Annotated in this window: 52 protein-coding genes and 1 tRNA gene (1 of these 53 running past the window's edge); 24 read left to right on the top strand and 29 right to left on the bottom strand. The window is 65.2% G+C overall.

The genetic code is table 11. The annotated features are described in order from the left end of the window. On the bottom strand, positions 1-912 hold a 912-nt coding region (locus SD72_RS06990), incomplete at its 3' end, for an aldehyde dehydrogenase family protein (protein WP_042543737.1). Between the two features lie 532 nt (positions 913-1,444). On the opposite strand from SD72_RS06990, the gene SD72_RS06995 reads away from it, so the two are divergent. Both SD72_RS06995 and SD72_RS07000 read left to right on the top strand, forming a co-directional pair. Beyond that, a complete protein-coding gene (locus SD72_RS06995; protein ID WP_042543738.1) occupies positions 1,445-2,632 on the top strand; it encodes a Gfo/Idh/MocA family protein in 1,188 nt (395 codons plus the stop codon). A gap of 550 nt (positions 2,633-3,182) precedes the next feature. After that, positions 3,183-4,454, top strand: a complete 1,272-nt coding sequence (locus tag SD72_RS07000; protein ID WP_042543739.1) for an MFS transporter — start codon at positions 3,183-3,185, stop codon at positions 4,452-4,454. Positions 4,455-4,618: 164 nt separating this feature from the next. Here the strand turns inward: SD72_RS07000 and argH are convergent, their stop codons facing one another. Further along, complete coding sequence (argH, locus tag SD72_RS07005; RefSeq protein ID WP_084766889.1) at positions 4,619-6,079, bottom strand: argininosuccinate lyase; 1,461 nt, start codon at positions 6,077-6,079, stop codon at positions 4,619-4,621. After that, positions 6,055-6,981, bottom strand: a complete 927-nt coding sequence (argF, locus tag SD72_RS07010) for an ornithine carbamoyltransferase (protein WP_042543741.1) — start codon at positions 6,979-6,981, stop codon at positions 6,055-6,057. Before argF ends, argH begins: the two co-directional genes overlap by 25 nt. A 96-nt stretch (positions 6,982-7,077) precedes the next feature. Here argF and SD72_RS07015 point away from each other — a divergent pair, with 96 nt between their 5' ends. Then, complete coding sequence (locus tag SD72_RS07015) at positions 7,078-7,839, top strand: HAD-IIB family hydrolase (RefSeq protein WP_042543742.1); 762 nt, start codon at positions 7,078-7,080, stop codon at positions 7,837-7,839. 3 nt (positions 7,840-7,842) lie between these two features. Next, positions 7,843-7,968, top strand: coding sequence for a hypothetical protein (locus SD72_RS18460; RefSeq protein ID WP_269745570.1), 126 nt, complete (start codon positions 7,843-7,845; stop codon positions 7,966-7,968). 238 nt (positions 7,969-8,206) lie between these two features. Here SD72_RS18460 and SD72_RS07020 read toward each other — a convergent pair whose 3' ends face one another. Both SD72_RS07020 and radA read right to left on the bottom strand, forming a co-directional pair. Beyond that, positions 8,207-9,730: a malate:quinone oxidoreductase gene (locus tag SD72_RS07020; RefSeq protein ID WP_042543743.1), complete on the bottom strand. Its 1,524-nt coding sequence runs from the start codon at positions 9,728-9,730 to the stop codon at positions 8,207-8,209. Positions 9,731-9,791: 61 nt separating this feature from the next. Next, positions 9,792-11,114 carry a DNA repair protein RadA gene (radA, locus tag SD72_RS07025; RefSeq protein WP_042543744.1) on the bottom strand — a complete coding sequence of 441 codons (1,323 nt, stop codon included), beginning with the start codon at positions 11,112-11,114 and terminating at the stop codon, positions 9,792-9,794. A gap of 117 nt (positions 11,115-11,231) precedes the next feature. Between radA and SD72_RS07030 the strand changes: the two genes are divergently transcribed. Beyond that, a tRNA-Ser gene (locus tag SD72_RS07030) sits at positions 11,232-11,320 on the top strand. A gap of 176 nt (positions 11,321-11,496) precedes the next feature. Here SD72_RS07030 and SD72_RS07035 read toward each other — a convergent pair. The 3 genes from SD72_RS07035 to SD72_RS07045 form a co-directional block, all read right to left on the bottom strand. Beyond that, the gene (locus SD72_RS07035; RefSeq protein ID WP_157000498.1) at positions 11,497-12,837 is read right to left on the bottom strand and encodes an RNA polymerase sigma factor; all 1,341 of its coding nucleotides are present in this window, start codon (positions 12,835-12,837) and stop codon (positions 11,497-11,499) included. Further along, positions 12,834-13,202 (bottom strand): YciI family protein, encoded by a 369-nt coding sequence (locus SD72_RS07040; RefSeq protein WP_042543745.1) that lies wholly within the window; start codon positions 13,200-13,202, stop codon positions 12,834-12,836. The genes SD72_RS07035 and SD72_RS07040 overlap by 4 nt, the downstream gene beginning before the upstream one ends. Before the next feature lie 288 nt (positions 13,203-13,490). Further along, positions 13,491-13,994, bottom strand: coding sequence for an FBP domain-containing protein (locus SD72_RS07045; protein WP_052492532.1), 504 nt, complete (start codon positions 13,992-13,994; stop codon positions 13,491-13,493). Between the two features lie 83 nt (positions 13,995-14,077). Between SD72_RS07045 and SD72_RS07050 the strand changes: the two genes are divergently transcribed. From SD72_RS07050 to SD72_RS07070, 5 genes are all read left to right on the top strand, one after another. Then, the gene (locus tag SD72_RS07050) at positions 14,078-14,602 is read left to right on the top strand and encodes a TetR/AcrR family transcriptional regulator (RefSeq protein WP_042543746.1); all 525 of its coding nucleotides are present in this window, start codon (positions 14,078-14,080) and stop codon (positions 14,600-14,602) included. Between the two features lie 92 nt (positions 14,603-14,694). Then, positions 14,695-14,958 (top strand): hypothetical protein, encoded by a 264-nt coding sequence (locus SD72_RS07055; protein WP_042543747.1) that lies wholly within the window; start codon positions 14,695-14,697, stop codon positions 14,956-14,958. Positions 14,959-15,073: 115 nt separating this feature from the next. After that, positions 15,074-15,511, top strand: a complete 438-nt coding sequence (locus SD72_RS07060; protein ID WP_042543748.1) for a carboxymuconolactone decarboxylase family protein — start codon at positions 15,074-15,076, stop codon at positions 15,509-15,511. A 94-nt stretch (positions 15,512-15,605) separates the two neighbouring features. Beyond that, positions 15,606-15,884: a hypothetical protein gene (locus tag SD72_RS07065; RefSeq protein ID WP_042543749.1), complete on the top strand. Its 279-nt coding sequence runs from the start codon at positions 15,606-15,608 to the stop codon at positions 15,882-15,884. A 201-nt stretch (positions 15,885-16,085) separates the two neighbouring features. Then, a complete protein-coding gene (locus SD72_RS07070) occupies positions 16,086-17,579 on the top strand; it encodes a peptide MFS transporter (protein ID WP_042543750.1) in 1,494 nt (497 codons plus the stop codon). Between the two features lie 151 nt (positions 17,580-17,730). On the opposite strand, the gene SD72_RS07075 is transcribed toward SD72_RS07070, so the two are convergent. Then, complete coding sequence (locus SD72_RS07075) at positions 17,731-24,840, bottom strand: DUF11 domain-containing protein (protein WP_042543751.1); 7,110 nt, start codon at positions 24,838-24,840, stop codon at positions 17,731-17,733. 1,229 nt (positions 24,841-26,069) lie between these two features. Between SD72_RS07075 and SD72_RS07080 the strand changes: the two genes are divergently transcribed. From SD72_RS07080 to SD72_RS07100, 4 genes are read left to right on the top strand one after another with little or no spacing between them, the layout of a single operon-like run. Then, positions 26,070-26,525: a DUF3817 domain-containing protein gene (locus SD72_RS07080; protein WP_084766893.1), complete on the top strand. Its 456-nt coding sequence runs from the start codon at positions 26,070-26,072 to the stop codon at positions 26,523-26,525. A gap of 23 nt (positions 26,526-26,548) precedes the next feature. Further along, positions 26,549-27,979 (top strand): bifunctional pirin family protein/GNAT family N-acetyltransferase, encoded by a 1,431-nt coding sequence (locus SD72_RS07085; RefSeq protein ID WP_042543753.1) that lies wholly within the window; start codon positions 26,549-26,551, stop codon positions 27,977-27,979. Beyond that, positions 27,964-29,250 carry a TIGR00730 family Rossman fold protein gene (locus SD72_RS17360; RefSeq protein ID WP_198141901.1) on the top strand — a complete coding sequence of 429 codons (1,287 nt, stop codon included), beginning with the start codon at positions 27,964-27,966 and terminating at the stop codon, positions 29,248-29,250. The genes SD72_RS07085 and SD72_RS17360 overlap by 16 nt, the downstream gene beginning before the upstream one ends. Then, positions 29,187-30,215, top strand: a complete 1,029-nt coding sequence (locus tag SD72_RS07100; RefSeq protein WP_198141908.1) for an AI-2E family transporter — start codon at positions 29,187-29,189, stop codon at positions 30,213-30,215. Before SD72_RS17360 ends, SD72_RS07100 begins: the two co-directional genes overlap by 64 nt. 9 nt (positions 30,216-30,224) lie before the next feature. Here the strand turns inward: SD72_RS07100 and SD72_RS07105 are convergent, their stop codons facing one another. After that, positions 30,225-30,740: a CGNR zinc finger domain-containing protein gene (locus SD72_RS07105; RefSeq protein WP_042543754.1), complete on the bottom strand. Its 516-nt coding sequence runs from the start codon at positions 30,738-30,740 to the stop codon at positions 30,225-30,227. Positions 30,741-30,765: 25 nt separating this feature from the next. On the opposite strand from SD72_RS07105, the gene SD72_RS07110 reads away from it, so the two are divergent. Next, the gene (locus SD72_RS07110; RefSeq protein ID WP_232299674.1) at positions 30,766-31,029 is read left to right on the top strand and encodes a hypothetical protein; all 264 of its coding nucleotides are present in this window, start codon (positions 30,766-30,768) and stop codon (positions 31,027-31,029) included. Here the strand turns inward: SD72_RS07110 and SD72_RS07115 are convergent. The 3 genes from SD72_RS07115 to SD72_RS07125 all read right to left on the bottom strand — a co-directional run bounded on the left by SD72_RS07115 (position 31,026) and on the right by SD72_RS07125 (position 32,821). Beyond that, positions 31,026-31,586: a phosphorylase family protein gene (locus tag SD72_RS07115; RefSeq protein WP_052492533.1), complete on the bottom strand. Its 561-nt coding sequence runs from the start codon at positions 31,584-31,586 to the stop codon at positions 31,026-31,028. The two genes, SD72_RS07110 and SD72_RS07115, sit on opposite strands and share 4 nt — an antisense overlap. Before the next feature lie 123 nt (positions 31,587-31,709). Beyond that, a complete protein-coding gene (locus tag SD72_RS07120) occupies positions 31,710-32,270 on the bottom strand; it encodes a dihydrofolate reductase family protein (protein ID WP_042543755.1) in 561 nt (186 codons plus the stop codon). Then, complete coding sequence (locus tag SD72_RS07125) at positions 32,267-32,821, bottom strand: TetR/AcrR family transcriptional regulator (protein WP_157000501.1); 555 nt, start codon at positions 32,819-32,821, stop codon at positions 32,267-32,269. The genes SD72_RS07120 and SD72_RS07125 overlap by 4 nt, the downstream gene beginning before the upstream one ends. 355 nt (positions 32,822-33,176) lie before the next feature. On the opposite strand from SD72_RS07125, the gene SD72_RS07130 reads away from it, so the two are divergent. Both SD72_RS07130 and SD72_RS07135 read left to right on the top strand, forming a co-directional pair. Further along, positions 33,177-33,440 carry a hypothetical protein gene (locus SD72_RS07130; protein WP_042543757.1) on the top strand — a complete coding sequence of 88 codons (264 nt, stop codon included), beginning with the start codon at positions 33,177-33,179 and terminating at the stop codon, positions 33,438-33,440. A 208-nt stretch (positions 33,441-33,648) separates the two neighbouring features. Next, entirely contained in the window at positions 33,649-34,140 is a 492-nt protein-coding gene (locus SD72_RS07135) for an S-ribosylhomocysteine lyase (RefSeq protein WP_042543758.1), read from the top strand. Positions 34,141-34,253: 113 nt separating this feature from the next. Here the strand turns inward: SD72_RS07135 and SD72_RS07140 are convergent, their stop codons facing one another. Both SD72_RS07140 and SD72_RS07145 read right to left on the bottom strand, forming a co-directional pair. Further along, positions 34,254-35,555, bottom strand: a complete 1,302-nt coding sequence (locus SD72_RS07140; RefSeq protein ID WP_042543759.1) for an amidohydrolase family protein — start codon at positions 35,553-35,555, stop codon at positions 34,254-34,256. 42 nt (positions 35,556-35,597) lie between these two features. Next, the gene (locus SD72_RS07145; protein ID WP_042543760.1) at positions 35,598-36,383 is read right to left on the bottom strand and encodes an isoprenyl transferase; all 786 of its coding nucleotides are present in this window, start codon (positions 36,381-36,383) and stop codon (positions 35,598-35,600) included. A gap of 122 nt (positions 36,384-36,505) precedes the next feature. Between SD72_RS07145 and trhA the strand changes: the two genes are divergently transcribed. The 3 genes from trhA to SD72_RS16900 all read left to right on the top strand — a co-directional run bounded on the left by trhA (position 36,506) and on the right by SD72_RS16900 (position 39,996). Next, positions 36,506-37,297 carry a PAQR family membrane homeostasis protein TrhA gene (gene trhA, locus SD72_RS07150; RefSeq protein WP_084766897.1) on the top strand — a complete coding sequence of 264 codons (792 nt, stop codon included), beginning with the start codon at positions 36,506-36,508 and terminating at the stop codon, positions 37,295-37,297. Positions 37,298-37,370: 73 nt separating this feature from the next. Beyond that, entirely contained in the window at positions 37,371-38,786 is a 1,416-nt protein-coding gene (locus SD72_RS07155; RefSeq protein ID WP_042543761.1) for a hypothetical protein, read from the top strand. Further along, on the top strand, positions 38,773-39,996 hold the full coding sequence (locus tag SD72_RS16900; RefSeq protein ID WP_052492534.1) for a leucine-rich repeat domain-containing protein: 1,224 nt from the start codon (positions 38,773-38,775) through the stop codon (positions 39,994-39,996). Before SD72_RS07155 ends, SD72_RS16900 begins: the two co-directional genes overlap by 14 nt. A 19-nt stretch (positions 39,997-40,015) precedes the next feature. On the opposite strand, the gene recQ is transcribed toward SD72_RS16900, so the two are convergent. Genes recQ through mca form a run of 3 tightly spaced genes read right to left on the bottom strand, consistent with a single transcriptional unit; the run spans position 40,016 to position 43,111 of the window. Then, positions 40,016-41,980, bottom strand: coding sequence for a DNA helicase RecQ (gene recQ, locus SD72_RS07165; protein ID WP_420038420.1), 1,965 nt, complete (start codon positions 41,978-41,980; stop codon positions 40,016-40,018). Beyond that, entirely contained in the window at positions 41,883-42,233 is a 351-nt protein-coding gene (locus SD72_RS18215; protein WP_232299676.1) for a hypothetical protein, read from the bottom strand. The genes recQ and SD72_RS18215 overlap by 98 nt, the downstream gene beginning before the upstream one ends. Positions 42,234-42,241: 8 nt before the next feature. After that, a complete protein-coding gene (mca, locus tag SD72_RS07175; RefSeq protein WP_198141902.1) occupies positions 42,242-43,111 on the bottom strand; it encodes a mycothiol conjugate amidase Mca in 870 nt (289 codons plus the stop codon). Positions 43,112-43,195: 84 nt separating this feature from the next. Here mca and SD72_RS07180 point away from each other — a divergent pair, with 84 nt between their 5' ends. Both SD72_RS07180 and greA read left to right on the top strand, forming a co-directional pair. Then, complete coding sequence (locus SD72_RS07180) at positions 43,196-43,618, top strand: DUF4307 domain-containing protein (protein ID WP_042543762.1); 423 nt, start codon at positions 43,196-43,198, stop codon at positions 43,616-43,618. A gap of 116 nt (positions 43,619-43,734) precedes the next feature. After that, positions 43,735-44,217, top strand: coding sequence for a transcription elongation factor GreA (gene greA / locus SD72_RS07185; protein ID WP_042543763.1), 483 nt, complete (start codon positions 43,735-43,737; stop codon positions 44,215-44,217). Between the two features lie 82 nt (positions 44,218-44,299). Here greA and ilvA read toward each other — a convergent pair whose 3' ends face one another. The 5 genes from ilvA to SD72_RS07210 all read right to left on the bottom strand — a co-directional run bounded on the left by ilvA (position 44,300) and on the right by SD72_RS07210 (position 49,954). Then, complete coding sequence (ilvA, locus tag SD72_RS07190) at positions 44,300-45,544, bottom strand: threonine ammonia-lyase (RefSeq protein ID WP_042543764.1); 1,245 nt, start codon at positions 45,542-45,544, stop codon at positions 44,300-44,302. Further along, positions 45,541-46,743, bottom strand: a complete 1,203-nt coding sequence (locus tag SD72_RS07195) for an AI-2E family transporter (RefSeq protein WP_042543765.1) — start codon at positions 46,741-46,743, stop codon at positions 45,541-45,543. Before SD72_RS07195 ends, ilvA begins: the two co-directional genes overlap by 4 nt. 88 nt (positions 46,744-46,831) lie before the next feature. Then, complete coding sequence (locus tag SD72_RS07200; RefSeq protein WP_042543766.1) at positions 46,832-48,235, bottom strand: aldehyde dehydrogenase family protein; 1,404 nt, start codon at positions 48,233-48,235, stop codon at positions 46,832-46,834. 61 nt (positions 48,236-48,296) lie between these two features. Next, entirely contained in the window at positions 48,297-48,599 is a 303-nt protein-coding gene (locus SD72_RS07205) for a hypothetical protein (protein WP_042543767.1), read from the bottom strand. Continuing rightward, a complete protein-coding gene (locus tag SD72_RS07210; protein ID WP_042543768.1) occupies positions 48,596-49,954 on the bottom strand; it encodes an inorganic phosphate transporter in 1,359 nt (452 codons plus the stop codon). Before SD72_RS07210 ends, SD72_RS07205 begins: the two co-directional genes overlap by 4 nt. 244 nt (positions 49,955-50,198) lie before the next feature. On the opposite strand from SD72_RS07210, the gene SD72_RS07215 reads away from it, so the two are divergent. Then, positions 50,199-50,474: a glutaredoxin domain-containing protein gene (locus tag SD72_RS07215; RefSeq protein ID WP_042543826.1), complete on the top strand. Its 276-nt coding sequence runs from the start codon at positions 50,199-50,201 to the stop codon at positions 50,472-50,474. Positions 50,475-50,866: 392 nt separating this feature from the next. Then, positions 50,867-51,658: a hypothetical protein gene (locus tag SD72_RS17935; RefSeq protein WP_198141903.1), complete on the top strand. Its 792-nt coding sequence runs from the start codon at positions 50,867-50,869 to the stop codon at positions 51,656-51,658. A gap of 245 nt (positions 51,659-51,903) precedes the next feature. Here SD72_RS17935 and SD72_RS07230 read toward each other — a convergent pair whose 3' ends face one another. From SD72_RS07230 to truB, 6 genes are all read right to left on the bottom strand, one after another. After that, a complete protein-coding gene (locus SD72_RS07230) occupies positions 51,904-52,938 on the bottom strand; it encodes a 6-phosphofructokinase (RefSeq protein WP_084766903.1) in 1,035 nt (344 codons plus the stop codon). Between the two features lie 154 nt (positions 52,939-53,092). Further along, the gene (locus SD72_RS07235; RefSeq protein ID WP_042543771.1) at positions 53,093-55,243 is read right to left on the bottom strand and encodes a DEAD/DEAH box helicase; all 2,151 of its coding nucleotides are present in this window, start codon (positions 55,241-55,243) and stop codon (positions 53,093-53,095) included. Between the two features lie 217 nt (positions 55,244-55,460). Beyond that, entirely contained in the window at positions 55,461-56,414 is a 954-nt protein-coding gene (locus SD72_RS07240; RefSeq protein ID WP_332307497.1) for a bifunctional riboflavin kinase/FAD synthetase, read from the bottom strand. Continuing rightward, complete coding sequence (locus tag SD72_RS07245; protein ID WP_042543829.1) at positions 56,411-56,794, bottom strand: hypothetical protein; 384 nt, start codon at positions 56,792-56,794, stop codon at positions 56,411-56,413. The genes SD72_RS07240 and SD72_RS07245 overlap by 4 nt, the downstream gene beginning before the upstream one ends. A 68-nt stretch (positions 56,795-56,862) precedes the next feature. Continuing rightward, positions 56,863-57,219 (bottom strand): hypothetical protein, encoded by a 357-nt coding sequence (locus SD72_RS07250; RefSeq protein WP_042543772.1) that lies wholly within the window; start codon positions 57,217-57,219, stop codon positions 56,863-56,865. Beyond that, positions 57,216-57,320, bottom strand: the final stretch of a protein-coding gene (truB, locus tag SD72_RS07255) for a tRNA pseudouridine(55) synthase TruB (RefSeq protein ID WP_042543773.1). Its footprint extends 885 nt past the window's final position; only the last 105 of its 990 coding nucleotides appear in the window; its start codon lies beyond the right edge, outside the window — the gene reads right to left on this strand; its stop codon occupies positions 57,216-57,218. The genes SD72_RS07250 and truB overlap by 4 nt, the downstream gene beginning before the upstream one ends.

Here is a 57,320-nt window from a genome sequence, read left to right on the forward strand (position 1 = left end):
CATGCGGTCAGCGATCTTCTGCACGAGTGCGTCGCCCACGTCACCGACTGCGACGACGACCGAGACCGCCATGCAGCGCTCGCCGGCCGAACCGTACGCTGCCGACACTGCGGCGTCCGCCGTCATATCAAGGTCTGCATCTGGCATGACGAGCATGTGGTTCTTCGCCCCGCCAAGCGCCTGCACACGCTTGCCGTTACCGGCCGCGCGCTCGTAGATGTACTTCGCGATCGGGGTCGACCCGACAAAGCTGATCGCCTTCACATCCGGGCTGTCAAGCAGCGTATCCACGGCAACCTTGTCACCGTGAACGACGTTGAGGACACCGTCAGGCAGGCCGGCCTCGCGGAACAGGTCAGCGATGAACACCGACGCGGAAGGATCACGCTCGGACGGCTTAAGGACAACGGTGTTCCCGCACGCAATTGCCGAGGCAATCATCCACAGCGGCACCATGACGGGGAAGTTGAACGGGGTGATCGCCGCAACAACCCCGACGGGCTGCTTCACGGAGTGCACGTCAACCCCGGTCGAGACCTGCTCATCGCGCTCACCCTTGAGGAGGTGGAGCAGGCCTGAGGCGAACTCGACATTCTCGAGGCCGCGGGCGATCTCGCCTGCCGCGTCGGAGAGGACCTTGCCGTGCTCGCTCGTGACGATCGCTGCGAGCTCTGGGGTGCGCTGCTTGAGGAGCTGGCGGAGGTTGAAGAACACGTCGGCACGCTTAGTGAGGCTCGTCTTGCGCCACATCGGCAGCGCGGCCTTCGCCGCGGCCACTGCCTGCTCGACGGTCGCGACCGACGCGATGCCGAGCTCGTGCTGCTGTTCTCCGGTAGCCGGGTTAAAGATGGGCTGGGTCCGCTCGGCGGCCTCGACCTTTTCGCCACCGATGATATGGGGAATGTGCGACATGGAGGTATGCCTTTCTTTGCCAATCAAATATGTGATGCGTCCAAACGACGTCATGGCACACCACAGGGAGCGCTTCATCGCACCCTCCCCACCATCGTCCCGGCTCACGCACCGCAACCGGGGGACACAAACTGGGAACAATACTGCTGAATGCTGCATCAGGTGTGCATGTCGGGGCCGTTCAGCGCGTTCATATGCTGAACCAACGGTCGCACCGTGACGGACACCTCCGTCCGCGTGCGGAGCGCCCCGCTCCCGCCGGGATTCGAGCTACGCGTCGACATCATCGATCCGCCCCGGCGGCTCACGCACCGCCAATTCGGCGCAGGCGCACCCGCAGCACCCGCAGCACACGCGCACTTCATAGGAGAAGGGAACCGCATGGGATACGTCCACTGCCTGCCTGCTGCCGCGCACAACACCCCGCGAACAGCGCCGCCGCGGTCCCCTGCCGCCCGCCCGCGGTTCGCGCACCCAACAGGCGGGGTGCTCGTCATTGCCCGCGACCGATACCTCAACCACAAGGAGAAACATGAATGCACAACAGAACGATCCCGTCCGCGTCGGCGTGCTGGGGGCCTGCGGATGGATGGGACGCGTGCACTCCAACGCGTACCAAAACATCGAGTCCTACTACGGGCGACGACGGGGCGCAGTGGAAGTCACCTGGCTTGCTGACGCAGACCCGCAGGCGCTCGCGGAACAGGCCGCAAAATTCCCGAGCGCACAGACCACGGGCGACTGGCGCGACGTCGTCGCCGATCCAGACGTCGACCTGATCGATATCTGTCTCCCAGATGCCCTGCACTACGAGATCGCCAAGGCCGCAATCCTCGCCGGGAAGCACGTGTACTGCGAAAAACCACTCAGCGATTCAGCGGAGGAAGCCAGAGAGCTTGCTGAGCTGGCGCGAGAAGCGGGCGTCATCACCAGGGTCGGCTATTCATTCATGCGCAACCCCGCCCACGACGTCGCAAGAGAGATCATCGAGGCCGGGGAGATCGGCGAGATCACCATGGTCAAAGCTTCCCAGCACATTGATTCCTTTGGCGATCCAAATGCGCCGTTCATCTGGCGAGCCGACGGCGAGCTTGCTCCAACGGGGATCATTGGCGACACCGGCTCGCACGTGTTCGCGTTTCTCGACGGGCTCGTCGGCCCCGTGGCCTGGCTTGTGGCCGATTCGCGGATCATCACGCCGCGCCGACCGGTCGTAGCCGGTGCAGGCGCGTACGGCTCAACCGCGGAGCTCACGGGGGATGAACCCATGGCTGACGTCACGAACGCTGACGCAGTGAACCTCGTGTGCACCTTCAGCAACGGTGCGATGGGACTCGTCGATTTCAGCCGCACGGCGACCGGGCGAAAGTTTGAGCAGAAGTACGAGATCTACGGCACGAAGGGAAGCCTGGTCTACAACTACGACGAGATCAATCGCATTCGCCTGTACTCAAACGCAGACCCGCACGGTCGCAGGGGGTTCAAAGCGATCGATGTCGGCGTAGAGAACGAGAACTTCGCTGCGTTCTTGAACCTCCCAAACACGGGACTCGGCTACAACGAGACCAAGATCATCGAGGCGAGCGAGGTGGTGCGATCCGTCACAACGGGTGAATCGATGTGGCCAGACTTCGAAGCGGGCCACCGCATTGCACAGCTGGTCGAAGCGTGTCAGACGTCGAGCGATCGCCGCGCATGGGTCGAAGTAGCCACCATCTGAGACGCGTCCGGCCTCAGGTGTGTGCCACGGGAGTGACGCCGCAGCACCGCCTGTTGCGTGGCCGCCATGCGCCTGAAGCGCGCGGGAGCCCGTCCGACCGGGAACACACATGAGCAACAACCTGGGCGGCGCATTCTCAACGCGGGAAATCGCCACAGAAACAGTGCCCCTGTTGTGCGGTTCCGTCGCGGAGCACCGGCGATAGCGTGGCTGAAGTGGTACAGATCACCTGCCTCTCCGCTGCAGGTGATGCAGTTGGGTGGCGGTGTCGCCCGATTCGAGGGTTCTCACCACATCACAGCGGGAAAGACGGAGACAACGTGGACTACATCTGACCCGACTGACACGATCACCAGCTGAAACGCATTCGCCACCTGGCGACAGACGCCTCAGCCCGGTGGTCTTGGCTCACCCACGCTGCAGCGCACGCCCTGTGGCCAGCTCCCCCGAGGCTCCTCGCCCGCTCACCGTCCACGCGCGACGGTGAGGTAAACCGCGACAGCCTCAGCAGTTTACGATGACATTCAACGAAGAAAGTTCAACGAACCCAATGACAACTATTCACACCGCAATTCCTGCGCTGAGCCCGCGGAGGCTCCGTGCGGCACGACTCGCAACCTTTTTCGGCTTCTTCCAGCTCGGCGCTGCGATCATCATGTGGTCGACAAGCACGTCCTCACTGCGCCAGCACATGGGGTGGGAGGGAGCCGCAGGCGACGCTAGCTTCGGCGCGCTCGCCGCGTCCATCGGTGCCGGCACCGCCCTGGGCTGCGTCATCGTCGGGCCGCTCGTCGATCGCTTCGGGCCGCGCAGGGTCGCGACTCCGCTACTCGTGCTGTATCCGCTCTCGTACCTGCCGCTCGCGTTCCTGCCCGGACTCATGAGCGCAATGGCAGCTGGCGTGCTCATCGGCCTGTTCCGCGGCACCTTCAACACCACCATTAACACGCAGGGCGTGCACATGGAGCGCCACTACGGCCGCCCACTGCTTTCCGGCTTCAACGCCCTGTACCCGCTGGGCGGCTTTGTCACCGGATTCGCTGGCAGCTTCTTTGCGCAGCGCTTCACCGACACCCCAGCCGTAGCGTTCATGTCCATCGGCATTCCGCTCGCCCTCATCGGGCTCGTTGCCGGCCGGTTTATTCTCGACAAGTCCGAGCTCATCGCAGCGGAAGAGCGACCCGCGGCAGAGGCCTCGGCCGATGCCACACGCACGGCAACCATGGCCGGCGCGACGCTCATCCTTGCTCTGCTCGGTTTCTCGGTGCTCTTCTTGAGTGGCGTCTTCTCTGAAAGCGCCCCCATCGACTGGGGTCAGGAGTTCAGCCGACGGGTGCTCGATGTGAGCCCAGGCACGGCAGGGCTCGCGCTCTCCGTGTTCTCGGGGACGCAGTTCGTTACTCGGCTCGTCGGCGACCGGCTCATCGCTTGGCTCGGTGACCGCAGGGCGCTGATCATGAGCGGCCTCGTCGGCGCTTCGGGTGCGCTCGCTGTGACCTTCGCACCGAACATGGGGTTGGCCTATGTCGGGTTTGGTCTGATGGGCTTCGGGCTTGGTTGCATCCAGCCGATCACCATCTCCGCTGCCGGCCGTATGGATCCAAAGAATGCTGGCCGCAACATTGGTATCGTCAACGGCGTCGGCCACCTCGGCTTCCTCGTCGGGCCCGCGCTTCTCTCGGTCGTTGCGACCTCTGTGGGAATCCAGTGGCTGTTCATGATGCCGGCCATCCTGATGGTCTTCATCGCGGTTGCGGGGCCGTTCCTCATCCGCTTCGCCCCCGCGCGTCAGGCAGACGCGAGGCAGCTCGAACGCGTCTAACCCGGTGCCGCGTCCCAGCCGCACCGACCAGGGCAGCGCGCACTAGCGCGAAGCGGGTGCCGGCGCGAACGCAACAACCCACACCAACACAAACGGCTCTGGCCGGGCGGGATCCGATCCCACCCGGCCAGAGCCGTTCGTGCCGTCGTCACGGCGGTGCCGAGCTAGCCGCGGAACTCTGCGATCTTGCCCGCGAGCTTTTCGAGCTGCTCCGCCACGCGCACCGACGCGGTTCCGCCAGCTCCGACCCGGGAATTCACCGATCCCTCGACGGTGAGCACGTCGCGAACGGCTGGGGTGAGATGCTCGGACACGGAGGCGAGCTGCTCATTGCTCGGCTCGTGAAGCTCAAGCCCACGCTCCTCGCAGTAGCGCACAAGCTCACCCGAGATCTCGTGGGCATCACGGAAGATCACGCCCTGCTTCACGAGCCACTCGGCAACATCCGTCGCCAGCGAGAAGCCCTGCGGCGCGAGCTCAACCATGCGCTCGGTGTCGAAGCGCATCGTCGCCACCATGCCGGTGAACGCAGGCAGCAGCACCTCGAGCTGGTTGACGGAGTCGAACACCGGCTCTTTGTCTTCCTGCAGGTCGCGGTTGTAGGCAAGGGGCATCGCCTTGAGGGTCGCAAGCAGACCCGTGAGGTTGCCGATGAGCCTGCCGGACTTTCCGCGCGCGAGCTCCGCGATGTCAGGGTTCTTCTTCTGCGGCATGATGCTCGAGCCAGTCGAGTAACCGTCGTGCAGGCGCACGAAGCCGAACTCCTTCGTGTTCCAGAGAATGATCTCCTCGCTCAGTCGCGAAAGATCAATACCGATCTGCGCGGTGATGAACGCAAACTCGGCTACGACGTCGCGCGCCGCGGTGCCGTCGATCGAGTTCTCGAGCGGCTCACCGAGTCCGAGCTCAGCCGCGACGAGCTTTGGATCCAGCCCGAGCGACGAGCCAGCGAGTGCGCCGCCGCCGTATGGCGAGGCGCTCGCGCGCCGCTTCCAATCACGCAGGCGCTCGAGGTCGCGCACGATCGGCCACGCGTGCGCGCCGAGGTGGTGGGCAAGCAGCACAGGCTGCGCGTGCTGCAGGTGTGTGCGTCCGGGGAGGATCGCCCCCTCGTTGGCTACGGCCTGCGCGTGCAGCGCCTCAAGCAGGTCAACGAGCATGCCGCCGATCAGCGCAGCGTGATCGAGCAGGTACATGCGCACGAGCGTCGCGATCTGGTCGTTGCGGCTGCGGCCAGCGCGAAGCTTGCCCCCGAGCTGCACACCGGTGATCTCGATAAGGCCGCGCTCGAGTGCCGAGTGCACATCCTCATCCGACTCAGCCGCGACAAACCGGCCGTCGGCAACACGTGCGGCGAGCTCGTCAAGCGCGGCGCGCATGTCGGCAAGCTCGTCAGCGGTCAGGTATCCGGCTGCGGCGAGCGCGCTCGCGTGGGCCTTCGAACCGAGAATGTCGTACTGCGCGAGCACCCAATCAAACTGGGTCGACTTGCTGAGCTTCAAGAGCTCCGGTGCTGGCCCACTCGCGAAGCGGCCACCCCAGAGGGCGCCGTCCTCAGCTGCGCGGTTGCCGTTCTCTGCCCCTGCGGGTACCTGTTCAGTCACTTGCTCTCCTTCAACAGCCATGCCATCAGTGCTTTCTGGGCGTGCAACCGGTTCTCGGCCTCGTCCCACACAACGCTCTGCTCCCCGTCGATAACCTCGGGGGCTACTTCGTACTCGCGATACGCCGGGAGGCAGTGCAGGAAGATCGCATCTGCCTTCGCCTGCGCCATGAGTTCGGCGGTGACGCGGTAGGCGCCGAAGGTCGCGATCCGCTCCGCCTTCTCCGCCTCCTGCCCCATCGATACCCACGTGTCCGTGATCACGGCGTCTGCGCCAGCGACCGCGGCAGCGGGGTCGGTAAGCACGGTGACGCTGCCGCCTGTCTCGGCGGCGATCCGCTGCGCGTCAGCAATGATGTCCTCGCGCGGGTGGAATCCAGCCGGCCCTGCCACGCGGATGTGCATGCCAGCGGTCGCAAACCCCAGCAGGTAGGAGTGGCCCATGTTGTTCGCGGCGTCGCCGAGATAGGTCGCGGTGAGCCCTGAGAGCTCGCCCTTCTGCTCGCGGATCGTCTGCAGGTCCGCAAGAATCTGGCAGGGGTGGAAGTCGTCAGACAGCGAGTTGATCACCGGGACGCTCGCGTGCTCGGCCATCTCCACAAGCCCCGCGTGCGCGTGGGTGCGCCACACAATAAGCGACACCATGCGAGAGAGCACCTTCGCGGTGTCGGCGATCGACTCCTTCGCCCCCAGCTGGGCCTCCCCCGGGTTCACGATGATCGGGTTGCCGCCGAGGTCGGAGACGCCAGCCGCGAAGCTGAAGCGCGTGCGCGTCGAGGTCTTATCGAAGAACACCGCGACAGACTGAGGCCCTTCGAGCGGACGCTCCGAGAATCGGTCCTGCTTCAATCGCGCGGCAAGGTCAAGCACCTCGCGCTGCTCGGCTGGGCTCAGGTCGTCGTCTCTCAAAAAGTGCCTAGTCACCCGCCCAGCTTACTCGTCTGGCTCAACCACTCAGTCATTTCGCCGCACGGCCGCTCGCCCGATCCGACGCAGGTGGCCTGTGGAAGAATCAGAGCCATGAGTCTCCCCCGCCTTGTCGCTTTCGATCTCGACGACACGCTTGCCCCTTCGAAGTCCCCCGTTCCAGAGCGAATGCTCGCCGCCTTCGCGGAGCTTCTCGATCGCACCGTGGTCGCCGTCATCTCGGGTGGCAACTTCGAGCAATTCGAATCGCAGCTCGTTTCCCAGCTCGACGGGCGCGCGTCGCTCTCCGAGGCGTCACTCGAACGCCTCCACCTGCTGCCGACGTGTGGCACCCGCTACGAGCGCCGCGAAGGCGGGGCCTGGCACACCGTCTACCGCGAGCAGCTCACAACTGAGGAACGCTCAGGCGCGCTCACCGCACTCCGCGAGGAAGCAGTTCGGCTCGGGTTGTGGGAGGCGGAGCCGTGGGGCGAGATCCTCGAGGATCGCGGATCGCAGATCACCTTCTCGGCGCTCGGTCAGCGGGCGCCCGTCGACGCGAAGCACGCCTGGGATGCTGACGGCGCGAAGAAGAGCGCGCTGCGCGCCGCGGTCGCGGAACGGCTGCCCGGCCTCGAGGTACGCAGCGGTGGATCAACCTCCGTGGACATCACTCGCCGCGGCATCGACAAGGCGTACGGCATGCGCAAGCTCGAGGAGCACACGGGGATCCCGCTCGCGGACATGCTCTTCGTCGGTGATCGCCTCGACCCAGACGGGAACGACTATCCCGTGAAGGCGATGGGTGTGAGCTGTCACGCTGTCGCCGGGTGGGAAGACACCGCGGAGTTTATCGAGGGGCTGCTCGAACAGTAGCCCTTGGGCGCGGTGCTGGCGGCGATTGCGGGGCTGGCGGCGCTGGCGGCGATTGCGGTGCTGTCGGGGCTGGCGGCGTTTGCGGTGCTGTCGGGGCTGTCGGGGCCGACCGATCCGCGGTATCTCTGAGATCTGCAGTTTTAAGGACGCCCAGCCTGGTTTCGGTGAGAGTTACTGCAGATCTGCTAGCTACTGCGGCTGTGGGAGCCGCAGGAGGGCAGGCGGAGCCCGCCTGAGCATTTCAGGAGCCCACTTCGGCGCTTCAGGAACACGCGACTCCGTTCGGGAACAGCCCGGACCGTGACACAGGAATGGCCCCACCAATTGGCGGGGCCATTCCTGTGTCGCGGGCTCGAACCCGCTGCGATTACGCTTCTACTGCTGCGGAGCCGGAGTCTGTAGCGGTGGGAGCGTCGAGGCTGAGCTGCAGCACCCGCGTGGTGCGCTCGAGCGACACCTTTGCGGCCTCTGGCCTGCCGTTCAGTCCCTGACCGAGCGCGGGCACCTGCTCCTTGAACACCTGCTCCCACTCCGACGAGTACTCGTCGGGGAAGCACGTCTTCAGCACACCGAGCATGGCGTGCACCGCGGTCGATGCTCCTGGTGATGCGCCGAGCAGGCCGGCGATCGAGCCCTCTGCACCGGTGATGACCTCGGTGCCGAACTGAAGAATGCCGCCCTTTTCGGGGTCCTTCTTCATGACCTGGACGCGCTGGCCGGCGTTGACCATCTCCCAGTCCTCCGTGCGTGCGCTCGGCAGGTACTCGCGGAGCGTCTGCATCTGCTTGTCGCGGCTCGCGAGGAGCTCAGAAACGAGATACTTCTCGAGGGAGAACTCTGTGAGTCCAACCTTCACCATCGGGCCAAGGTTGTGCGGGCGGATCGAGCCTGGCAGATCCCACCACGAGCCCTTCTTCAGGAAGTTCGGGCTGAACCCTGCGTAGGGTCCGAAGAGGATGCTCTTCTCGCCGTCGATGACGCGCGTGTCGAGGTGGGGAACCGACATTGGGGGCGCCCCGACTGCCGCCTTACCGTAGACCTTGGCGTTGTGCTGCTCAACGATCTCGGGGTTGGTGGTCTTCAGGAACTTGCCGCTGATGGGGAATCCGCCGAACCCCTTGATCTCGGGGATACCCGAGGACTGCAGGAGCGGGAGCGCGCCACCGCCAGCACCAACGAACACGAACTTCGCGTTCGTTGTCGTCGGGCCGAACCCGGTGCGGTTGCGGACGTGCACGTCCCAGGTGCCGTCGCTCTTACGCTTAAGCTTCTGCACCTCAGTCGACATGTTGAGCTTCGCGCCAGCTGACTCGAGGTAGCTGAAGAGCTGACGGGTGAGCGCACCGAAGTCGACGTCCGTGCCACTCTCCGAGCGCGTCGCAGCGACGACCTCGCTCTTCGCCCTGCGATCAATGACGAGGGGAACCCACTCTGCGATCTTCTCGGGGTCGTCGCTGAACTCCATGTCGGAGAAAAGCGGCTCGGTCTTCAAGATTTCGTAACGGCGACGCAGGTAGTCGACGTTGTCCTCGCCGCGCACGAAGGTCATGTGCGGCGTGGGGTTAATGAAGCTCGAAGGATCGCCGAGGATGCCGCGCTCGACGAGGGTGGACCACCACTCGCGCGAGAGCTGGAACTGCTCATTGATGTTGATGGCTTTGTCGGGCGAGAGGCTGCCGTCCTTGCCCTCAGGCATGTAGTTCAGCTCGCAGAGCGCCGCGTGGCCAGTGCCAGCGTTGTTCCACCCGTTACTGCTCTCGGTCGCGACTTCGCTACGGGACTCGAAGACCTCGATGGTCCAGTCCGGGCGAACCTGCTTGATGAGGGTTCCGAGCGTTGCGCTCATCACACCGCCGCCAATAAGTACGACATCTACCGTGTTAGTGCTCACGATCTTGAAGTGTACCTCGGTTATGCGTTCTTCGATCCGCGTACCACTCAGGGAGGCGGAATTATTCGATCGCCGCGCGCCGCGCTTCGGCGAGCGTCTCGGCTCCGGAATCAATGATTCGCGTGTACCCGAGGCGTTCTGCCTCAGCGACTCGCTGCGAACCCGAGGTCACCGAACGAATTTCTCCAGCGAGTGAAATTTCACCGAATGCGGCAAGTTCGAGTGGAAGTGGCCGGTCGGAAACCGCAGAAATCACGGCGAGCGCGATCGCGAGGTCGGCCGCTGGCTCGCTGAGCTTCACGCCACCGACCGTCGAGACGTACACGTCTTGGTCGTGCAGTCTCACCCCGGCACGTCGTTCGAGCACGGCGAGGATCATGGCGACTCGCGACGGATCCACCCCGCTTGTCACCCGCCGCGGGTTCGGTGTGGCGCTCGACGCGACGAGCGCTTGAATTTCCACGGGAAGCGCGCGCCTGCCCTCCATCGCGACCGTCGCGCACGTACCGCTCACGGGGATCGTGCCTCGCCCAAGGAACAACCCGCTCGGGTCCGCGACCTCTGCGATGCCTCCTCCCGTCATCTCGAAGCAGCCGACCTCGTCCGTCGGACCAAACCGGTTCTTCAGGGTGCGGAGGAACCGCAGCGCCGTGTTTCGGTCGCCCTCGAAGTGGCAGACAACGTCTACGAGATGTTCGAGGAGTCTTGGCCCGGCGATCGAGCCGTCCTTCGTGACATGCCCGACGAGGATCACGGGCGTGCCGCGGTCTTTCGCGACGCGGATGAGCGCTGCGGCGACCTCGCGCACCTGCGACGGCCCCCCTGCGATGCCCTCAACCTGGTCGCTCGCGAGCGTCTGCACAGAGTCAATGACGATGAGGCCAGGATCCACCATCTCGATGTGCCCGAGCACGGAGGCGAGGTCGGTCTCTGCTGCGAGGTAGAGCGTATCGATGAGCGCGTCAGTGCGCTCTGCCCGCATGCGGATCTGGCCGGTCGATTCCTCACCGCTCACGTAAAGAACGCGGGCGCCGTGACCGGCGATGCGCGCGGCCACGTCGAGCAGCAGGGTCGACTTGCCGACGCCGGGTTCGCCGGAAAACAGGATGGCGGCGCCGGGCACAATGCCGCCTCCGAGCACACGGTCGAGCTCGGCAATGCCCGTCTGCCGGTGCTTCACGGAGTCGCCCGAGAGCTCGGTGATCGGCTTCGCTTCCCGCCCGGCTTCCGGCGCGGCTGCCTTCGTCGTTCGCGCGAGCGTCGCACGCGCCGCGCCGCGCACCTCTACCGTGCCCCACTGCTGGCATTCCCCGCAGCGGCCGACCCACTTCGCTGCCTGCCACCCGCACTCGGTGCAGACATACGCGCTGCTCGTTTTCGCCATGTGAACGAGACTAGCGGTGGCCTCCGACAGAGCGGTGTGGTGGCCGCGACATGCCGAGTGAAGGTGCGACGGAGGGCGGATTAGGATCTCGGAGGCAAATCCCGTAAGCTTTTCCGCGGTGACGTGTCCGAGCGGCCGAAGGTGCAACACTCGAAATGTTGTGTAGGCAACCCCTACCGCGGGTTCAAATCCCGCCGTCACCGCCACTGAAGAAAAACCCCCGCAGATCCCTTGGAAACAGGGTGATCGCGGGGGTTTTTTGCTGTCGCCAGCGCCTGTGCCTGGTCTTCTCGCTCGGTCCGAGTGCGCTCCGCGCGACGACGCTGAGACGCATTTGAACCCGCACTGAGTCAGGCGGCGCCTCGCCCAGCACCCACGCGCGTTACGCGCCCAGCAGTAGCCGCCGCTCCGGCAAGTTATCGGTGAGGCCGGCGGCCCGGACAGCCGCCGCTTCGGCCTCCCCCGCGTAGCCGGCCCGCTCAAGCAGCTCGGCCCGCACCGCGTGCAGCAAGTAGTAGCTGTCGAGTCGGTCCCCCAGGCGCGCAATCTCTGCGAGCGCGGCCTCGGGTCCTCGCACCTCGGCGAGGGCAACAGCGCGGTTCAGGCGCACGAGCGGTGATGCGTCGAATCGCAACAGCATGTCGTAGAGCGTGAGCACCTGCGGCCAGTCCGTGCGGTCGCTGCTCACGGCGTCCGAGTGGCAGGCTCCGATCGCGGCGTGCAGCTGCCAGCGTCCTGGATTGCGGAGTTCTGCCGCGCGCTCGAGTGAGACGTGCCCCGCAGTGATCTTCGTTCGGTCCCACAGCGAGCGGTCTTGCTCGGGCAGCCGAACGAGCTCGCCCGCCGCCGAACGCGCTGGCTCCCTCGACCCGTGGAAGAGCAGGAGGGCACGCAGACCGTGAGCTTCGGCCTCTTCCGGGAGGGACCGCGCAACGACGCTTGCAAGCCAGAGCGCGTCGCCCGCAAGATCCCTATCCGCTTCGGCCGTATCGCCGGGTCTCAAGTGGGCAGAGTCGTACGTCACAGCGATTACCGCGAGCACGGTGTCAAGCCGCGCCGCTCGCGCACCCCCTCGCGGTACCCGCAGCGGTATGCCTGCTGAACCGATCTTCCGCTTTGCTCGCGCAATACGTTGGCCCACAGTGGCACTAGGTTCGACTGTTGCCCTCGCTATCTGGTGAGTCGTCAGGCCCAGCACGGCGCGCAGTGTGAGCGACAACTGGGCGGCAGTAGACAGGGCTGGGTGGCAACAGCCGAACAGCAGTGCGACGCGCTCATCCACCTCGTCGTCGGCGCCCGAGCCGATGCTCGGAGCAGGATAATCAGCTTCGTCGTCCTCAGAGCTGCCGGGGGACGCTTCGATGCCGTACAAGCCTTCGCCAGGCGCTGGCTGACCGCCTGGGCCGGTCGGTGCTGCGCGAGCGAGCACGTCACGATACTTCCGGGAACGCCGCACAATATCGAGCGCGTTGCGACGGGCTGCTGTCATGAGCCATGCACCTGGCTGCGGCGGTACGCCGTCACGCCGCCACTGGCGGAGCGCTTCTTCGATCGCCGAGGCGGTGGCTTCCTCCGCGACGTCCAGGCTGCCGAATGAGCGCGCGAGCGCGACGACGATCCGCGCGCTCTCGTCGCGAACGACGCAGGCCAGTGCGGCGTCAGACGATTGCGGCAGTGACCCCGCGTGCGGGTCCAGCCTCGCGCCCGCGCGCTCATCACTCACAGCGCGAAGAGTTCCTCTTCGTCAAACATGGGTCGAATCTCTACCGAGTTTCCCTCGAGGTCGAGGAGCGGCCACGTTCGTGCAAGCGCTACGGCTTCGTCAAGATCGGCCACATCGACAAGAGTAAATCCACCAATGACCTCCTTTGCCTCGGTGAAGGGACCGTCGACGACGACGGGCCCCGCGCTGTCGGCACGCACGGTCGTCGCGGTCTCTACCGGGTGAAGCGCCGCACCGCCCTCGAGGATCGCCGCACTGTTGATCTCGTGCCACTCAAGCACTCGCTGCAGATCAGCCCGCTCACGCTCCGCGGAGACCGCTGCGTCGAGCTTCGGATCGGACGTAAACATCAAAACGTATTTCATGGCACTCCTTGAGTAGTTCGAGCGGTCGATTAACCGTCGCATGAGTACAGCGAACGATCAACCGGCTTTTCGACACCACCCCGAAAATCTTTTCAAGCCAACGGCCAAACGCAGCTCGCCGGGTTGCCCGCCGGGAGGGCGGGCTCACGGGGTGAACGCACATATTGCCGCCGCGCCCGGCATCAACTTCGCGGAAAAGGGGTCCGCGCGGAGGAAAGGTGCTCGCGCGACGACGCTGTTGCTGGCCCACGCCGGTGAGCCGCCCGCGCACACGGTTTCCGCCGCTTTCTACCTTTGCGAAGCTCGCTCGAGCACATCCCTGACGAACGCGAGTGACCGCTGCGCGAGCTGCTGCCGTCTTGCGGCAATGAGCTCCTCAGCTGGTGGATCCAGTGGGGTGAGCGGGCGAAGCGCGTTGACGCGCGCATTGCAGTCGAGGTCAACGCACAGGTAGGTGCCGAGTGTGGACTGGTCGCGCTGCAATTGCGAGGTCGGCGCGGTGAAGAGCGCGACCTGTTCAAAGCGGCGGGGGATCCTGCAGAACTCACACATCACCGCCCGCTTGACAGAGTTCCTCGTTCGCGTCTTTGTCAGCATGATGCCCTCGGGGCCGCTCACACCATCGACGAAGATGTAACCGCGTTGCGGGGCGCTCGGGTCGCGCCATCCGAGGTAGTCGCGCTCCTCCACAGCCGGGGTGAAGCTGTGCCGCGGCATGCGCGCGGTCTTGCGGGTTGCGGCGTCGACGTTTCCGAGGGCGTCGCGGAGCGCCGTGAGTGTGTACGGCTGCATGAGTTCCCTTTCCTCTATCCAATTTGTACATGCGTACAAATCTTCCGGATAGACTACATGGTGTTTGTAAGAGACGAGGATTCATGGCCTACCTACCCCGGCCCGAGCGCCGCGCGAGCATCGTCGAGGCGACCGTTCGGGTCATGCGAGCCGAGGGTCTGGAGGGCGTGTCTGCCAGGTCCGTCGCGGCAGAGGTCGGTGGATCACCCGGCCTCATCCACCAGCACTTTCCGAGCGTGCCCGACCTCGTTGCGACTGCGTGGCGGGAGTACGTCGCCGAGAGCCTCGTTGGTTTCGAGAGTGCTGTGCGCGGCGAGGGCAGCGATCCGCTCCGAGAGTTCTTCGGCAACCACCTTGACCCGGAGCAGGACGCCGAGGTTGCCCTGTGGGTGAGCGCCTGGGCACACGCGCTGCGCTCACCGGAGTTCGGGGCGGTGTTTGCCGACACGCTTGCCGAGCTCACGCGGGCGCTGCGAGCGGCCTCCCCCGATCTCTCCGAGGCCGCCGCGGAGCGCACCGTGCTGCTCGGCGTCGCCCTCGCCGGCATGCAGCGGATCGCGCCGGATCGCTACGGGCAGGATCGGCTGGCGGAGATCGTCGGCAGCTGAGCGGGCCGCACCCGAGTTGCGGGACCGCCCCCGGCCGCGCACGCAGACCCCGTGCGCCGGCACCTCACATGGCGGCTTGATACGGTGTGCCCATGTTTGCGGGAGTGGGGGCTGCGTTGCTTGCCGTCGAGCTGCGCGCGCTCGACGCTGCTGCTGCCGCGTTCTCAGGGCGACTCCCTCCAACTCTCGACGATTTCGATCTCTCCGGCCAACGCGGTGGGCTCTGCGTGAGCGACGCAAGTCACATCGAAAACATCGTGATCATTGGCGCATCGGCGTGCATCGCCGGCGCAGCGCTGTTACTCCTCGCCCAGGTGTTCCGGCGCAGGTCAATACGCGCCGGGCGGTCCGACTGATCCCACGCGCGGGACCCGCCACATCAGAGTGATAGGCGACGCGCCACGGGGTCGCCCTCAGCCATTACTGCGAGTATGTGTTGCGTATCGCACACCCCGTTGGACGGAGAGCATCGTGTCACAGGTCAATATCACCAAGCAGCACCCCGACGTTTACAAGCAGTTGGCAGCGCTCAGCAGCGCAGCGGAGGCGGCAGCAGCAGCAGCGGGCCTCGACGGGAAACTCATCGAGCTTGTCAAGATCCGGGTCTCTCAGCTCAACGGCTGTGCGTTTTGCACCCGCCTGCACACGCGCGAAGCGGTGGAGCTCGGCGAGAGCACCGACCGGCTCGCCGTGCTTCCCGCATGGTGGGAGTCGCAGTATTTCTCGCCGCTCGAGGCGTCCGCGCTCGGCCTCGCCGAGGAGGTCACCCGGTTATCGGTTCCCGCCCGCACCGATTGGGACAATGACGCGCTCTCCGAGGAGCAGGTGTCTGCTGTGAGCTGGCTCGCGCTCGTCATGGGCGCGTGGAACCGGGTGGCGATCCGCAGCGGCTACCGCGTCGCCCCATAACCACCGCCCCACGCTTGACATTTGGGCGTAGCCCGGCTGGACTGGCTCAATGCTGGCGCTTGGTTGGATAATGACAATCGCGGGGATCGGTCTAATGATCACCTCTACCGCGCTCACAGTGCGCGCGAATCGGGGCCGACGGATCCCGCTGCTGGGCTGGCCAGATCCGATCCCGGCGCACAGCCTGTGGACTCAGGCAATAGGGATCGCTCTCGTGCTCGCCGCCGGCACCATGGTTGCCCGCGAGATCGCACCGTGGAACCTCGTCGCGCTCGCACTCACCTCCCCCGTTGCGCTGATCATGCTGGTGACACACAACCGCGCGCTCGCATCTCAGGGCGCCGTTGACGCCACGGCAGAATCTCGCCCCTGAGATTCCTCAAGAGCGGAAAACCCGGAAACTGATACGGTTTTCCGTGGCCCCTTTCGGGGCGTGAATGCCCGGGCATCGCCCGCACACTCGTTCGCGCTCCAATCCCCGGGGCTCTTTTCATTGGTTTCTGATTCGCAGCGGTGCGCCCTCGCACTGCGCTGCGAGGTGGCCTCGTTCGCGTAGCACCCCGAGGGGGAACACGTGTCATCACCCACCACCCAGCCCGATAGTCCGGCCGCGGCCGGCTCCGGGCCGTCGCAGAGCCGCGGCTTCTTTGGCCACCCGTGGGGCCTCGCGAACCTCGCGGGCGTCGAAATGTGGGAGCGTTTCAGCTTTTACGGCATGCAGGCACTGCTTGCTTTCTATATCTACCACTCAGTCACCGACGGCGGCCTCGGCATGTCGCAGACGGCAGCGACCTCGATCGTCGGCGCCTACGGCGGTCTCGTCTACCTGTCGGCCGTGCTCGGCGGCTGGGTTGCTGACCGCGTGCTCGGGGCCGAGCGCACGCTGCTCACCGCGGCGTTCCTCATCATGGGCGGTCACCTCGCGCTCGCGTTCATCCCGGGTATGCTCGGCCTGGCGATCGGCCTCGTCGGTGTTGCCCTCGGTTCGGGATCACTGAAGACCACCACCTCGACGGTGCTCGGCGACCTATACGAGAAGGGCGACCCGCGCCGCGACGCCGCGTTCTCGATCTACTACATGGGCGTGAACATCGGCGGCTTCGCCGGCCCGCTCCTCACGAGCGCGCTCTGGGGCTGGAAGAACTTCCACTGGGGCTTTGGGCTCGCCGCAATCGGCATGGCCGTCGGCCTCACCCAGTACCTTTTGCTACGCAGGCACACGGTGAGCAAGGCGAGCATGAAGCCAGGCAATCCACTGTCGCCCGCGCAGCAGCGCATCTGGTCGGTCATCTTCCTCGCCGCGATCGCGGCCGTCGCGATCGCAGTCTCCCTTGGCCTCATCACCGCGGAGAACCTGTCGACCGTCGTCGTCGCGCTCATTGTGATCACCGTCGTCGCGCTGTTCACCGTGATCCTCACGAGCCACCAGGTCTCGAAGACCGAGCGCCGCCAGGTGGTCTCCTTCATTCCGCTGTTCCTCGCCTCCGCCGTGTTCTGGTCGCTGTCGCAGCAGCAGTTCACGGTGCTCGCGATCTACGCTGACCAGCGCCTGAACCGCAACATCTTCGGCTGGGAGATGCCGCCGAGCATGGTGCAGACGATCAACCCGATGCTCATCATCATCCTCGCGGGCGTCTTCGCAGCCATCTGGGTCAAGCTCGGCGATCGCCAGCCGAGCACCCCGGTGAAGTTCTCGATCGGCACGGCCATCATGGGCGTCGCGTTCTTGTGCTTCATTCCCTTTGCCGGCGGCGCGAACGGGACCGTGCCGCTGCTCGCCTATGCCTTCATTATTCTGCTGCTCACCCTCGCGGAGCTCAGCATCTCCCCGGTCGGGCAGTCGCTCGCAACGAAGCTCGCGCCGAAGGCGTTCCACTCGCAGATGGTCGCGCTCTTCTTCCTGTCGATCTCGCTTGGCTCGGCGGCATCGGGAACGCTCTCGCGTTTCTACACGCCGGAAACCGAGGTACCGTACTTCCTCGCACTCGGCGGTGCGTCGATCGCGGTGGGTGCCGTACTGTTCCTCATCCGCAAGCCGGTACTTCGGCTGATGGGCGGGATCCGCTAACCACGCGGTCGCCTTCGTCACCGCACCCCAAAGGGCCGGGTGAAGCATGTGCTTCACCCGGCCCCTCTTGTGTCGCAGCGTGTTCTTGGGGTGTGGCCGCCTTGAGCTCCTGGGGGGATGTCTCGGCGACCGCGCTGCGGGTCTGTGTGGATCAGCTGGTCGGCTGGCGCCTCCTCCGCCAGAGCAACGCCGCCCCGCCGAGCAGCAGGAGCCCGCCTGCGACGCCGGCGATGCTGCCTAGCTGTCCACCGGTGATGGCCAGCCCCCAGAGCAACACGGTCGCGCTGTCTGAGTGCTTTCCGGAGTCTTCCGGGTCACCGAAGGTGTGGAATTCGACGATCGCAGTGTTTGTCACAGCGGTGCGTGTCGAAGCTGGGTCGACCACAACCGAGAGCGTAATCGTCGGGGCTTGCGATGCGCCTCCTGTCGCGCCGTTCGGCTGCAACGGCCCAAACAAGACGCACCGGAGTGTGCCACCGTAGCCGCTCGAAGACTGCCCCGTCACACTGCACTCACGCCAGTTGGGGAATGTGCCAGCTTCCCCTTTGCCTGCCCAGGTCACCTCGCTGACTCGGAGATCGGTTGGGATCTTGTCGGTCACGACGACGCCCTCTGCAGCGCTGTCGTCACTCACGTTCTTCACCGCGAGGGTGTAGTCGAACGGCTTGCCCGGCTGCGTGCGTGTTGTGCTCGCTTCCTTGTCAATCCGCACGTCGGAGTGCCTTGCAGCTCCACACCCCGCCGTCGCAGGCGGATACCCGGCATTGAACGTGAGCGTGGGGTTCACGGAGAACTCGATGGTCGTGTTGCCGCGCCACGCGAAGTCGAGTTCGCTCGGGTCAAGGATCAGCCCGTTGAACACGTACTCTGCGGCCTGTGCTTTCGTCATCTCGGTCGTCGTGCCAGGAAGCAAGTACTTCCCTGCTGCATTGAGATCGGAAGCGCGGATCGCACGCCACCCCGGGTAGTCGATGCTGATGCCCGACGGGGTGAACGCTGAGCCAGGCCAGGTGATCTCATCATTCCAGCTTGCTGATCCGCCTGGTGAGGCAAGCGTGACTGCTGCCGGGTCGGTTGTCGCGATGGCACCGTCTGGAGTCCAGCGGAACTTCACTGGCAGGTCCTTCAGGAGCGCCGACTTGTTCACGGACCAGCCGAGCAGCGGTGCGTCTGCAACGCACAGCGTGTAGACGGTTGCTGTGAGGTCCCGAGTTGGTACCTCAGCATCGTCACAGTTGTTATCGGGGTTCGCGTCGCCAACCATCTCCACGCACGCTGTGTTCTGTAGCGAGTCGAGCGCCACTGGTGCGTCAGGTTTCGGGTCCCCGGAAAGGATGGGCTTCTCGTCCATCGCGGTTGCAGGCAGGAACTCGACAGTGACGCGCACCGTCACCGACTCGCCGACTCCGATTTCGTCAATCGACAGTTCGACCTTGTTGCCGGTAAACCCAGGAGCTGGGCCCCACCCGGAGTTCGGTTCCACTGCCAGCCCCGTCACCCGCAGGCGATCACTGATGTCGGAGTCGGTCACGGTCACGTCCGTTGCGGGAACGTTTCCTTCGTTCTTCACTGTGAGCACGTAGTCGAAGGTGTCGCCCGGCTGCACCGACGTCTCGCCTTCCGCGAGCTCAGCGGTCTTGTTGATACTCACGTCGGTGATATCGGGGACATTCACGACCTGGCAACCATCGTCCTCGGCCTCAAAGTCGCCCGAGGCGATGCGCCCGATATTCGGGATGACGATGCCGCTGCCTCCCGTGTCGGCGCACTCCGCTGGTGTGCCCTTGTCGGTCGTCGTCACCTTCACGGTCGCGGTCACGGTGTAGCGGTACTCCGTGTGCCCGGCGCGCACCCCATCTGGGGTGAAAGCGGCACCAGAGACGATCGTCCATGTTCCCGTACCGTCCCAGCGTGTGTTACGGGGAGAAGGCGTGGCATCGGTTGCTGCCGTAGCGGCCCAGTCTCCGACAAGTTCGACACCGGCGGGGAGCTGCGGCTCGTCCGTAAGTGTGAACTTCAGACCGGCGGGGTTGGCAGCTTCCGTGGTCGGGTAGCGCACCGCGATCTCATAGCTCAGACCGAAGGTTCCGTCACCGTTGTCAGTGGTTTCACCGCCTGTCTTCTCAATCGTTGGAAGCACAGGCTCCGCGCATGCCTCGACCGGTGTCGTGACGCTGCCCGAGGTGAGCTCTGCGGTGTTGAGGAAACCTGCTGCCCCGTCTTCACCTGGTGTGCACTCGCTGGTGCCGCCGGTCAAGGCCCGTGATGTCACCCGAGCATTCACCTTCACCTGGTACTCGTGGGTGTCCCCGGCCTTGATTGATGTGCCGTGCGCGAGCTTGGCGCTCCAGGTCGCGCTGTCGAAGTCGCCTCCGGCGCCACCCTCGGTGCTCCAGGACGCCGACGAAATGTCGATCCCCGCACCGAAGTTGAGGGCGTCATCGAGGTCGTATTTTGCCGACAACCCCTCGGGGTTTGCAGCCCCCTTGGTTGGCACGCTCACCCGAATCACATAGTCGACAGTCCAGTTGCCGTCGGGGTCCTGGGAGGTCTGTACGACAGATTTCGTGACCGTTGGGTAGATGCGCTCCTGCACGGGAACGCATACGTTGCCCTCATCGATGATTTCCGTTCCCTGCAGCAGGGCCGCGGTGTTGAAGAACGCGGTTCCGGTCCCGGCGCATTCGCTGAGCTCAGGCGACAATTCCCCCGGAAGCGATGCTTCCCAGGTAACGAGCCAGGTGTGCGGCTCGTCGGTGGCTCCGAGCGCGACGGGTGACCCCGCGAATACCGTACCAGGTGTAATCGGGAATGCTGCCTGCGATTGGTCGTCTCCCGTGCGCTTCGCGGTGCCTGCGCCGAGCGCGATGCCGTCGGCAAACGCTGGGGTATCGGTCAGCGAATAGAACGTGTCGAAGCCGCTCGGAGTCACGGTGAGCAGATAGCTCACGTGCCAGAGGTCTGGATCCGTCGCGTCCTGCACAGCACCGACCGCAGTCTTCGCGATGCTGGGCACGCCAGGCTCTGCGCAGTCTGCGTCGGTGTGAGAGACGCCCGCTGCGGTAACGGTAGCGGCGTTCAGGAAGCCGCCAGCCGTCTCGTCGGCGGAACAGGTGAGCTTCGACTCGCTTCCGCTCCACGCGGCCGCTTCGATGGTCGCAAACGCGGTCACGGTGTACGTGTGCTTCGCTCCTGCGGCGAGCGCGACGTTGGTTGCGAGGGTCGCAGTGCCGTCGCCACTGAATGTGCCTGCCGCGTCTCCTGGGCCTTCCCATTCCGCAGCAGCGACGGTGATTCCAGCGCCATACTTCAGGGTGTCTGCCAGGCTGTATCGCGCGATGAGCGACTGGGATGCGTTCGTCACAGCCACCTCGTAGGTGACGATCCAGGAGCCATCTGCGGCCTGGGTCACCGAGGTCACCGTCTTCTCGACGCCGACCCCCGGCTGCTCGACGGGTGAGCACGCGCTCGCCGAGTCGCTGCCGACACCGTTCGTCACGGTTGCGGTGTTCCAGAGCCCGGAGTCGTCAGCGCATTCGAGCGCGCCAGGTCCGGCGGCGGCCCCGAGCGTGACGTCGCGCGTCACCAGGTAGGTGTGCGTTGCGCCCGCGGAGATCACGCCGTTCGCGAGCGTACCTTCGCCGTCCCATTCGTCGTTCAGTGTTCCCGAGTCCGCGTGGGTTCCCCCGACGACGGTCGGATCTGCTGCGGACCAGGCGCCACCGGTGACGCCATCTGGCAATGCTCGAGCGGTGTCGTCGAGCGTGTAGGCGAGCTGGATCGCGGAAGTGTTCGCGACCTGAATCTCATAGGCCAGGGTCCAGCTGCCGTCGTCGTTCTGGGAGCTCGGCCGCGCAGACTTCACGATTGTGGGTGCAGCTGGTTCTGCACAGCCGACATCGCTGTCGGTTCCGCCTGGGAAGGCGACTGTCGCCGAGTTGAAGAATGCGCCGCCGTCTGCGGGGTCGCAGGTCAGCTCTGGATCCGCGATCCCCTTGTCGAAGGAGGCTATGACGCGATACACGAACCGCTTGGTCGTGTTGCCAGCGATGGGGCTGTCCGCCGCGGGAGCGGCAATCTCGGTGCCCGGGTCAGCGTCGTCTCGCCAGCTCGTCGACACGACGGTGAAGCCGGTGCCGAGTTCAGGCGTGTCTGTGAGCGTGAAGGTGCTCGGAATCGCCGACGCGTTTGCGACGCTGAGGGGGTAGTCGATCTGCCACGTCAGGTCAGCGAGCTGAGTCACGTCGCCGTCGCCCTTCTCGATCGTGAGCGGCGGCTCGATCTGAGTGTTCACGATTGCGCACGTTGCGACGTCGCCTGCGCCGAGCACAAGCGCGTCGGCTGCGTCGGCATCGATGAGCTGTGGTTCGTCGCCGTTGACCACGCAAGAGAACTGTGTGCCGTTCTCGTAACCGCTCTGGCCCGCGGACTCGGCGAGGGTGTAGCTACCTGGGAGCACCGGGGTTGCTGCTGTGCCACCCGCGCCTTCCAGCTTCGCCTGCGTGCCCGGGTACGGGGTGATCGGGGTATCGCCACCGATGCTCGGTGCGCTCCACTCGGCGCTCAGCGTCCAGCGGGCGTCGCCGAGTTCAACGGTCGTTACCTCGTCGCCGCGCTTGATCTGCTTCACGAGTTCGAGCGTCGGCTTCGGGTCGTTCACTGCGGTGCACTTCGTCCAACCGCCCGGCTGCACAGTGACGCCGCCGTTGCGGCCGTCGCTCTGGTTCTGCGCCCACACGGGCTTGCCGTTGTCGAGCGAAGTCGCAACGACGCACACCCATGACCCTGTGGCCCCGAGCGCTTCGTTTGCCTGCCACTGCGACTGAATCGTCGGCTGCCACTGTTGGACGTAGCCGCGAGCGCGAGCGGTCGTTGCTTCCTCGGCGAGCGGGTACACCGTGTCTGGTGTCACGTTTGCCGTTGCCGCAGCTGATCCCGTCACGCCTCCGGGCCCTGCGAGGGCTCCGCCCTGATTGAGCGCGTTCAGCGTCCACTCCGTCGCTGGCGTCTCGCCGGACGACACGGTCTTCTCCAGCGTCAGCTTGGTTTCGCATCGGACGGTGTTGGTGATCGTCACCTCGTTGATTCCCTTGTCGCTCGCGAGCGCAAGGTTGAGCTTGCCGTTGCTGAGCGCCGGACTATAGCTCGCCGTGTTCGTACACAGCAGCGGAAGGCCGTTGATGGTCTCGTCGATTGCGACGGTTGAGTCGACTGCGAGGTTCGAGAGCGTCTCGCCGAAGTTCGTCGCGCCGTTCGGGAGCCTGTCATTGCCGCTCAGTGCAAGCGCTGCGCTCAGGCCGGGAATCGACGTCGGCGCTTCATTCGGTTTGGTCACCTCTTCGAAGCCCGGGGTACCGTCGGCGTCGATCTTCCAAACCTTGTTCACGCGCAATTGCGCGCTCCTGTCCTGCGCCTGGTTGTAGACGGTGCAGGTGACGGTCGCGTTTTGAATGGGGTCGACCGTGAAACCGGGTTTGGTTGGGTCGGTGATGTTGGTCACTGGCACGCTCGCGCCCGTGTCAGTTCGGGTACACACAGCGTTCTTGCCGCCCTGTGGCGCGATCTTGTGCGAAATATCGAGTGTCTCAGTGACGCTCATGCGGCGACTTGCTGCCGTCGTGTTCTCGAAGTTCGAGCGGAACCCGAGCACCCCGGTGTCACCGGTCACACCAGCGGCCGAGGTGCCGAACGACGTGCCGACCGTGTCCACGCGGACGGCGGTGCCTGGAGTCGTCGCGTTGAAGCCCCACGCGATGCGCGGCTGGGCGTCGGCGATCGTTTTCCCAACGGGGATCACCTGCTTGACGACGTTGACGGTGCCGTCACAGTTCGCTGAGGCGAGCTGGCGCAGCTGCGCGGAGAGGTTGTTCCAGTCGGCCACCTGGAAGTAGTCGTCGTCCATCCTCGGCCCCGAAATTGCCTTGAGGTTGTCGGGGTTGCCTTGCACGCCGAGGCCCACGCCGACGGCGATGATCTTCGTGTTTTGGGCTTTGATCGCGTTCGCCGAGGCGATCGCGTTTTCCATCTCGATGAATCGCGTCCCTTTCTGACCGTCGCCTCTCGGTCCGTACACGGTCGGCAAGCCGTCGGTGATCATGATCACTGCGTCGAGCTGACTCGCGACGCCGTTCAGCGACCAGAGCCCGGCATCCCAGTTCGTGTACTGGTTGGGGCTCGACGGGATGGACAGATTCAGCGCCTTCGCCTTCACCGGGCCAGCGAGCGCGGGCGTCGCGACGCTCGTGAGGCCAAGGAAGGCGTTGTTACTACCCCCCGCTGGAGCCCTGGTCGCAAACGTTTGGAGCGCGACCCGCGACGGGGTGCCCGTGAGAGCATCGACGACGGCGGCCGAGGCGTTCTGCACCTGCGTGAGCGCACCGCTCGTATTGCGCACGGAGCTCGAGAGGTCGACGAGCAGTGCAACGTCGATGCCGCACTCCTTCGGAACTTGCGGGTTGTCGCGCAAGCTCGACCAGGTGCCTGAGCTCGCGCGGAGATTGTCGCCCTGCGGCGCTGTAAAGATTCTGGAGCCTGATCCCCCGGAACGAGCTGGGCCGGTGAAGAAGCTGTAGGGCTCGTTCGCGCCGACCTCGAGCCCTTCATCCGAGGTGTTCATCGAGGCGAGAATCGACCAGCCGGCCGGCGCCTCGACCGCGCGCACCACATAGCCAGGAGCGTTGTTGTTCGAGCCACGGGTAGGCACCTTCATCCAGCACTGACCGTTCTGGTCGGTGGTGCAGGTCGCAACCGCGGTGTTGTTTGTCACGTTCGTGAGGCTGGAGGCCTGAAAGGCGCTGAAGGCAGCGCCCGCGAGGTTCGCGCGGCCGTTCGCCGCCGTCCGGTCGCCGGTCGCGGTGATGCGGATCAGCCATTCCTGCGCGCCCGGTTGCGTACCCAGCCCCGGCCCACCGCTGAGCGTCGGGACCGCCGCTGGGGTGACATCCACTGCGGCGCCGCGCGGCTGGTTTCCGGGCGGAGCGCTCGACTGCGCTTGCTCGTCCTCACCCGCGGGGGCTTCGGGTGGTGGACCTGCCGGCGTGTCCGGCCCCGGCTCTGCCGCTTCCTCGCTCGGACCGGGCGAGGTCGAGACGTCAGTCTCGTCTTCGGATGGCGAAGCTTGCTGCCCCGCAGGCGGGGCAGCGGTTTCCCCTGGGTCTACCAGACTTGCGTTCTGCGCCGCCAGACCGCGGTCCGCTGGCTGGATAGCTGTCGCGGAAGCCGCCGTCGGTAGTCCTGTGTATAACACTGCGACCGCGAGCATTCCGCTCAGTATGCGCTGAGTGTTGCGTGTTTTTGCTCGCGAAAAAAAAATGCGGCTGCCGTCTCGACATGCGCTTCCCCTTTTATCCCCATTGATGCTGCTAATATCTCCATCCCCATGGAGCATGCTGGGAACTCTAAGCTCGATAATTTGTAAAAGCAAGCAAAAAGATTGCTAACTCCAATCAAACAATTGGCCGGTTCTGATGCACTGCGGCGGCAGGCGCGACCGCTTGCGCCTCATTGCCATCACTATGACTATCGCGCTGATCTGGACTTTCGTTTCAGAAACTCCGGACGAGAGACCGCGTCGAAGGTTGGCATAATTTGGGGTTTTTTGCGCCGTAACAAATTGCTATTATTCGGCCACTCAATCCGCATTTCGGACGGAACTAGGCTCAACACCGCGACCGCCGGCCTCGCCTTTGACCATCGGGCGACACGCCCAACAGCTCCGCAAGGAGGCAAATCAGAACGAACTCGCCGCGGCGCAATTGCCCTCCGCGGCAGCACCCCGTTCGCCGTTCACGCGGACCCATCGTGGCCCAGCCGAGAATCGACCCGAGCACGATGCGCGGCGCGCCAGAGGGTGAAAGACCGGACGAAGCTGGGGGGGCTTCGTCCGGCCTTTCCTTACATCGCAGCGGGGGCTAATGGGGATTAAGCGCCGAGTTAAACTTGGGGGAAGCCTCGGCTCCCACGCTGCGGGCTTTCGGGCATCACACTCCGTTTGGAACTCGCCTGCAACCTGGCAGAACGAGCGATAGTGCAATGATTCCAGCAACTCCGAGCATAGCTCCAAGCTCCCGAATCGCCGCAGGAGCGGTCGACCCACTCGCGGCGATGGGCGTCGTCTGCCCTGGTCGGGAACCGGCATGCGGATTCGCTGGAGGATCAGTTAGCTGATGAGTTGCCGCACGATGGAAACGTGCGGTCGTGCCGGCGAGGGCCGTAGCGGTGGGCTCGATGCTCGGCGAACCGGCAACGTCGGCCGTCGCTGTGGCGCTCCTATCGGAGCGACCCTTAACCTTTACCATTGATTTCATCTCAATTCGCTGTGGGAAGTCCCAGCCAACACAATGCAAAAGCTCATATGGCTATACCCTCTCGATAACCGCCATGCCATGTCAAGGTTTTTCGCTCCGACGCGCGGCGAAGCAGCGGATCCACCCGGCTAGCACACGCGCACAGCGCGCTTTCTCAAGCGGATGGGGCAAAATGGAAAGCACTATGACCCCGAGAAATCTGTTCCGGCTGTTCGCAACCGCAGAAGTGATCACCTGGGCAGGCCTCATTGCCGCGCTCATCCTCCGCGCGACGGGTGTGACCGATGGCGCTGTCCGCATCGCAGGCGGAATACACGGCTTTATCTTCCTCGCATACGGGGTAACGACAGTGTTCGTGTGGGTGAACCAACGCTGGCGAGTTGGCACGGGAATCACGGGGCTACTTCTCGCTGTCGTCCCGTTTGCGACGTACCCGTTCGAGCGGTCGCTCGATCGGCGCGGCCTCCTTGCCGGACCGTGGCGGCTGCGCCCAGGTGGCGACGCACCAGCGGGATTTGTTGAACACGTGCAGGCTTGGATACTTCGGCGCCCGATCCTCGCGATCACCCTCATCGTGATCCTCATCGTGCTCGTCTTCGTGACGCTCCTCTGGCTAGGCCCACCCATACCAAAGGGCTAGTATCCTCCGAAAGGAGGCATCCCATGAGCAATCTAGAGAGCAACCCCACGGAGCGCCGTTGCGCTGCGGGGCCGGGCGAACCTGGCCACGTCGAAGTCCTTGAGCCGCGGGAGGTACCCCTGGGTGGCCTGCGCGGCATGCCGGTGAGACGAACGCTCCCGCAGCGCGGCAGAAGCCTCATCGGAGCCTGGTGTTTCCTCGACCACTATGGGCCAGACAGCGTTGCAGATACGGGCGGGATGAATGTCCGCGCACACCCGCACACCGGCCTCCAAACGGTGAGTTGGCTTTTCTCCGGCACAATTGAACACCGCGACAGTGCCGGAAATCATGCTCTCGTCAAGCCGGGTGAACTCAACCTCATGACCGCGGGGTCGGGGATTAGCCACTCCGAGCGATCCACAGCAGACACCACTGTGCTCCACGGCGCCCAACTGTGGGTTGCGCTGCCCGAGCGAGCACGCGGGATCGAGAAACGTTTCGACCACTACGCGCCGCCAACGGTAACGGGCGAGGGATTCACCGCCAAGGTCTTCCTCGGCTCGCTGCTCGGCGAGGTCTCGCCCGTCGCGACCCACACACCGCTCGTAGGCGCCGAACTCACCCTTGCCCCTGGCGCATCGCTCACGCTCTCCGTTGACCCTGCTCACGAACACGGTGTGCTCGTTGACCACGGATCGACGACGCTTGCAGCTGGCGAGTCTTTGCCGACAGAGCTCGCACGCGAGGAGCTCGGCTTTGCCGCGGCCGGCTGCCCAACCATCGAGCTTGCTGCCGGCCCGGATGGCGCGAGACTACTCGTGATTGGCGGAGCACCGCTCGACGAGGAACTCGTCATGTGGTGGAACTTCATCGGCGGCAGCCACGAGGAAGTGGCCGCGGCACGCGACGCTTGGCAAGCGACGATCGCGGACGCAGAGTCAGGCGCTTCCTCGCAAGGATCTCGCTATGGCCTCCCAGACGGAGAGCCCGAGCCGCCTCTCCCTGCACCGGCGCTCCCCACCGCGCGTCTGCTCCCGAGGAGTCAGCTCCCCCCGCTACCGGAGGCCACCCCGACAACACCAACGACGCCGGGGGCGTCGCCGGCTGCTCAGCGCAGCCACCCGTCCGCTTCCGCCCCCACCACACCAACCGAGGAGGACCCATTGGTAGAACAGCCATCGTCGATCCGCGTCGCACACGAGCCGGGCGAACGCCGCTACGCGATCTACCTCGATGACGCGCTTGCCGGCTTCGCCGACTACCGTGTGACGCCGGGTGGTGGGCGCGCATTCGTGCACACTGAAATCGCGCCAGAGTTTGGTGGCCGCGGCCTCGCCGGTACTCTCGTAGCGGAAGCCATCGCGGATACCCATGGGGCAGGACTTCGCATCGTCCCCTATTGCCCCTTCGTCTCGGCCTGGCTCAAAAAGCACCCACAATACGAGGAGTCCGTCGATTGGCCGAACACGTAGCCGAGCCCATCCGAGTAAGCGCGGTCGTTATCCGCGACCCAGAGGGTCGTGTCTTGAACGTCCGCAAGCGCGGCACATCGACGCTTATGCTTCCGGGCGGCAAGCCCGAGCCGGGCGAGGATCCGCGGGACACCGCCGTTCGTGAATTCCGCGAGGAACTGGGCGTCGAGCTGAACCCGCTCTGGTTGCGCGGCCTCGGCGAGTTTCGCTCGCCAGCGGCAAACGAACCGGCACGGGATGTGCTCGCGCACGTCTTCGAACACCCCCACGTCGCTGTCGACCGGCCCCTCGCTGAGATCGAGCACCTCGAGTGGGTGGATCCGGCCGTGCCACATCCCGCGATGGCACCACTCAACACCGAACACGTGTTCCCTGCGATCTCGAGCAGTAGCAGGCCTCCACAGCGCCTCGCGGTGTTTACCGGCTCTGCGCTCGGACGGAAGCCCGAATTCGCCGCCGGTGCGACGGCTTTCGGATCAGCGATGGCCGCTGCCGGAATCGATCTCGTCTATGGCGGCGGAAAAGTGGGCTTGATGGGCACCGTCGCCGACGCGGTTCTCGCCGCGGGCGGAGAAGCGTTCGGCGTCATCACAGAGTCCCTCCTCGCAGGAGAGACCGGGCACCCGGGCCTCACCAGGCTCGAAGTTGTCCCCGCGATGCCGGAACGCAAGCGCCGCATGGCCGAGCTCACCGATGCGTTCGTCGCGCTGCCTGGCGGCCCTGGAACGCTCGAGGAAATCTTCGAGGTGTGGACTTGGGTGACGCTCGGGATCCATACGAAACCCGTCGCGCTCTACGACATTGCCGGGTATTGGCAGCCGCTGCTTGCTGCACTCGATGCAATGGTGGACGCCGGCTTCTCTTCCCCCCGCCGCACGCGCCTCCCTCATCGTGGCAACGACTCCAGAGGAACTCTTCGCGAAGATCGCGAGATGGGAGCCCCCGCGTCCGAAGTGGACGTAGTAACGACCTCACGCTCGGCTGGGAGGCTGGGGCTCTGGGGCTGGGGCTCTGGGGCTGGAGCTCGGGAGTCTGGATCTCGGTCCCCGAAGCCGCGAGCCTCCGGCTCACCCATGCCGGCAAAACCTCAGTACATTACGCTGAGGGCATGGAAGACGCTACAGACCGCCAGAACGATGGCGCAGCGCCCGCGCCAGCGACCACTGTGGGAGGCCCGCCTCGGAGCACCCTCCCCCCGTCGCTCGCTGTGCTGCTCGGTCTTGCCGCCGCGGTCGTGGTGCTCGCGGGGGTCTCGCTTGCCCGCGAGGTGATCGGGCCCCTCGCGCTCGCTGCCGTCATCGTCATCATCTGCAGCCCACTCAGACGCCCGTTCGACCGCCTCGGCTGGCCGAGCTGGGTTTCGACCTCGCTCGTCGTCGCGCTCTCCTGGGCTGTGCTCCTGGTGCTCGCCGGAATGCTCGCCTTCGCAACAGCGGAGTTCACCCAGCTCGTCATCGCTTACGCGCCCGACCTGCGAGCGACAGCAGACTCGCTGTTCGAGTTCTTCACGTCGCTGGGATTAAGCGAACAAATCACCGATGGAATCACATCGATCCTCACGCCGTCGCAGATCGTTGGCTACGCGACGTCGCTCGGGAGTAGCATCCTGGGGATCCTCACCGCCCTGTTCTTCATTTTCGCCTACGCCATCTTCATGGCGGCAGACGCTGGTCGCTTCGCCAGGGCCGGACGATCCTTCGGCCCCAGCGCCGGGGCCCGCGTGCGTCGCTTCGCGAACTTCAACAGCAATGTCCGACGCTACTATGTCGTGAACGCGGCGTTCGGGCTCCTCGTCGCCGTTGTCGATGGCCTGGCACTGTGGGCCCTTGGCGTCCCGGCCCCGCTGGTGTGGGCGATCCTGTCGTTCGTTACGAACTTTGTGCCCAACATCGGTTTTGTGCTCGGCCTCATCCCGCCTGCGATCCTCGCGCTCGTCGTCGGGGGCCCGTCGCTCATGATCGCCGTGATCGTGCTCTACTCCGTTGCCAACGTGCTCCTGCAGGTACTCATCCAGCCAAAGTTTGTGAGCGATGCCGTGAGCCTGAGTCTCACGCTGAGCTTCGTCTCCGTGCTGTTTTGGACCTTCATCATCGGCCCGCTCGGTGCGATCCTCGCCATTCCGCTGACGCTCCTCGTTCGCGCGCTCGTCCTCGAGCGTGACCCTGGTATGAGCTGGTTGCGTTGGCTCTCCGGTGACAACTCAGCGACGGAGGCCAGCACACCGCGCCCCCAGTGAGCTGCGCATTCAGCCACGCGCTCGGTGTCGTCTCACCGCGGCGCGATTGGCGCACCGCACGGAACAATAGCGCTGCGTGCCATTGCGCGTTACGTCGACGACGACGTGCACACACGGCGGCGCCTGGCACCTGCCAAGCCGCGTGACGCCGCGCGTTGTGAGGTGTAGCGCCGTACCGACCGGGATCACCGATCGAAGCACGCTGGGAAGGGACGTTCTGTCGTCACGGTAGTGCAGGTGCCAGCCCTCGTCGTCGTGATTCACCAGTTGCGGATAGGCCGCGGCGTCCGCCATGAGAACGTTCAGGATCTCTGCGCGCCGCTCAGGCGAGTCCGCGTCGACAACGCGCAGCCACTCATCGATCACGTCGCGGGTGTCGGCATGGTCTTCTGGCTGCTCAGTGAAAGCCATGGTCATCCCGAACTCGCGAGTGCGCTCCTCGATTCCACCGCGGTCAGCTGGCCAATCATTGGCGAGCGACGCAGCCAGCTGTACCGCGTACGTGCCGTAAGGGTTGAGATGCATAAGGGCATTACATCACGATTGACCTATGAGCGCACAACACGACATTCAGATCCGCAACACCGAGGCCGCAGCCCGGCGGGGCACACCCCAGACGCCACCGCATCCGCACCGGCATGCGTGGCGCACCGAATCGAGCCACCCAACATCCGAGGGTCTCATCAGCTACGCGCGCTGCAGCAGGTGCGGCGACCGGCGCATCGAGCTGCGCGAGAACGCACCCGCAGCGCGCCAACTGTCGCGAGACATCGGCAAGGCGAGCAGCCAGCGAGCGACTTCGGCTCTTGGCTAGCGCTGCGCGAGACGCGCTTCCCAGAATGCGCGCAGCTGGCGACTCTTGGTGAATACGATCTCATCCCACTCCGCGTCGGTGGTGGCACTGTCCGCGAAGTCGGACGGAATCTTGAACACCTGCAGCGAAACCCCAAGCCGGGCGCACAGGCTCGCGTAGGCGTACCCCTCCATGTCGACGAGTTGAGCACCGAGCCCGGCGATGTGGGCACGCTGCGCGTCGTCCTTCACGAACTGATCGCCAGTCGCCATGGTCGCGGTCTCTGCCAGCAGCACCTCGCCCGCTGGCGCGACGGCCGGCGACGGCAGGGAAAAGTCGTGCTGCACGAGCTCGGTTACCTGATAGACCGTGTCGAGTGAGAGACGGTCAGCACCCTCGCCAACCACGCCAGCCGTTCCGAGCACGATGACCCGATCGACGCTCCCCTCACGCAGCGCTGCCGCAAGCGACACTGCGGCATTCACCTTGCCGACACCGGTAACCAGGTGCGGGACGCCTTCGAACGCGGAAGCCTCGTCCGCGTGTGCGAAAACCAGCAGGGGGTGACGGTCACTCATGTTTTCTCCTCAACGTCAACGCAACCAGCCGCTGTGCGCGAAAGGTTCGGGCAGCAACCCTTCCCCGACTCGCCACCGAACGACCCAATGAGACCAGCGTATCTTGCCTGACGGCGAGCAGGGTCAGGGGCGGAGCACCTCATACGTGACACGCACGAGGCCATCTTCGCCAACGTGGGCGCCGCGCACGGCGAACTCCGCGCGCGCACCTGGCGCGAACAGACGAGTTCCGCCCCCGATGACCACCGGGAGCGTTGAAACAGTGAGCTCGTCAAGCAAACCGCGGGCGAGGAATTCCTGCACCGTCTTTCCGCCATCGACGTACACCTCCCGCGCCTCAACGCGTTCGAGTGCGACCACTGCATCTTCCACCGAACGCACCACGCTCACCCGCGCATCGCTGTCGGAGAGCGTGGTGCTGAGCACGAACACGCGCAACCCCGGGAATGGCCAATCCCCGAATGTGAGCACCTTCTCGTAGGTGGCGCGGCCCAAGAGGAGCGTATCGATCTGCGGAAAGAACGTCTCCCAGACAAGCGCGGGCACTGAATCCGATGTCGGCGTGTGCCGCCCCTTGCCCGGCGCTGACTCGAGAAACGCGAGATCGCCACCCGGCCCCGCGATGTACCCGTCGAGGCTTGCCCCGAGAAAGGCCCGGCCGCGCCACAAACGTTGTTGACTCATATCCACAGCTCCAAGAAATAATCGATGGTGTCATCCGGCGAGAGCGCAACGCCAGCGGCATCTGCTGCCTGGCTGAGGAGCACGCCGTGTAGTGCATCAAGCAGTATCCGCGCGGCAAGCTCAGGCTCGCCTGCGCGCGGGTATGCGAGCTTGCGAAGGAGCGCCGCTACGTAGCCGTGCTGCTTTGCGCGCCCCTCCGCCAGCGTTGCCGCAGCTGTTGCGCTTGCGAGATCGGCGACAAGGTCACCGATACCCCCGACCGCTGCGGCCGCCGTCGGCACGAGAAACATGTCCCGCGCGAACCACCGAAGCTCGGTCAGCGGCTCTGCGGTCGTGGGCGCAGACGGGATGCCGTCGACCCAGTGCCTGCCGAGCGCCAGCAGGAGCCCCTCGCGCGACCCAAACCGCTTCACCAGCCCCGCCGGGCTGAGGCCGGCAGCGGGGGCTACCTCTGCGAGCGCCCAGCTCGCAGCCGGCCACTCGCGCTGGGCGAGATAGCCAGAAACGCGCGCCACTATCTCGGCGTCTGATGCGGTGCGGGGTCGGGCCATGCAGTTAGTGTACGTGTATTTACTAACTCGAGGCAAGTGTCAACCCCTCGCAATATCCACACCACAGCCAACAGCCCCTCCCAACGCCCGCACAGAGGTTCGAAAGTTTTTTGCCAACACGCTGGCGTTTTTCGAAGACCTGTTCTATGATGAATGACAGAGCTTGCATGCGACCGCGATTTCGTCCAGTGCAGGGCCAGTCTTCATTCCAGCGAAGCGCGCAGCAGCTCTCACTGATCCACACGGATCCACCGCCTCACTTGAGGCCGAGTACGCATTGTGTCTGCACACAGCACAGCGTGCTGATTGCCGCCGCGCATCAGGAAGATGGCGCGGCTTTGAAAGGACTACCCATATGCATTCACAGAACATCACACCCATCCGCCCGGCGCCACGTACTCCGTACCACTCGCTTGGTGGAGACGCAACGATGCGGATTCCCGAGTGGGCACAGCACCGCTCCGTCTACCGCAGCGCAGGGCGCACGCTCTACGTCGTCGAGACCGACACCCTCCCAGAGGCACGTCGCGATCTCGCTCGGCTTGATCGCGCCGGCTGGAACGTTGCCGTCGAGTCAGACGGCGCAGCAGCACGAATCGCGCTCAGCCGAGCCGCGTAGCACCGCACCCGAATCATCAGCAGCCCCGCCGGCCTTGCACTAGCAGGCCGGCGGGGCTGCTGCGTGCGCCACCGGCAGCAACAGCAACAGCAGCAGCCGAACCGTAGCCCCGGCAACAGCAACAGCCGCAGCCGCAGCCGCAGCCGCAGCACCGTAGCCCCGCGTCACATACGCACAGATCGCCAGCCCACAGAGCTACACTGGCCGCATGAGTGACGTCGAACTTGCACAGGTAGAGAGCTTCGCCCTAGACCACACGAAGGTGCTCGCGCCCTACGTGCGACTCATCGGGGTTGAACGCGGGCCAAAGGGCGACGCGATCTCAAACTTCGACATTCGGCTCGTGCAGCCGAACGCGGGCGAGATCCCGACCGCCGGTCTACACACCATCGAACACACCATCGCAGCGCTGCTGCGCACGCGCTTCGATGGCCTCATTGACATTTCCCCGTTCGGCTGCCGAACCGGTTTCCACATGATCGTGTGGGGCGAGCCGACCGCGACTGAGGTCGCGACGGCGATCAAGTCTTCCCTCACAGACCTCGTCGAGCGCGTCGAGTGGACCGACGTCCCGGGAACAACGGCGGAGAGCTGCGGCAACTACCGCGATCACAGCCTGCACTCCGCAAAGGAGTGGTCAAAGCAGGTCCTCTCGCAGGGCATCAGCGTCGACGCGTTCGACCGCAGCGTCATCGTCTAGCGAGAGCGTCATCGTCTAGCGAGAGCGTCATCGTCTAGCGAGAGCGTCACCCCGCCGACCTTTCGCCCTCCCGGATGAGGCTCGCCCCTCCGGGCGAGCCTCCGCTCGGTGCGCTAGCCAACCAATCGTGCACGCGCTGCCCGTGCCTTTTCACGGACGGCGTCAGCGTCGAGCGTGAGGTGCGTACCGTCGTGATACACGTGGCGCCCCCCGATGAAGACCTCCCGCACATCCCGACCCGTTGCGCCGTACACGAGGTGCGCGACTAGATTCTCCGGCGGCAGCGGCGTAGCGGTCGTGACAGTGAGATCAACGGCGACGATATCCGCGAAACGCCCAACCGCGAGTGCGCCAGAGTCAGGGAAGCCGATCGCTGCCGCTCCCCCTCTCGTCGCAATGTCAATGGTCTGCGGGCCGAGCACCGCCGCAGCGTCTTGCCGCGCCCCGCGGTGCAATATGGTCGCCTGCTTGAGCTCTTCGAACAGGTCGAGCGAGTTGTTGCTCGCGACAGAGTCCGTTCCGATCGCGAGCTTCAGCCCAGCGTCAATCATTTCCGGCAACGGCGCGATCCCGTTTCCGAGCTTGAGATTCGACACAGGGTTGTGGCTCACGGACGTGCCTGTCTGAGCAAACACCGCCACCTCAGCTTCGGTGAGGTGGACGCAGTGTGCTGCGTGGACCTCCGCGTCGAAGAAGTCGAGCGAGGCGAGATAGTTACCTGGCGTCTCGCCGTACTGCTCACGAATCTGCGCGACCTCAGCGGCGGACTCGGAAATGTGGGTGTGGATCGGGATCCCGCCGGCGAGCGCTCGCTCACGCACCTCACGCAAGAATTCTGGGGTGCAGGTGTAGGGAGCGTGCGGGCCGAAGCCGACGCGTACCAGCGGATCCTCCCGGTACTTCGTCGCAAGCCGCTCGACCTCGTCGAGAACATTCGCCCCCGTCAGTGACGATACCGATGGGAACGCTACGTCATCATTCGCGTTGCAGGCGAGCGCTGCAAAGACTCGCATGCCCGCTGAACGGACACGCTCAATGAGCGCCTCGTCCCAGTAGTACATGTCAGCAAACGCCACGGTGCCCGTCTCGATCATTTCCAGGAGAGCGAGCTCGAGCCCCACGACGAGGTCGTCGTGGGTGACACGCTGCTCGATCCCCTGCACCGTCGCGAGCCACTGCATGAACCCCTCGTCATCGGAGGCGCCGCGCTGCAGTGTCATCGCCGAGTGGGTGTGACCGTTGACGAGCCCCGGCATGAGCGCATGACCTGCCAGGTCATGTGTCACCTCGCTCGCGGAACGCGGCGGGCCGGCATAGGTGATCCGTCCGGTCTCGTCGAATGCGAGCTCGGCGGGCGCAATCGTTCCGGCGGGCGTGAGCATAGCGTCGGCGCGGAGAACTGTCTCGGTCGTCATGCTGCAAGGGTACCCGGAGGAGCGCGTCGGGCGCAGGCCGTGTCAGCTGCCGAGGCGGCGCTGCCGTGAGGAGTAGTCGCGCAGTGCGCGCAGAAAGTCGACCTCGCGCAGGTCGGGGTAGAGCGCCTCAACGAAGTAGAACTCTGAGTGCGCCGACTGCCAAATCATGAAGTCGGAGATGCGCTGCTCCCCCGACGTACGGATGACGAGGTCGGGGTCCGCCTGGCCGCGCGTCCAGAGGTGCTCGCCAATCTTGTCGGGAGTGAGTGTCTCGGCGAGGGTGTCAAGAGTGCCGCCCTCTGCTTGATGCGCTTCGATGACGCTGCGCACGGCGGCGGCGATTTCGCTGCGTCCGCCGTAACCGACAGCGAGGTTCACGTGCAGACCGGTGTTACCTCGGGTGCGTTCCTCTGCGGCGGCGAGCGCGCTTGCAAGCTCGGGGTCGAGGCCGTCGCACGATCCAACGTGCTGCACACGCCAATCGGGATTTCGTGCAAGTTCGGAGGCGAGTTCGCCGATAATCCCAAACAGGTCCTTGAGCTCGTCGCTGCCACGCGCGCCAAGATTGTCGGCGGAGAGCAGGTACAGCGTGACAACTTGCACTCCAGATGCCTCGCACCACCCGAGAAACTCGGGAACCTTCCGGGCGCCGGCGCGATGACCGAAGGCTGCTCTCTCCTGGAGCCGCTGCTTCGCCCAACGCCGGTTTCCGTCAACAATGATCGCGACGTGATGCGGAACCTGTGCCTCGACAATTTCACGCCGCAGCCGCCGCTGGTACAGACGGTACAGCAGGCCGGTGCGCGGCGACGGGGGCAGGGAACTCACCTGGGTAGTCTAGCGATTTGCGTGAGGTGACTCCCGGGTATCTGCTCAACTTGTCGGCACGCCCCGTGGGGATCCCCTACATATATGCGCACCCGCAGCTGTGGGGAACATACACTCAGAGCATGACCGTTTCCGATGCCGAGGACGCGGCGGGCACGCCCGATCAGCCGCATGGCCACTCAGACCCAGACCGTTTCGCGATTCCGCTGCTCGAAGACGCGCTCGCGCACGAGGCAGATCATGGCGGCGGTAACGGTGCGGAGATCGCCGCCGAGGTGAAGCCGCGTTGGCGAGGGTGGATCCACGCCGGCACATTCCCCGTTGCGGTCGCCGGCGGTATCGTGCTCATCTCGCTCGCGCACGGCGCGACCGCGAAGTGGGCGTCCGCTGTGTTTATGCTCACGAGCATGCTGCTCTTTGGCATCTCTGCGCTCTACCACCGCATCGACTGGCAGCCGAAAACGAAGCAGCTGTTTCGCCGCCTCGACCACGCGAACATCTTCCTCCTCATCGCGGGGACGTACACGCCGATCGCCCTGCTCGCGCTGCCGCCAGCGCAGGGGAACCTGCTACTCGCGCTCGTCTGGGCCGGCGCCGCGCTCGGCATCGGTTTTCGCATGTTCTGGATCGGCGCTCCGCGCTGGCTCTATGTCGCACTGTACTTGCTGCTCGGCTGGGCCGCTGTCATGTATCTCGGTGACATCGCGCGGGCGAATCTCGCCGCGATGGTGCTCGTGATCGTTGGGGGCCTGCTCTACACGCTCGGGTCTGTCGCCTACGCGACGAAGCGGCCGAACCCCGTGCCGGGCGTCTTCGGCTTCCACGAGATTTTCCACGCTGCCACGGCGCTCGCGTTCCTATGCCACTGGACGGCAGCCCTGCTGCTTGCGCTCGACCCGCTCGGCCTGCGCTAAGCTTGCGCTCGGGGGGACGCTACGCCGTATATCGCGGCGGGGCGACGTTCGAGTAGCAGAAAGCACCGGCCGCTTGATCGACGAGACCCTCCTCAATTCCCTGAAAGACTCGGCGGTCGACGCCTGGGTCGTGTCTGAGTCTGGCTATAACTGGGCCATACGTGGCGGGGTGTACTTTGACCCCACGGGCTCGCACACTGCCACGCTCACCCGACCCTCTGGCGGCGGTGGCGGTGGCGTAATCGCCATTCTGGGTGAGGTCAGCGGCGAGGCAACTGCCTACTATCAGGAGTGCTTCGAGCAAGTGCGTTCGACGGTCGACGCGATTGTGGAGCCTTGGCGGGAGGTTCCTACTGCCGGAAGGCTTGACCCGGCCCTCCAAAAGAGCACATCAGCCATCGACAAGTACGGCGCTGGCATGGCGCTGTCGACAACCGGCGAAGTCATTGGCGCGAACCCTGGGCTCGCGACCCCGCTCACCAACATTGGGCTCGCCCTCGCAGACATGAGCGGGGGCGCGATTCGCACGATGGAGGAGGCGCTCCTCGCGAAGCTCTCGGGCGTCGTCAACGCGTTTGGCGTGGTCGCGCAGGTGAGGTCGAATGCTATCACCGTGCAGCGAAGCATCTGGAGCGGGGTGAACAGGAAAGTCCCCGAGATCGTGCGGGCGGTCGACGACGGAATGCGTGCGATTGCCGAGCATAGCACCCCGACGCTCGAGAAGGGGCTCGGCCAGTTCGCCTACCTTCTCGACGTTGCAGGGCTCTTGCCCGGCGCGGCCGGGAAGTTCGCCGGCATGGCCAGCAAGCTCGCCAAGGTGAGTGAAGATGCGGCGGGTGCAGACCGCGGGAACGCTGTCTTCTGGCACCCCACAGAAGCCGGCACCTACTCTGCGCTGATCAACGAGCTCTCCCGCGGCCTCAACAAGCTCGACTCCTGGATAGCGCAGCGCGAATCCCGGCTCGCGACGCAAATGCGGGAGCATATGGCGGCGATCGGCAAGAGCCAGGGCGAGCTCGACCTGAGGGTGCCCGAGGCGTCGCCCACAGGCACAGAGCTGGCGTACAACCCCGAAATCATCGAGAACCTCATTGCCGTCGAGCTCCCCGCCCTCGCCGCCGAGCTCACCGCGGTCGCCGAGACCAACGCTGGCTGCCTGGTGGCGGGTGCGGCAGGCCGCCAGCACGTTGGCAGAACGCCGGCCGGGGCCGCGCCCGAGATCGACGAGCTTACGTACCTGCTTCGGGCGGTCACGCTTGACCTGGCTGGCGAAGTCGCCGAGTCAGCGTTAACCGTGCGGGCCGTGCTCGACGACCTGGTTTCCGTGGAGCAGTCAGTGATGGATTCCGTTGCCCGCTATCTCGCGGAGCTCGACGACGCCCGCGTCAGAGACCCGCTGCTTGACAGCGCCGTGCCGGCAGACCTGCCCCCGCTGTCTCCGGCGATTCCCGACCTCCTGGTTATGATGGCCGCAGATGACACACAGTAATCGCTCCGCGCAGCGCGCAGCCATGCGGCGGCGCATCCTCGCCGCAGTCGGGAGCCTGGCCGTAGGCATCGCCGCGCTCTCCACGACGCCGGCGGTTGCCGCGGAGGGCGCGGTGCCAGACCAGGCGCTCCGGGCCTGCGTCAACGAAGCGCTCAGGCACGCGCCAGACGCACCGGTCATCGAGGCCGAGCTCGCCAACCTGCGAACGCTGCGGTGCGAGAGCCCCGACGTGAAAGACCTCACGGGGCTCGCGGGCGCCACCGCGTTGACCGAGCTCTCGGTTCGAGCCGGCGACCCGTATCGTCGCTGCGACACGGCGCCGGCGCTCGACCTCGAGCCGATCCTCGGCCTCACACAACTCAAGTCGCTCGGCATCGAGTGCGCCGGGCTCAGGCAGCTCGAGCCGCTGACTGCGTTCAGCCACCTCATAGAGCTGAACGTCAACGGAAACGGCATTTCCGATCTCACCCCGCTGGCAGAGCTCACCGAGCTCGAGACGCTCCACCTGCAGGCCAATGGGGTCAACGATCTCACACCGTTAAGCGGGCTCAAGCGCATGCAAGCACTGCTCTTGGAATCGAACGATGTCGCTGATCTCAGCCCGCTTGCAGACCTCACGGAACTCCGTTTCCTTGCGGCAGAAAACAATCAGCTTGCTGACCTCACACCGCTGTCAAGTCTTTCTACACTAGAAACGCTGCTGCTCGACGGAAACCAGATCACGGATGTCGAGCCGCTCAGGAGCCTCCTCAACCTGCAGCACCTCACGTTGCTCGGCAACCAGGTGACCGACATCTCGCCGATCGAGCCGCTGAAGAACATGCAGTTCGCCGAGCTCTCCATGCAGCGAATCGAGCTGCCGGAGGCCCGCGTCGGCGACACGATCAGCTTCGAGGCCATGGGCATCGCCGGCGACGCCCTGGCGCTCACGCCCGCGCCCAACTACAAGCTCACCGCAGACGGCATCGTGCTGCTCGAGCCAGGCAGCATCGAACTGGCCTGGGCGCAACCCTTCATCCTCGGTTCGGCAGACACCGGCTTCGCCGGCGCTGCCTATGTCACGGCGAAGCCGCGACCCCCGATCTGGAAGTGGATCGGTATCGGTTCCGCTGCCGCGGCCGCGCTCGGCGTCATCGGTTGGCTCCGCTCCCGCGCGACAGCGCGCGACCGCGCCGCCGTGGAGGGAGCCGCAGCGCGCAGCCGGCTGTAGCCGCTGGGCTACCGCCCGGCTACTCCCCCGCGGCCTCGCCGCCCGCGAGCACCCGCAGCACGGCCTCGCCGTAGCGCTCGAGCTTCACCTGGCCAATGCCACTGATCGCGAGCAGTCCCTCGTCGCTCGTCGGCTGGTGCGCGGCGAGAGCTGCGAGCGTCGCGTCGCCGAAGACTACGTAGCCCGGCACGCCCTGCTCCTTCGCCTCAGCGGCCCGCCACTCGCGCAGCCGCTCAAACACCTCGGCCTGCTCTGGCGAGAGATCGGCCGCAGCCGCGGCGCGCTTGCTGCCGCCAGAGCGCGATCCGCCTCCCGAGCCGCTCGCCCGCGAGATGACCTCCTCGCGCATGAGCACCTGCTCCTCGCCGCGCAGCACGGGCTTCGCTGCTTCGCTCGGCCAGAGCACGCCCCACTCGCCGCGCGCCTCGAGCAAGCCGACGGCGACGAGGTGCCGCACGACGCCCCGCCACTGCGCGACCGACCAGTCGGTGCCGATGTTCCACGTGGAAAGCTCGTCGAGCTTCATCTGCGTCACGCGCTCGGAGCCCACGCCGCGCAGCACGTCGATGTGCTGGCCGGCCGCGTAGGTGCGCCCGCGCTCGTTCTGCGTGCGGATAATCGTGGAGAGCAGCATCTGCGACGGAACCGTCGCGTCCCAAAGCTTCGGCGGGTCGAGGCAGACATCGCAGTTGCCGCAGTTCGCCGGGGCGTCCACCTCGCCGAAGTAGTTCAGCAGGTAGCGGCGCCGGCAGGTCACGCTCTCGCAGAGCGCGAGCATGTGGTCGAGGTGCCTGGTCTGGTTCGCCCGCGTCGTCTGGTCGCCATCGCCCGAGTCGATGAACTGGCGCTGCTGCACGACGTCGGCGAGCCCGTAGGCGAGCCAGGCCTCCGACGGGGCTCCGTCGCGGCCCGCGCGGCCAGTCTCCTGGTAGTAGCCCTCGACCGATTTCGGGAGGTCGATGTGCGCGACAAAGCGCACGTCGGGTTTGTCGATGCCCATGCCGAACGCAATCGTCGCGACGACAACGACGCCGTCCTCGCGGAGGAAGCGGGTCTGCGCGTTCAGGCGCACGTCGGCCGGCAGCCCAGCGTGGTAGGCGACTGCGTCGACGCCGGCGTCGCGAAGCGCGGCGGCTGTCTGCTCGACGCGCTTCCGGCTCAGCGCGTAGACGATGCCCGCCTCGCCCGAGTGCTCGCCCTTCACGAACGACAGCAGCTGCGCGCGGGCGTTCTGCTTCGGCACGATCTGGTAGCGGATGTTCGCGCGGTCGAAGCTCGACACGAAGTGCCGCGCCTCGCCGAGGTGCAGCCGCTCAGTGATCTCACGGTGCGTCTCCGGCGTCGCTGTCGCGGTGAGCGCGATCCGCGGCACGTCAGGCCACTCGGTCGCGAGCGCGCCGAGCCGCAGGTAGTCGGGCCGGAAGTCGTGCCCCCACTGCGAGACGCAGTGGGCCTCGTCGATCGCAAACAGGGCGACGCGGCCGCGCTTCAGGAAGTCGACAGTGCCTGGCGACGAGAGCTGCTCGGGCGCGAGATAGAGCACGTCGAGCTCGCCGTCGAGGTACGCTGCCTCGACCGCGCGGCGCTCCTCGGGAGCCAGCGAGGAGTTGAGCGCAGCCGCCCGCACGCCCGCGAGGCGGAGCGCCATCACCTGGTCGTGCATGAGCGCGACGAGCGGCGAGAGCACGATGCCCGTGCCCGCGCGCGCGATCGCCGGGATCTGGTAGCAGAGCGACTTGCCGCCGCCGGTCGGCATGAGCACGACGGCGTCGCCGCCCGCGATCACGTGGTGAACGATCGCCTCCTGCTCGCCGCGGAACTCGCTGAAGCCGAAGACCCCCGAGAGGATCTCCTGGGGGTCGCGCACCGTGCCCGTCATGCCGCGGTTAGGCGCCGTCCGGGCGCGATCCACTGCTGTCGGGGACAGCACCAGATCCGTCAGCACTGCCGGCGTCGGCCGAACCGCTCTCCGACGTGCTGCCACCGGCCGGCGTCGTGCCCGTCTCGGCGAGCTCCGCAGCGATCTCTTCGCGAATCTCAGACCGGTAACCATTGCGCCTCAGGCGCTTCACCAGCAAGAATCCAAGCGTGATCACTGCGGCAGCAAACACGGCGGTCGCAATAAATCCTTCGGGTCCGGGCGTGACCTTATTCGGGTCGAATTCCTGACCGTTCTGCGCCGCAATCGCGATAGCTGCGTGCGCGGTGGCCGTCTGCACGGTGTGCAGAGCACTCATGACAACGCTCATAGCGCGTCCTCCTCAATTCCTTCAAACAAATCGGCTTCAAACTCGTTGGTATGGACGCGCGAACCTGCGAGCTGGTAATCCTCGAACGGCCACGCCTGCAACTGGACCTCATTCGGCCAGAAAAAGAACGAACTGTCCGGCGAGACCTGACTCGCATGCGCTCGGAGTGCGTCGTCTCGCTTGTCGAGGAAGCGGCCAACGTTGACCTTCGCCGTCCCCGTGAAGCCGCGGCGGAGCAGCCAATCGGCCATCTCCTCGAAACGCGCAATGAGTGGCGACGTCGGCTCGTGTTCGAGCAGCCAAGCGTGGATCGCTTTGACACGCTCGGAGTTGAAGATGTCCTCGTAGTACATCTTCGATATCTCCCACGGCTGTCCTGCGTCCGGGTATGCGCTCGCGTCTCCCGACTTTTCCCAAGCGATCATGCTGATGTCGTGGGTGCGAATGTGATCAGGGTGCGGGTATCCGCCCTGCTCGTTGTACGTGATCATGACGTGCGGCTTGAACGCACGCACGAGTCGCACGAGCGCCTCAGCAGAAACTTCCTTCGGAATATGAGCGAACGAGCCGACAGGAATCGGCTCCCCCTCATCGGGCAGGCCAGAGTCCTCGTAGCCGAGCCACGCATGATCAAACCCAATAATTTCTTTCGCGCGCGCCATCTCGCTACGCCTGAGTCCTGCGAGGTCACGGCGGCTCTTGGGATCCCGAGCAGCGAGCTCGTTCAACACGTCGCCGCGTTCCCCACCCGTGCAGCTCACAATGAGCACCTCAACACCGCGATCAAGGTAGTGCGCGTACGTGCCGGCCCCCTTGCTCGATTCGTCGTCGGGATGCGCGTGTACGGCGATCATTCTGAGCGTCATCAACGTCCTTTCACATGCAGCAGTCAAGCGTTCCCGCTACGCTGGCACGGGACTAGTCTAGCCAGCACACACCGGAGGTTCGCCGTGACCGAAATCGTCAGCGACGCCGTAGCCGACCGCTACGGGGCGACGCGCTCGAAACGGTGGGATCGCCGACTCGGCTGGACACTCGCCTCGGTCGCAATTGTTGTCGGTCTTGTCGTCATTGCGTTCGGTAACTGGCGGGAAAGCACGACCGGTTTTCAGAACATCGGCTTCACCCTGAACAATGATGCCGGCGAGTCGAACATGTACAGCGCAACAACGAGGTTCGAGGTGAACGCCGACCCCGGGGTGCAGGTGAGCTGCGCCGTCGAGGCGCTCAACACGTCGAAGGCCACTGTCGGCTGGCGCATCATCGATCTTCCCGTTATCGACGGCAGGTCGCAGCAGGTCTCCGTCGACATCGTCACCCTCGGGCCCTCGACTGCTGCTCACGCGAAAGCATGCTGGCCTGTCGAGCCCTAGCGACCCCGATCACACTGATACCCTAGTTGCGGCGCCCTGCATGACGGGGCGTTTGTCTTAGATCAGCGGTGATGCTCGCCTAGGTGAGCGCTCCGCTCCCGAGAAAAGAGGACACCATGGCCGAGCCCACTCAGACCTGGCTGACGCAGGAAGCATTCGACCGCTTGCAGTCAGAACTCGACGAGCTCACTGGTGCGGGCCGCAAGGACATCGCAGCGCGCATCGAAGCCGCTCGCGAGGAGGGTGATCTTAAGGAGAACGGCGGCTACCACGCCGCCAAGGACGAGCAGGGGAAGATGGAGGCGCGGATCCGCGACCTCACCGAGCTCCTCAAGCACGCAACCGTCGCCGACGCGCCCGAGGCGAACGGCGTGGTCGTCGTCGGAACGGTTGTCACCGCAGAGGTATTCGGGGACGAAGAGCGCTTTTTGCTCGGCAACCGGAATCTTGCGGACGGCTCAGATCTTGACGTGTACAGCGCGGAGAGCCCGCTTGGCGCAGCGATCCTCGGCCTGAAGGTCGGCGACAAGGCAAGCTACACCGCACCGAACGGCAAAGAGATCCCCGTGAAGGTCGTCGCAGTCGACACCTACGCGTAGGTCACCGAACCGCGATTCAAGTAATCGGGCCAGGAAGGAAGCTCCGCGCTTCCTTCCTGGCCCGATTGCGTGAATAGTGAGGTCAGTATCGCTCGCCCACGCGTACCTGGTATCCCTGGTCCCTGAGCGCCTGAGCCACGGCCTCGCCGTGCTCTGGGCCGCGCGTTTCGATGTGGAGCTCGAGCTCTACCTCGCTCACGGGCAGTTCTGTTGCGTGCCGCGTATGGATCACCTCGACGACGTTTGCGTTTTGCTCCGCAACGATGGTCGCTGTGCGGACAAGCTGGCCAGGAACGTCAGGCAGCAGGATGCGCAGCTTGGTGTACCGTGCAGAGGCGGCAAGCCCGTGCCCGATCACGCGCTGCAGCAGCAGCGGGTCGATGTTGCCGCCTGAGAGGATCACCGCTGTCGTACCAGACGGCGCAACTTTGCCAGCGATCATTGCGGCGACGCCGGCGGCACCAGCGGGCTCGACGACAAGCTTCGCACGCTCCAGCAGGAACACGATGGCCCGCGCGATGTCGTCGTCGCTCACGGTGACGATCTCATCGACGAACTCCCGGACAGCCGCGAAGTTGCGCTCCCCCGGACGCGCCACCGCGATTCCGTCGGCGATCGTCGGGAACGTTTTGACGGTCGTGGGTTCCCCCGCCTCGAGCGACACCGGGAATGGCGCAGCGTTCTCTGACTGCACCCCAATGATCCGCATGGGCTTGCCCTGCTTCGCCGCCCACTGCTTGGCCGCAGCAGCAACGCCCGAGATGAGCCCGCCGCCGCCGATGGGCACGATGATGGTCTCGACCTCTGGCGCGCGTTGGAGGATCTCAAGCGCAACAGTGCCCTGCCCCTCGATCACCGCGTGGTCGTCGAAGGGAGGAATGAAGACCGCGCCGGTCTCGCGGACAAATTCCTGTGCCGCGACACTCGTCTCGTCGAAGATGTCCCCGGCGAGCTGCACCTCCGCACCATAGTTGCGGGTTGCCTGCAGCTTGGGCAACGCGACACCCTTCGGCATGAAGATGGTCGCCTTGATACCCAGCTCGCGCGCGGCGAAGGCGACTCCCTGGGCGTGATTGCCCGCCGAAGCCGCGACGACACCGCGCGCACGCTCCTCCGGGGTGAGTAGCAGGAGCCGGTTGTAGGCACCGCGCAGTTTGTACGCTCCCGTACGCTGCAGGTTTTCGCACTTCAGGAATACCTGCGGTACGCCGCTGATGCCTGCGAGGAACCGGGAACTCTCGAGCGGCGTTCGCTGCGTAATTCGGTGTACCCGCTCGAGTGCTCGCTCAAAGTCTTCAAGCGTTGGAGCCGTGTAGGCCTCGCTCATGCGATGGGTCCTTTCCGCGCGTGTTTCGCAACTGATTTGGCGCGCGCTTTCGCAACGCGATGTACCTGGTCTCTTCGATGGAATTCCGCAGCGGGGTCCGTGCCCGACTGCCACTGTTTCTTGACGAGCACGCTGACGATCGCATTGGCCGCTGCCGCAATCGGCACGGCGAACAGGGCGCCAGGAATGCCGGCAAGCAGCGTTCCCGTCGTCACCGCAAGTACGACGCCAAGGGGGTGCACGCGAACCGCGTTGCCCATCACGAGCGGCTGCAACACGTGCCCCTCAATCTGGTTCACCAGCACGACAACGCCAACCATGATGAGGGCGGTCACAGGGCCGTTGTAAACGAGCGCGATGAATGCCGCGAGGCCTCCAGTGACGATCGCACCAAGGAACGGGATGAACGAACCGAGGAAGACGAGGATCGCGATTGGCACCGGGAACGGCACGCCGAGAATCGCAGCCCCAAGGCCGATGCCGAAGGCGTCTACGAACGCCACGAAGATCTGCACCCGAACGTACTGTCCAACCGATACCCAGCCGGCGCGCCCTGAGGCGTCAAACGCCGCGTGGGCGCGCGCCGGGGCAAACCCGACGACCCAGTACCAGATGCGCTTGCCGTCGATGAGTAGGAACACGAGCGAGAAGATAGTGAGCAAGAGGCCAGCGACGAGCTGTGTTGCCGTCGTCGCGACGCCGAGCGCGCCCGTCCACAGGGTTCCCTGGTTGTCCTCGAGGAGCTTCAGGGCCTGGTCGACGAAGTCTTGCAGTTGGTCGACGGGGATCCCGAGCGTATTGTGACGCACCCACTCAAGGATTTCGTTCCACACCTCGACCGAACGCTTCGAAAAGTCACCGAACCCCTCACGGAGCTGCGTGACGATCAGCCAAATGAGCGCCCACAGCGCCGCAACAAAGACGCCGAGGGCCGCCACAATCCCGGACCACCGCGGAAGGCCCCTGCGCACAAACCACTCGACGAGCGGGTTCAGTAGCGCGGTGAGGAGGATCGCGATGAGCAGCGGGATCACAATGATCCGCACCTGCACAATGCCCCAAATCAGGCCGCCGGCAGCGACGGCAATAATAATGAGGCGCCACGACCAGGCAGCCGCAACACGCATGCCAAGGGGCAGTTCCTGCTCAGCACGTTCCGTTGGCGACGCCTGATCAGTGGTCTTGTTCGGCTCTTCCACGTCCACAGTCTACTGATCGGCATATGCACCTCAGTGGAAGCCTCATCAGAAAACCCGCAACGACGCCTGGAGGCAGCTCTCTATCTCGCTAGAGCAGCTTGCGCAGCCACTTCCGCACAAGGCCGTCTTTTGCCGCTGTAAACGGTGGCATCACCGTCGCCGCGAGCGTGTCAGGCCGCAGCGGTTTTGACAGCACTGCCTTGTCGTGGCTGAAGACCCTGAATGACAGCTCTCCGTGATAGGCGCCCATACCGCTCTCGCCGACACCACCGAACGGCAGCTCCGGAGCGGTGAGATGCATCACGGGGACACCGAACCCCAAGGCGCCCGAGCTTGTCTCACGTTCCCACCTGCGACGCACTGCTGAGTCGTCGCTGAAGACGTAAGCCGCGAGCGGCTTCTCCCCTGCGTTCACCCAGTCAAGCGCGTCGTCAAGATCAGCGACGTCGATGAGCGGCAGGATCGGACCAAAAATCTCTTCCTGCATTACGCGGGAGTCTCGCGGCACCCCCGTAAGCACCGTCGGGTCCATATGCAGCGAGTCCGCGTCATAGCCACCGCCAACGACCGCCGCGCCGTCGCTGAGGTAGCCAACGAGGCGATCAAACTGGGCCCGGTTCACGACCCGACCAAAATCCGGATTGTCACGCGGCGCTGACCCGTAGAGCTCGTGTACCGCGTCAGCGAGCAGCGGAGCGAGCCGACCGAGTACCGCGGCCGTGCCGAGCACATAATCCGGTGCGACGCATGTCTGCCCCGCGTTCATGAACTTGCCCCACGCCAAGCGCTTCGCAACCTCGGTCAGCGGGACGGACTCGTCGACGTACGCAGGCGACTTCCCGCCCAGCTCCAGCGTGACGGGCGTGAGCGTGTCAGCCGCTGCGTGGGCCACGATGCGCCCGACCTTGCCGTTTCCCGTATAGAAGATGTGGTCAAAGCGCTCACTGAGCAGCGCAGTGGTCTCCTCGACCCCACCCTCGATCACCGCGACGGCGCGCGTATCGAGCGCATCTGGGATGATCCGAGCGATGAGCCCCGCCGTCTCAGGCGCGAGCTCGCTCGGCTTGATCACTACTGCGTTCCCTGCGGCGATCGCTCCGATCACCGGGGAGAGTGCAAGCATCAGCGGATAGTTCCACGGGGCGATAACCAGGGCGACGCCAAGAGGCTCCGGGATGATGCGCCCTGCCGCCGGCTGTAACGCAAGCGGCAAACCGACGCGGCGCGGCCGCATCCATCTCGCCAGGTTCTGCAGCGCGTGGTCGATCTCCGAGACGAGAAAGCCGATCTCGGTAAGCTGCGCCTCAGTGCCCGACTTCCCGAGATCTGCGAACAGTGCGCGCTCAAAGTCCGACCCGCGCTCGATGAGCACGTCACGCAACCGCGTGAGCTGCTCACGTCGCCACTGCTCGGGCCACGTCACTCCGTGTGCGAAGGAGTACCTGAGGCCTGCGACGATTCCCGGGATGCGATCAACGGCAGTGAAGCTCATCGGGCCAGACTAGCTTGCTTGGCTGCATTTCGGGCTGGCTTGCGGCCAGCGCAACACGACCTTAGCCGTGGAGCGCTGGCACGATGAGGTAGATCCCGAAGAGAACAGCGATGACCGAAGCACCGAAGCACGCGCGTGCCGCGATCGTCGCCCACAGCGGCCTTCCGGCCTCTTCGTCAATGTCGTCATCCTCGTCGTCACGGTCTGGCCCGACGGGCTCGAGCGAGCCGTCAGGGCGGCGAGCCGGGCGCGGTGGCGTCGCAAGGAAGCGAATACCAAGCGAGTAGAGCGCTACTACGAACACCGCTGCGAACAGCGAGGTTCCGAATACGGTGACGAATGCCATCCAGTTCACGTCGCTCATTCGGTGCCTTCCTCACGCCGCTGCTGCGCGGCCTTCTTGGCGGCCTTCCGCGCAGCCTTTTCCGCGTCCCGCCGGGCCTTTTCGGCCTCACGACGGGCTTTCTCGGCCGCCCGCTTCGCTTTGTCGGAGCGGACAGCAGACTGCGCAACCGGGGTGAGCGGTGGGACGGTGCCGGTCTTCGTTGGTACCTTCTTCACCCGCCCCTTGCCCATGCGCACGGCGTAGCCCGACTCGGCAACATCAGGCACGGCAATGGCGTTGCCAGCGTCGACCTTGTTGCGGCGTGAACGCCAGAAGATGAAGAGAATAAAGCAGAGACCAAGGACGGCGTCGATGATGATGCCCCAGAACCCGATGTGGGCGATGAGCGCTGCGACTGCACCGACAATCGCAGCGGCTGGAAGCGTGAACAGCCAGCCCGAGGCGATCCGTCCAACAGTGCGCCAGCGCACGGTCGAACCCTTGCGACCAAGTCCCGAGCCGATAACCGAGCCGGAAGCGACCTGCGTGGTCGAGAGCGCGAAGCCGAGGTGGGTCGAGGCGAGAATCGTCGCCGCTGTCGAGGTCTCGGCGGCGAAGCCCTGCGCTGGCTTAACGTCAGTGAGGCCCGCGCCGAGGGTGCGGATGATGCGCCAGCCGCCGGAGTACGTTCCGAGTGCGATCGCGATCGCACATGTGGCGATGACCCAGAAGTGCGGTCCGGTGCCGGGCGTCTGCAGGCCTGCCGCTACTAGGGTGAGCGTAATGACGCCCATGGTCTTCTGCGCGTCGTTCGTGCCGTGTGCCAGCGCGATCAGCGAGGAGGACGCGATCTGTGCGTAGCGGAAGCGACCTCGACCGTCCTTGCGCCCGTCGTGCCGTCGCGTGATTGCGTAGGCAACACGGGTCGCCGCAAACGCGACGATGCCAGCGGTAAGGGGTGCCGCAAGCGCGGGAAGCAAAACCTTTGAGAGGAACACGCCACCGTTGATCGCGGAGAACCCCGCGCCAACAATCGCGGCGCCGATGAGGCCGCCAAAGAGCGCGTGTGAGGAGCTCGATGGGAGGCCGTACAGCCAGGTAACGAGGTTCCAGACGATAGCGCCGATCAGTCCAGCGAAGACCATTTCGGGGCTGATGAGCACCCCGCCGTCGCCCTCGTTGATGAGGCCTCCGGAAATCGTCTTGGCCACCTCGGTTGAGAGGAAGGCACCGATGAGGTTGAGGATCGCCGCAAGTAGCACGGCGGTCTTCGGCTTGAGCGCACCGGTCGCGATGGGTGTTGCCATCGCATTGGCCGTGTCGTGAAAGCCGTTCGTGAAGTCAAAGAAGAGTGCCAGCGCGATAACTAGCAGCACGATGAGGGTGAATTCCACCGTCGCCTTCCGGTCGGCGTTATGAGTTGATAGGTGTTCTCGCGCACCTGTAGGCAGCCGATTCGACCGCCGTTCACGCGCACGCTATCTAAATGTAGGCACCTCGCCATGTCCTGGTCAAGCTGGACTCTTGCCGTTCACCCTCCGTTCACTTTCGGATGCGCCGCTCCGGAATAGTAGTGGAACCCCGTATGTTGGTTGTGATGAGCGGTAGGCATCGTTCACAGGATCGAGGGGAGTGCTCATGAGCACGGCACAGATTTCAGATTTCACGCCCGAAGCGGGGGCAATCACCATGTTCTCAACGGAATGGTGCGGGTACTGCAAGCGGCTGAAAGTGATGTTGAACGCAACGGGGATCCCGTTCACCGAAGTCGACATCGAAAACACGCCGGGCACCCCCGAGCTTGTTGAGCAGGCAAACGGCGGCAACCAGACCGTCCCGACGGTCGTCTACCCCGACGGGACGACCGCAACGAACCCCTCGCTCAACGACGTCAAGGCAAAGCTGGGCCTCTAGCGACACCGCCTTCTCCGGGCGTCGTCAACAGCTCTCGGTCGGCTACGGCTGACCGATCGGGCTGTGGAGAACCTCGCGGCGCCTCCTCTAGTCAGCCAGGCTCGGTGCATGTCCTCTCCGCACCCAATGTCGTCTGTTGCAGCGCAGCTCTTGCAGTTCGCGGAGCTGCGCCGAGCCGGGAGCAGCGAGCGCGTCATCGCTGCTGCAGCGCGCTCAACAGCCCTGGTGCGTCTGCGCCACGGCTGGTACGTGCGCAAGGAGTTCTGGGAGGAGGCAACGCCCGAGGTGCGCCATCGCTCTGCGATCCTCGCCGCGCAGCTCAGTGCAGCGAGGCCGCACGTGTTTTCGCATCGCAGCGCCGCCGTGCTCCACGAACTCCCTGCGCTGTCGCAGTGGCTGCACGCTGCTGGCCGGACCCCTCGCCCGGGCACGCACGACCCGCGGAAGGTGCACGTCACCCTTCCCCAGGCTCCCGTTCCCCCTCAAGTCTCGCGATCCAACGACACCGGTCGGAGCTGTCGGACGCAGAGATCGAAACACACGACGGGCTGCGCCGCACCACCGCCGACCGCACACTCGCGGACCTCGCGCGCTCTGAGCCGTTCGCCGTTGCGCTCGCGTGCGCGGACGCGCACCTTCGCGCCACCACGCGGGTGCGCCAGCTCGTCGACGAGGAGACCCTGCACAGCTGGCGGGAACATATGCTGTCGCGGGCAGCGGGGCTGCGCGGCCGCCCTGGCAGTCGCGCCATCTACGCGCTCGGACGTCTCGCCGATCCACGCGCCGACTCCCCACTCGAGAGCCTCTCCCGGCTTCGCTTCGCCCAGCTGGGCATAAATGTCGAGCTGCAGGTGGCCGTGCGCGGGTCGCGGCGGGCTACGGCCTACCTTGATTTCGTGCTGAGGTCGCACGGAGTCTGGGGCGAAGCCGATGGCAAACAGAAGTACGTGGACGCAGGGATGCGGGGCGGTCGCAGCGCAGAAGAGATCGTGTACGCGGAGAAGCGGCGGGCGGACTGGATCGCCGGCACGACGGGGTTGCGGCTCGTGCGATGGGGCCCGGCAGAGGTAATGTCGCGCGAGCGCTTCGCGGCGCACCTTGTCGACCATGGCGTGCCAGTGCCCGGTGAGCCGAGTGCTCACTTGGGGCGGCGCCTGCGGGAGTTCCTGCGCGAGCTGCCTTAGCGCCGGCGCGCCCACGCCCACGCCCACGCCCACGCCCACGCCCACGCCCACGCCCACGCCCACGCCCACGCCCTGGCGAGAGTACTAGGTTTCTACAGAAGTACCCGATATCTCCGCGCAGATATCGGGTACTTTCGTAGAAACCATGTGCTTTGGCCGGACCCGGCGGGCCGACCGGCGGGCCGACCGGGCCGACCGGCGGGCCGACCGGCGGGCCGACGGGCCGACCAGACCGACCGGGCCGGCTAGCCGAAGTTCAGGCGCACCTCGGCGTAGCGCGCCTCGGGCACTGTCTTCAGCTTCCCGACCGCGTCAGAAAGTGGCACCATTTCGATCCGGTCGCCGCGAAGGCCGGCCATCTTGCCCCAGTCGTTGGCGAGCACCGCGTCAGCACCGGCAATTCCCGACCGGGTCGCGAGCACACGGTCGAATGCCGTCGGCGAGCCGCCGCGCTGCACGTGGCCGAGCACGGTCGCCCGCGTCTCAATGCCCGTCTTCTCCTCGATGAGCGGCGCAAGGAGTTCCGCAATGCCTCCAAGGCGGGGGCGCCCGAAGCCGTCGAGCCCCTCGCGGGTGACCGCCCCGTCCGTGCCCTCGAGTGTGAACCCCTCAGCGACGACGATGAGCGCTGAACGCCCACGGTCACGAACGTTCGCGACCCAGGCGCACACCTGGTCGAGGCTCTCTGGGTACTCGGGCAGCAGCATTGCCTGGGCGCCGCCGGCCATGCCCGCGTGGAGGGCGATCCACCCGGCGTCGCGGCCCATGACCTCAAGAACCATGCACCTCCGGTGTGAGTCACCGGTGGTGCGGAGCCTATCGATCGCTTCTGCAGCGATTGAGACGGCGGTGTCGAAGCCGAAGGTGTAGTCGGTTCCGGCGAGGTCGTTGTCGATGGTTTTTGGCAGACCAATCACGTTAAAGTCAGCGTCCGCGAGAATCGACGACACTGTCTGGGTGCCGTTTCCGCCGATGAGCATGAGCCCGTCGAGCCCGTAGCCCGCCATTTTTTCGCGCAGACCTGCGAGCGCTGCTTCCGTGACGGGAGCCTCCCACGGCGGCACGCGGCTCGTTCCGAGAAAAACACCGCCGAGCGGCGATAGCCCCCGGACGGTCGGGCGGTCGAGTTCAACGAACTCCCCCTCGTGGAAACCACGCCAGCCGTCGACAAAACCGATCATTTCGAAGCCGTGAACGTCGACGCCGCGAAGCACAGCGCCGCGGATCGCAGCATTCATGCCGGGGCTGTCGCCACCGGAGCAGAGCACACCAATTCGCATGCTCCCCATGCTAGCGCTGGCACGAATAGTACGAGCATAGGCAATCACGCCAATTTCAGGGCGCGGAAGTGCCAGCCAATGCCTGACTGGCACACCAACGTCGCATACTGCGCTCACGCAGCGCGCAAAAGCGCGCAAAAGCGCTCGGGTGCTACTACTCTCCTGCGGCGGGCGCGGACGCCTCTACGGCACGCCTGAGCACGCTCATGAGGGCAAGCAACTGCACGGGGTCGGCATGCTCTTCGGCTGCGGGTGCCCCGTCGAGTGCACGAGCCGCGAGACCAGCCTTGCCGTCGATGAGTTCCGCGATACGAGCATCGATCGTCTGCGCAGCGATAATGCGCCACGCGGTGACCGGCTCAGCCTGACCAATACGGTGCACACGGTCGATAGCCTGCGTCTGCTCTGCGTCCGTCCAGCTGAGCTCAGCGAGCACAACGTTCGACGAAGCCTGCAGGTTCACACCAACACCAGCGGCGGTGAGCGAACACACTGCGACAGCCACGTCCGGGTCGGTGTTGAAGGCGTCGATCTGCCCCTGACGGAACGTCGCGGTCTGCTCGCCGCGAATGGACACCGTACGCAGTCCGGCCTCGGCAAGCTGCGCCTCGGCGCGATCCATCACGTCGATGTGCTTCGCAAAGAACACGACCTTGCCAACGGAGCGGGCAAGCTGCGCCGTGTAGTCAACGGCGAGTCCGGCCTTTGCGACACCAATCTCGCGCACCATCGTAAAGACGTTCAGACCGTCTGCCGACGCATTCGACTCTTCGAGTTCTTGCGCAGCAACCATCCTGATGATTGCCTCGTCCGAGAGCTTCTTGCCGAGCTTGCCTGCCTTGACCGCCGCAAAGCGATCCATGAGCTTCTGCGCGAGCTTCGCCTCTGCGGCGTGGATGCCACGCCCGAGCTCATCGTCGAGCTCAACGGGGAGATCCACCACTCGTTTCGCTGGCAGATCTGCCGCGACGTCAAGCTTGCGACGGCGCACGATACCCATGTCAATGACGCTCTGACGGGCCTCGCGATAGAACGGCGGATCCGCTGGGGTCCAGCCGTTATTCTCGAGTTTCGCCATGAGTTCGGGGCCCGGCTTATCTGCGTCAGTCCACCCAAGGAACCGCCAGATCGCACGGAAATCATCGATGTCGTTGATGAGCGGCGTACCGGTGAGCGCGATCAGCAGCGGCTGCGAGCCACGCGTGCGCTCACGGATGCTCTCCGCGATCGTCAGCACGTTGCGTGAGCGCTGCGACTGCATGTTCTTGATCATGTGCGCCTCATCGACGACCATGCTCTTGAACCCGAACCGCGAGATCCAGCTGAGGTGCCTGTCGAGGATGTCGTAGTTCACGACGAAGACATCGGCGAACGCGTCGATAGCCTCACCATCGCCGTGGATCACGGTGACGCGGCGCTGCGGCGTCCACCGCTCGACCTCGCGCGCCCAGTTCATCTTTACGACGTTGGGAACGACGACAAGCATGGGGTAGGCGTCGGCGACCGAAGCCGCGATGACTGACTGGGCCGTCTTCCCGAGGCCCGGTTCATCCGCGAGCAGGAAGCTACGGTGACCATCGCGCACACCGGCGAGGAATCGTGCCTGGTGCGGCATTAGCTCGAGGCCCTGCGGCGCGAGCCGGTCAGGCACTGGAGCCTCTGGGAGGTCCATGCATGCAGCACCGCCGCCGCCCTGCTCGAAAGACTTCAGCAGTGGGTTCAGCAGCTCCCAGTTCGCGAGGCGAACGACGGGCGTCGGCTGCTTCGGCGCTTCGAGCGATGGGGCAAGGAAGGGGTTTGCGAGCATGCGGGAATGCACACCGGCTGGCTCGACCTGACGCTCGGCGAGCTCAGGTGGCACGAGCGTCTTCACCGGTTCGGGAACTGCCGGCGCCTCTTCTGGCACCTCAATGCCAGCTTGCACGAGCATCTTGCGCTTGAGCTGCCGGGTAGCCTCAGTGATCGTCGCGCCAGGCTCGAGCAGCGTGATGAGACTCGTGTCACGCGCAGCGGTCTTCGCGAGGATCGACGCAACGCCGTCGAGGCGCTTGAGCGTCTCAGCGCGTTCGCTATCGCTCACACCGTCCTCGGTTTTCACGCGCGCGCGCTCCTCGCGCATCAGCAGCGCAATGACCTGGAACTTCGTGCGGTTCTGCGGGCTCGCCTTGCCCCGCTGAGCTGAAGCCTCAACTTCCCGCACTGCGCGCGCGAGAAGCGGGATGATGCCCTCATTGTGGGCGTGCTTGCGCGGGCCGGCCGAGCGCTGTCGCTTAGCTGACTGGCGGGTGGCAGTGCTGCTTGCCAATTGCTCTCCTGGTGGATCTTCGCGTGACGCACCGAACTGGGGCACCACGTAGCATGCGCGTCCCTTACATACCCGGGACGAAGTCGCTCGCGCGTTTCAGAACCTGAACCGTGAGATACACGGGATTCGACGAACGTCGCGCGACTATGCCTCGATACTACCACCCGAAGCTCCCGATACGCCGAACACATTTGCGAGAGGCGGATCGTGGCGGGTACTAGCTGCCGCGAACCCTGTCCAGAATGTCGCGCGTCTCCGCCACATCCTCGTGCATTCGTGCGATCAGCGCATCGACGCTGCTGAACGGAAGCATCTCCCGAATCCGCTTCGCGAACCGCACTTCCATCTGTTTCCCGTAGAGGTCGCCAGTGAAGTCAAGCACGTACGCTTCGACGCGCGGCTCCCCCTCTGGCTCGAAGGTGAGGTTCACCCCCACAGAGATCGCCGCGTCGCGCTCTTCGCCGTCGATAAGCACGGACCCCGCGTACACGCCGTCTGCGGGGACGAGCCCCTCGACCTCACCGCCGAGATTCGCGGTCGGGAACCCCAGCTCGCGTCCGCGCGCGTCGCCGTAGACGACTTCGCCTCGTACCGCGTGGCAGCGCCCCAGCATCTCGCGCGCCTTCACCATGTCGCCGCCGAGCACCGCGTTGCGGATGAGTGTTGAGGAGACCGCCCCAACCTCGTCGTCGCCCACAGCTTCCACGACCTCAACCGTGAATCCATACTGCGGTCCGAGCTCGCGCAGCAGCGCGGCATCCCCGAGGCCCCTGTGCCCGAACCTGAAGTCATCCCCAAGGAGCACGTGTCGTACCCTGAGCTTTTCGACGAGCACGCGCTCGACAAACTCACGCGCCGGGATTGCGGAGAAGGCTGCGTCGAATTCGACCATGACGCAGGTGTCGACACCCGCAGCTTCGACGAGCTCAAGTCGCTGCGCGCGACTCGCGAGTGGCTGCGGGCACGCTTCTGGTTGGAGCAAGCTCAGCGGGTTGTTCGCAAACGTGAAGACCACTGACCGCAGGCCATCTGCTTCGGCTTTCCGCAGCAGCGAGCCGATGATCGCCCGGTGCCCGAGGTGCACGCCGTCGAACTTGCCAACGGCAACGACCGAGCCTGCGGCGAAGTCGCTTGGCTCCAGTTCGTCGATGCCTGAGACGAGGCGCATCATTCGCTCTTCGTTTCGCGTGACAGCCAGATCAGGCCAAGCACTGGCAAGACGAGCGGAATGAAGCCGTACCCCTGCCCGAAGAATGACCACACCGACGGGTGACCAAACAGCTGCGGCATCACAATGCTCAGTGTCCCAACGACGAGCACACCAACGAGTTCGAACGACAGCGCGATCCACGCGATCGGACGCCACACGCCACGACCACGGCGCATCAGTGCAATCGTCGCAACGATGTACACGATGCCGGAAACCGCTGAGAGGATGTAGGCAAGCGGCGCCTCGTCAAACTTCGTGAGGATCTGGTAGATCGAGCGGAACGTCGCCGCGATCGCAAGAATGATGTAGACGGCGATGAGCACCCGCCCGAGCCCACTCATCCGCTCGCTGCGCAGTTCCGTCTGGCCAGTGTTTCCCACGTTATTCACCCTTCGAGTGTACTCGCCCGTCATCCCCAAATGACGAGCATGCGGTAGGTCATGACCGCTACGGCAAGCCCGACGACCGCGAGCACGAGATTCGCAAAGCGGGTTCGGTCAACGAGCGCCCAGAAACCGGCGCCGATGGGGAGGGCAAGCGCAACGATGAGGTACATCCAAAACTCGAGCAAGTCCCCCGTTGGCGGGTTGCCTGCGAACGGAGCAATGATCGAGATGACGATTTGTACGACGAGCAGGAGCGCGACGAGCAGCGTTGCGCCCATCGTGTAGTCGTTGGGCTCACGCTTGCGCAACCCTTGGAACGCGCACACCAGCGCCTGGATAATCGATACCGCAATCGTCAGGTAACCGAACCACGTAATCATGCGGCGCCCTCGCTCTCCTGCGACGGGAAGTTGGTGACGACGCGACTGCGTCCGCCCTTGATTTCGACGAGACCGACGAGCCGATCTTGCGGGCCGCGCTC

It is taken from the genome of Leucobacter komagatae, assembly GCF_000834055.1.
Lineage (GTDB): Bacteria > Actinomycetota > Actinomycetes > Actinomycetales > Microbacteriaceae > Leucobacter > Leucobacter komagatae_A.

What these genes read in the sequence shown, in the direction of transcription:
- SD72_RS06995 (WP_042543738.1), top strand. Translation starts at nt 1,445, where the DNA reads ATGAATGCACAACAGAACGATCCCGTCCGCGTCGGCGTGCTGGGGGCC.
- SD72_RS07000 (WP_042543739.1), top strand. Translation starts at nt 3,183, where the DNA reads ATGACAACTATTCACACCGCAATTCCTGCGCTGAGCCCGCGGAGGCTC.
- argH (WP_084766889.1), bottom strand. Translation starts at nt 6,079, where the DNA reads ATGGCTGTTGAAGGAGAGCAAGTGACTGAACAGGTACCCGCAGGGGCA.
- SD72_RS07015 (WP_042543742.1), top strand. Translation starts at nt 7,078, where the DNA reads ATGAGTCTCCCCCGCCTTGTCGCTTTCGATCTCGACGACACGCTTGCC.
- radA (WP_042543744.1), bottom strand. Translation starts at nt 11,114, where the DNA reads ATGGCGAAAACGAGCAGCGCGTATGTCTGCACCGAGTGCGGGTGGCAG.
- SD72_RS07040 (WP_042543745.1), bottom strand. Translation starts at nt 13,202, where the DNA reads ATGAAATACGTTTTGATGTTTACGTCCGATCCGAAGCTCGACGCAGCG.
- SD72_RS07045 (WP_052492532.1), bottom strand. Translation starts at nt 13,994, where the DNA reads ATGCAGCCGTACACACTCACGGCGCTCCGCGACGCCCTCGGAAACGTC.
- SD72_RS07050 (WP_042543746.1), top strand. Translation starts at nt 14,078, where the DNA reads ATGGCCTACCTACCCCGGCCCGAGCGCCGCGCGAGCATCGTCGAGGCG.
- SD72_RS07055 (WP_042543747.1), top strand. Translation starts at nt 14,695, where the DNA reads ATGTTTGCGGGAGTGGGGGCTGCGTTGCTTGCCGTCGAGCTGCGCGCG.
- SD72_RS07065 (WP_042543749.1), top strand. Translation starts at nt 15,606, where the DNA reads ATGATCACCTCTACCGCGCTCACAGTGCGCGCGAATCGGGGCCGACGG.
- SD72_RS07075 (WP_042543751.1), bottom strand. Translation starts at nt 24,840, where the DNA reads ATGCTCGCGGTCGCAGTGTTATACACAGGACTACCGACGGCGGCTTCC.
- SD72_RS07080 (WP_084766893.1), top strand. Translation starts at nt 26,070, where the DNA reads ATGACCCCGAGAAATCTGTTCCGGCTGTTCGCAACCGCAGAAGTGATC.
- SD72_RS07085 (WP_042543753.1), top strand. Translation starts at nt 26,549, where the DNA reads ATGAGCAATCTAGAGAGCAACCCCACGGAGCGCCGTTGCGCTGCGGGG.
- SD72_RS07105 (WP_042543754.1), bottom strand. Translation starts at nt 30,740, where the DNA reads ATGCATCTCAACCCTTACGGCACGTACGCGGTACAGCTGGCTGCGTCG.
- SD72_RS07110 (WP_232299674.1), top strand. Translation starts at nt 30,766, where the DNA reads ATGAGCGCACAACACGACATTCAGATCCGCAACACCGAGGCCGCAGCC.
- SD72_RS07115 (WP_052492533.1), bottom strand. Translation starts at nt 31,586, where the DNA reads ATGAGTGACCGTCACCCCCTGCTGGTTTTCGCACACGCGGACGAGGCT.
- SD72_RS07120 (WP_042543755.1), bottom strand. Translation starts at nt 32,270, where the DNA reads ATGAGTCAACAACGTTTGTGGCGCGGCCGGGCCTTTCTCGGGGCAAGC.
- SD72_RS07125 (WP_157000501.1), bottom strand. Translation starts at nt 32,821, where the DNA reads ATGGCCCGACCCCGCACCGCATCAGACGCCGAGATAGTGGCGCGCGTT.
- SD72_RS07130 (WP_042543757.1), top strand. Translation starts at nt 33,177, where the DNA reads ATGCATTCACAGAACATCACACCCATCCGCCCGGCGCCACGTACTCCG.
- SD72_RS07135 (WP_042543758.1), top strand. Translation starts at nt 33,649, where the DNA reads ATGAGTGACGTCGAACTTGCACAGGTAGAGAGCTTCGCCCTAGACCAC.
- SD72_RS07140 (WP_042543759.1), bottom strand. Translation starts at nt 35,555, where the DNA reads ATGACGACCGAGACAGTTCTCCGCGCCGACGCTATGCTCACGCCCGCC.
- trhA (WP_084766897.1), top strand. Translation starts at nt 36,506, where the DNA reads ATGACCGTTTCCGATGCCGAGGACGCGGCGGGCACGCCCGATCAGCCG.
- SD72_RS16900 (WP_052492534.1), top strand. Translation starts at nt 38,773, where the DNA reads ATGACACACAGTAATCGCTCCGCGCAGCGCGCAGCCATGCGGCGGCGC.
- SD72_RS18215 (WP_232299676.1), bottom strand. Translation starts at nt 42,233, where the DNA reads ATGAGTGCTCTGCACACCGTGCAGACGGCCACCGCGCACGCAGCTATC.
- mca (WP_198141902.1), bottom strand. Translation starts at nt 43,111, where the DNA reads ATGACGCTCAGAATGATCGCCGTACACGCGCATCCCGACGACGAATCG.
- greA (WP_042543763.1), top strand. Translation starts at nt 43,735, where the DNA reads ATGGCCGAGCCCACTCAGACCTGGCTGACGCAGGAAGCATTCGACCGC.
- ilvA (WP_042543764.1), bottom strand. Translation starts at nt 45,544, where the DNA reads ATGAGCGAGGCCTACACGGCTCCAACGCTTGAAGACTTTGAGCGAGCA.
- SD72_RS07200 (WP_042543766.1), bottom strand. Translation starts at nt 48,235, where the DNA reads ATGAGCTTCACTGCCGTTGATCGCATCCCGGGAATCGTCGCAGGCCTC.
- SD72_RS07205 (WP_042543767.1), bottom strand. Translation starts at nt 48,599, where the DNA reads ATGAGCGACGTGAACTGGATGGCATTCGTCACCGTATTCGGAACCTCG.
- SD72_RS07215 (WP_042543826.1), top strand. Translation starts at nt 50,199, where the DNA reads ATGAGCACGGCACAGATTTCAGATTTCACGCCCGAAGCGGGGGCAATC.
- SD72_RS07230 (WP_084766903.1), bottom strand. Translation starts at nt 52,938, where the DNA reads ATGCGAATTGGTGTGCTCTGCTCCGGTGGCGACAGCCCCGGCATGAAT.
- SD72_RS07240 (WP_332307497.1), bottom strand. Translation starts at nt 56,414, where the DNA reads ATGATGCGCCTCGTCTCAGGCATCGACGAACTGGAGCCAAGCGACTTC.
- SD72_RS07245 (WP_042543829.1), bottom strand. Translation starts at nt 56,794, where the DNA reads ATGAGTGGGCTCGGGCGGGTGCTCATCGCCGTCTACATCATTCTTGCG.
- SD72_RS07250 (WP_042543772.1), bottom strand. Translation starts at nt 57,219, where the DNA reads ATGATTACGTGGTTCGGTTACCTGACGATTGCGGTATCGATTATCCAG.